Here is a 57,671-nt window from a genome sequence, read left to right on the forward strand (position 1 = left end):
AAATGAATTTTATGAAACGAGCAATTCTCAGTATGAAAAAAAGGATAGGAACATCATTAATTTTGATGGCAGTTTTTCTGATTGTTACAAATTTGGTTCTTTCAGGTTTCACAATCCAAAATGCATCAAAAAAAGCAGCGGATGCTGCAAGAAAAAAACTTGGTGCAGATGTTACTTTAGGTCTTGATTTCGACAAATTAGGTCAAAAAGCTAAGGAAACTGGAGAAATGCCAAATCCGCCGCAGCTCGATGCAAAAGAAACAGATCAATTAGCGAAGTCCAAGTATGTAAAAGATTATAATTACATAGCTAACACTTTCGGTATTTCTGATGGGCTTAAACTAGTAGGAGCTTCAGAAGGAGAAGGAAAAGGTAAAGTGGGAATGGCGGCTGCGCGAGGCGGTTCAAGCTCTGGTACAGAAATCGATATGAACGCTTCTTTTATGATTGAGGGAGTTCGCAAGACTGCATTACAAGAAAGCTTTAAAAACGGAAAAAGTAAAATCATTGATGGAAAACCAATAACAGAGCAAATGAAGGATCAGAATGTAGCTTTAATGGAAAAACGATTAGCGGAATTAAACAATTTGAAAGTAGGAGACAAAGTTAAAGTGCAATCAGGGGATAAGAAGGAAACCCTTGAGGTTGAAATTATCGGTATTTACGAAACAAATGAGCAAGCAATGGGTCAACAGGCTCCTCCTATTATGGATCCAGCTAATAAACTATATATGCCGCATTCAACTATGAAAAAATTAGAAGTAGACCAAGGTATAAGTAGTGTTCAAGTCGTGTATTTCTTGAATGATCCACAATATATTGATGCATTTAAAAAAGAAGCAAGAAAATTTAATATTGATTTTAATTATTATAAATTAGATGCGCATGATTCATTGTACAAGCAAATGATTGGTCCTATCGAAAATATCTCTTCGACTTCTCAAATGATTATTTATATTGTATCGATTGCAGGTGCGATCATTTTAGGATTAATCATAATGCTATCAATTAAAGGGCGTCGTAAAGAAATGGGAATTCTATTGTCCATTGGAGAGAAAAAGTGGAAGCTGATGGCGCAATTCGTAGTAGAAGTAGTGTGTGTCGCTATTTTAGCATTTGGATTATCCATAACAACAGGAGCTAAAGTTTCTCAATATATCGGGGATAATTTACTTTCGAATGAAATTGCTACTTCAAGCGAAGAAACAGATACCTCGCAACATGGTACTGTAATGATGGCTGGACCTGGTGGTACTCTACAAAATCAAAAAGAAGATCCGATTAATAAAATTGATGTAAGTGTAACAGGAGAAGATGTAGGAAAAATGGGTGGAATTGGACTAGCTATTGCTATAATAGCAACGCTTCTTCCGGCATTATCTATTCTACGTTTAAACCCAAAACAAATTCTTTTAAAAGATGAATGAGGAGGCTCGATATGGAGACAATTTTACAGTTTAAAAATTTAGATTATTATTATGAAAGTAATGGAAAAAATGTAGCGATACTAGAAAATGTTAACTTTTCTTTTCAAAAAGGACATTTCTACACGATTTTAGGACCATCTGGATCTGGTAAAACCACAACTCTAAGCTTAGGTTGTGGACTAGATGTCCCTAAAAATGGTTATGTACTGTATAATGGCAAAGATATTAGAAAAATTGGTTTGGATCGATACCGTAATCAAAATGTATCTGTAATTTTCCAATCTTATAACTTAATAACCTATATGACAGCTCTTCAAAATGTCTTAACAGCAATGGAAATTACAGGTGTTAAAGTGCAAAATAAAACAGCAAGAGCATTACAGTTATTAGAGAGGGTAGGACTCTCAGAAGCTGAAGCGAAACGAAACGTCCTGCAACTAAGCGGTGGGCAACAACAGCGTGTAGCAATTGCTCGAGCACTATCTTGTAATGTTGATTTATTGATTGCGGATGAGCCAACAGGAAACCTTGATGAGCAAACCGCAATGGATATTATAGAACTGTTTCAAGAACTTGCACATAAAGAGAATAAATGTATTATTGTTGTGACGCACTCACAGGAGGTTGCTAAAAAATCAGATCGTGCAGTGTATTTAAGTAAGAAGAAGTTGGTTGTAAATGAAATCTAATATAAACATCGTAGCTGTTCAATTCACATAATTTTCAAAATCTAGACCTTTCAAAAGCTTATATTTGATTTATAATAAAATCAAGCCATAATCAAAATGGTCTCCCTGTACTGAATGTTAAAATAGTTTGTTGTTCCCGTTTTAATAATATTTGAAAAAGAACTTGTAGGATATTCTACAAGTTCTTTTTAGTATAATTGGTTACCTATATCATGGGATAATCATACATAAAAAACGGAACATTACCTAGATGTATAATCTAAATATCGTCCCGTTTACCTATCTATGTATCTGTATAGTTATTGCAGAATTAAACCTACAATCATAATTAAACTAAATACTATCATCCAACCAAACGCACAATATCCAAAAATTTTAATCCATTTAGGTAATTGATTCATGTTAATTTTATTTGTGGGAACTCCTTGCATCGAAAACATCATTTTTTGATCTCTATCTCTATTATTTTGTTGTTCATACATAATATCATCACCTTTCCAGAACTATTGTGTTTATAGTATATCAACCTAAAGAAAATTATGTACAGAATAAAAGAGGATAGCATATATATTATGTGGTGAATTTTATAAATAAATGCATTTAATTGCCATGATTCTAAGTGCTAATACGTTATAAATACTGAACAAGAGCCCTACATAAATAGGACTCTTGTTCTTCAAATATTAACTTGCTGGATATGCATCAGAACCAAGATAACGTTCTTTTATAATTTGAAGATGATGAAGCTCATGACCGGCAATGATGTATGCTAATGCACGAACTGTAACTTCAGAATTATTCGCATTTCCTCTTTGTGACCAGGCTTCTTTATCTAAGCTTCTAAGTAAATACAGGGTAGATTGGCGAACAACTATTAAATTCTCAAGAAGATCTTGCATAGATTGCTTATCAAAAGCAGCTCTAAGAACATACATATCATCATTATAGCCTGGAAGTTCTGCTGTCTCGCCTCGAGCGATAGATAGCAATCGATACGCCATAATACGTTCTGTATCTGCTATATGACCGATTACTTCTTTTATACTCCATTTAGTAGGAGCATACCGGAAAAGTCCCTTACTATTAGAAATTCCCTTTAATAAAAGATTCGTTTCCTTCATTTGTTGTTCTAGAATATGTATGATATTTCCGTCTGATACCAAGTTGGTATACGTTGCATAATAGGAGTTATATTCACTTACCTTTGGTCTTATTTCCATACGAATCATCCTTTATGTTTAATCTTTACATATAGCTTATCATAAAAGAATTCCAAATTAATCTGAAAAATGGAGGTGAATAAACATTTTTCATCCTCCTTTTCAGTTTCATAGATGAAATGTATCTCAAATAAGAGAATCTAATTTGCTGCTAAGCGTAATTTCGCTTTTTTTTGCTGTTATAGGTAAACATTTAAGTTGAATACAGTTTGTCACTACTTATGACAATCGCCATTTAAAAAGTAGCATACGTCATTAAACGAAAAGCCTGTTAATAAGTTTATACTTACTACAAAAACAAATAAACTCGCCCTATTTAAAGGAGAGTTTATTTGTTTTTATGTTTAGATAGCGGAATACTCATGCAAAATTGCACACTATGTTCCATATTTTTTATTGAATACTTTATATCTAACGTTTCAAGAATTTGTTTAACAATATATAGCCCCAAACCACTTCCTCCAGTATTTCGATTCCTTGATTTTTCAATTCGATAAAATGGTTTGAAAATTTGTTGAATATCTTCATCTTTAATATTGATACCTGTATTTATAATTTTCATTTCGATTTGATCTTGTTTAGAATTCTCTCTTAACTTTATATAGACTTTTTCATTATGTGGTGAATACATAACCGCATTGTGGATAATATTTTTGCATGCTTTTTCTAAAAGAGCACAATCTGTATAAATAGAAAGGTCAGAATCAAATTCTTTTATTATTTCGATACTTTTTTGAGAAGCAAAAAATTCGAGATCTTTTGTGATTGTACCTATTAACTTTGAAGGATTAACTTCCTCTACTTTTAGTTTGAAGGTGTGTTGTTCTAATTTCGATACGCTTAAAATTTCACGAACTAATTGTTCCATACTTTCAATAATTTGATGATTTTTCTTTAAATATTGATCGCGATTTTGATAAGGGCCAATATTGTATATCATCCCTTCTAAGTATCCTTTCATTACAGTAAGAGGGGACTTTAATTCATGTGCTACAATCGCAAAAAACTCTCTGCGTTTTGTTTCTATTTCTCTTTCTTTTTCAATATCATTTTTTAATTGTTCATTTGCTTTTTTTAAATCAAACATAGCTTGTTGTAAGTTAATAGACATGTCATTCAAACTATTAGACAATTCTCCTAACTCATCTGTAGAGCGAACCTCAATTTTTTCGGAGAAATCTAAATTTGCCATCTTTTGTGCACCTTCATTAATATAAATAAGTGGCTTTGTAATAAACCTGGAATAAAAATAAGCACTTCCTATACCAATAATGAGCACAATGATACTAATATAGGGGAGAAATCGTACTAAAACCTGTGAAGCTTCATCAATCGGTTGAAATGTAGCAAAGACTATAAGTGTTAAACTACCATCTTGGAATTGAATTGGTTTCGTAACGTTATATGAATTGCTAAGGGTACTTGCATTCTCGAATCGTGTTGCTTTAGTAACTACTGTTTTTTGCGTACCACTTTGAATAAAAGAAAATGAAGGAGAGTAAATAATTACTCCTTCTTTATTTTGAAGGTAAAGCATCGCATTATTTTTTTTTGCGTATTCATCAAAAAGTGGTATCGCATCTTGAAACGTAAGATTTTTAGACTTATCAATGATTTCGTTTATCCCTGTTTGAAGTTGATCTGTTTTATATTGCTCATAAAACGTAGGGAGAAAGAAGTATAAAGTTAAATAAATCAATACTGCAAAGGATAACAAAATGAGAGATGTAGTCATAAAGAGTTTATAAGTAATTTGCTTCATCTTCATGAGTTTCACAATACTATTCATCAATTTTATAACCAATACCCTTTATTGTTTTAATATAAGGGATAGCTAATTTTTTGCGTAGGTTTTTAATATGTGTATCAATTATTCGTGTTTCTCCAAAATAATCGTACCCCCAAACCTTCTCTACGATATTTTCTCTTGTAAGTACTTTTCTCTCATTTTGAAATAGTAGTTGTAGAATTTCAAACTCTTTTGTCGTTAATATAATTTCAACATCATTTACATAGACTCTATATGCATCCACATCGATACGAACTTCTTTAAATATCAAATGATTATTTACATTTTTATCATAACTTCTTCTAAGTACAGCTTCGACTCGTCTAATCAAAACATGAAATGAAAAGGGTTTTGTTATATAATCATCGATCCCAAGATCGAATCCTTTCATTTGATCTTCCTCTTCTTCCAACGCAGTTAGCATAATAATTGGTACGTTTGACTGACTTCGAATCATTTTAGAAACTTCAAACCCATTAAGATTGGGCATCATGACATCTAGGAGAATTAAATCAAAGGATTGCTTATTAAATTGTGTCATACCCTCTAGTCCATCTGAAGCGACTACCACTGTATAATGCTGTGTCATTAAAAATTGTTTAATTAATTCCTGAATTTCTTGATCGTCCTCTACCACGAGAATATGATAGTTTTTCATAATATCACCTCTGGTAGTCATTATAGCCGTACTATCTGGAGTTTATGTGGAGATACAGTAGTAAACTTCATAGGACGTTTACTACCAAAAAGTATTATTAGCTATATTACTTTTTTATGGAGAAATAATTGATTAAAAAACTTATCGTATGAATTGATGTATGAATAATATTTACGAAAAACTAATGTATAATAATGTGAATTGTATGTAATTTCTTAAAATTTGTGAAAATATACTTGTACTTCTTTACCAAAAGAGGGAAAGGAATTTTAATATAGAAGAAGCTACAGTAATACTAGAGTGTGTGCCAAGAACTTTGGATTTCTCTCATCTAGTTTCTATTTAATCGTTAATCACTACATAACAATGTTCTGGCTAAACCAAAAGTTTAAAGGTACAAACTTGGAGAGATTTATATAATGTTAGAAAGGTTGTGAAATGATTTGAAGTGTTATAAAGGTATGCTGTTTGATTTAGATGATACCTTACTTGATAGGGATAAGGCAGTAGCGGCATTATTTTTAATTGTTTTAGAAAAGTGTTATGAAAATGTAGATGGTGCGGCTAAAAGCAACATGTTACAGAAATTCAAAGAATACGATAAAAGAGAATATGGCATAAGTAATAAAACGACAGTTTTAGAATCATTGTTTGATGAATTCACGCCGAAGTATAGATTGCCACGCAATTATATCCAAGATTTTTGGAATAATAATTTCCCTAGATGTTTTTCAATAGACCAAAATACTATTCATTTCTTAAATCAAATAAAGAAGCACTTTAAAGTTGGAATTATAACAAATGGCTCAACTCAGAGGCAAAAAGCTAAAATATTTAACACGAATTTAAATAGGTATTTTGAAACAATCATTATTTCTGAAGAAGTGGGATTTAGTAAACCTGATAAACGTATATTCGAACTAGCGTTAAATAAGCTAAATTTACAGCCGGAAAATACTTTATTTGTTGGGGATGACTTAGAAAAGGATATTGCTGGTCCTCAAAATATAAATATAAAAGGTGTGTGGTTTAACCCTCAAAAAATCAAGAATACTACCAAAATACAACCATATGCCGAGATTAACACTTTGGATAGTTTGTTAAGTTATGTTACTCCACAATATTTTTATAACAAGTAAAAGCAATTTCATATATATATTCAAAAATATAAAAAAGAGAAACTATCATTAATTTCATTGACCGTATTAGTAATAAAGAATAGAGGCGATTTTAATAGCTGCGGCTAATTTAATCTATGATTAATACGAAGTTTTGTAAAACAATTTTACTCATACGGTGCACATTATAAAGGGGTGGGACTATGGACATAAAGAAAGTAGTAATCGATGGAATCAATATTGCGGTCATTAGAAACGATAAGGTATTAATATCGGATGTTCAGTCTGCATTAGATACTATGGCAACAGTTCAATACGAGGTAGATGCGAAGCATATTATTATCCACAAGTCATTAATAAGTGAAAGCTTCTTTGATTTAAAAACACGTCTTGCGGGTGATATCCTTCAAAAGTTTATAAACTACAAGGTAAAGATTGCTATCATTGGGGATTTCTCTATTTACACTAGTAAAAGCTTAAAAGACTTTATTTATGAATGTAATAAAGGGAATGACATTTTTTACTTAGCAACTGAGCAACAAGCAATTGAAAAACTAAGTACATTAAAGTAAAAATTATATCCTGCTAAATTCCCCCATTTCACTTAGTTCATGATTATATACGATATAGAAGAACTGATGTTTGTGGTAAACTAAGAGATGAATAAAGGGGGAGTTTTTTTGAACAATTTTAATGATACGATCCGAAATTTAAATAATATAGTTTACCAACCTAACAATTTAATGATTACGAATCTAAAAGAAGAAAAGCAAAACGCAGAATATGCAGGATGTTTATTCCACTTAAATAACAAAACCATTCGTTTTAGAAAATCAAAAGTTACTCCTAATAAAATTGGTCAATTTGTTTCTTTTTGGGAGAAAGATGACAATATGCAAAATCAAGCATTTTCTTATGACGCTGCTCCTGATTTATTAGTTATTACTTGTATAGATGATCATAAACTAGGACAATTCATTTTGCCTAAAGAGATTCTTCTTAAGGAAAAAATCTTGAGAACACAAAATCAAAAAGGCAAGATGGCTATGAGGATTTATCCTATATGGGATAAGCCTGTTAGCAATCAAGCTAAAAAGAGCCAAATGTGGCAACTTCAGTATTTTGTTGATTTAAGCGATTGTAATAATTTACCTATAGACAAACTATTAAATTTGTATTTGTAGCTTCTTATCTTTAGTGATCTTGTCGGTTAGACTTTTTGTACCGGTACAGTTACATAAAATGTACGTTGTTACAGTACCCCTTAAAACTTACAATCAGCATATATTATTTAAACTTATAAAATTTTAAGGGGTGCTAAATATGACAAGTTTACAAGATCAGCTTTTCGCAAGATTAAATCTTAAAAAACGTAATGAAGTAACGTTTGAAGAATTACCTACTATACTCTTTTCATTTGCACATACTATACCATTTGAGAATTTAGACGTTATAGCACAAAATACGAATCAAATCTCTCTGGAAAACTTACGAGAGAAAATTTTAACTAGTTCCCGTGGTGGACTTTGCTACGAATTAAACACCCTTTTTTACTATTTCTTAAAAGACTGTGGCTATGATGTACAACTGGCATTAGGTACGGTTTATAAAAATGATATAAATGCATGGGCACTTGAGGATGGCCATATAACAATTATTTTAACTTATGCTAATGTACAGTATTTAATTGATGTAGGTATAGCTTCATTAGTACCTCTTGTTCCTGTACCTTTTACTGATGAGTCTGTTTCTTCAAAGAATGGGTCGTACCGGGTGAGACGAAAAGATACGAGTAAAGGAAATTATGTTTTAGAAAGAATAGATGCTGAAGGAGAATGGAAAGTTTGTCATGCCTTTTATAAACATATTATTGATGAGATAGTAGTAAACGATGTTCAAAGAAGAGTAATAGAAGATGAGAAATCTATTTTTAATAAGGGACCAATTGCAGTGAAATTGACGGACTCTGGGCATGTCTCTTTAACGAATAATAGTGTAACTGAAATTATTTATGGAGCAAAAACTAAGCGTGAGGTTACAGAAGAGCAATATAGAGAGCTTTTATATACTTTATTTGCTATTAAGTTATGAATAATAAAGATAGCCGGTACTTAATCAGAGGCGGCTATCTTTATTATTTTTTGGTGTAAATGGTTTTCGTCTAATATGTTTCGGAAACTGCGGTATAGTTAATGTTTCCTCAGTTTCTTCATATGTATGAAAAACTGGTTCTTTTGCAGCAGAATAATATGATTTAAAGTTTGATTTTCTTAATACATATAATACACTAGAACAGTACGAAAAAGTATGTACAATGAATTTTGAATGTAAAGGAAGATTATTATGTCAGTTATTGATAAATTGAAACTTAATAAGTATACAAATATGGTCGTAATTAACGAACCAAGTAATTATGACATTTTTACAGGTAAAGAAACTGTATTCTCAAAAGAACACGATGCTATCTTTATATTTGTAGAAACGCTTGATGAAATGGTGAAACAAACGAATTTTATTATTAGTAATGAAGAATTACTAATTGAAAAAGGTTACGTGTTCTTCGCATATCCGAAAAAAGGTAATGCTCGTTATAGTACGTTTATTCACCGTGATGAGATGTTTCCGGCATTAAACGTTGGAGAAGATGGTTATGTGGGAGAAAGCAATATTAAATTTGCACGAATGGTAAGTATGGATGAAGTCTTTACTGTTGTAGGTTTAAAACGTGAAAAGAAAAAAACAATGAAAACATCTGCTATGAGTCAATGTGTTGCCGATTATGCAGATCGAATTAAAGATGTTGAAGCATTATTAACAAATCACCCGAATGAACTTAAGTTTTATCAAAGTTTAACGCCTGGATATCAGAAAGATTGGGCACGTAATCTTTTTTCTGTAAAACAAGAAAAAACACGTGAAAAACGTCTAGAGAAAATGATAGAAATCCTTTCACAAGGTTATAAAACAATTGAATTATTCCGTAAGAAGAAAAAATAATGATTAAGAAAGTCACAATGCTGCAACAATTAATTGTGATGAGTACATTGAAAAAAGCATTCCTTCCATTATACTAAGGAATGTTCTTATATTTATATAATTAGCAAAAGAGAAAAGGTGTTTGAAATGAAATCGTATATTGTAGTTGGATCTGGAATTTTAGGAGCGTCTACTGCTTATCATCTTGCTAAGGCAGGTGCGAATGTTACTATCGTGGATCGCCAACAATTAGGGCAAGCAACTGATGCAGGAGCAGGTATTGTATGTCCATGGCTATCACAGCGTCGTAATAAAGCATGGTATAAAATCGTTAAAGGCGGTGCACGTTACTATTCTTCGTTAATTCAGCAATTAGAAGAAGACGGTGAAACTGACACAGGATATAATCGTGTAGGTGCAATTAGTTTACATACTGACGAGAAAAAGTTAGATCAAATGGAAGAGCGAGCTTATAAACGACGTGAAGATGCCCCAGAGATTGGTGAAATAACTCGCTTATCAGCTGAAGAAACAAAAAAATTATTCCCAGCATTATCAGACGAATATAGTTCTGTTCATATTAGTGGTGCTGCACGAGTAAATGGAAGATTATTACGCAATGCGTTAATAAGTGCTGCGAAAAAACATGGTGCAACTTTTATAAAAGGCGATGCCATATTAGTCCGTGAAGGAAATCATATTACTGGAGTTACAGTAAACGATGAAACAATTTTAGCAGAAAAGGTTATTGTAACTGCAGGCGCATGGGCGAATGAAATCTTGAACCCATTAGGAATTAATTTCTTAGTTACATTCCAAAAAGGACAAATTGTTCATCTGCAAATTGAAAATACAGCAACAGAAAATATGCCAGTTGTTATGCCACCGAACGATCAATATATTTTAACGTTTGACAATGGGCATGTCGTAATTGGTGCAACACATGAGAATGATACTGGTTTCGATCATCGTGTAACAGCAGGTGGTTTACATGAAGTATTCCATAAGGCATTAACAGTTGCGCCTGGCTTAGAAAATGCTACAATGCTTGAAACGAGAGTTGGATTCAGACCATTTACACCAGGATTCTTACCTGTTATCGGACCGCTACCTAACTTTGAAGGAATTCTCGTTGCGAATGGATTAGGAGCTTCGGGTTTAACAGCTGGTCCATATCTAGGAGCGGAACTTGCTAAACTAGCGCTCGGACAAACGATTGAATTAGATTTAAATGATTATGATGTTGCTGGCGCAATTGAATAATATAGGGTACTGCTAACATTTAGGAAAAACCATGCTAAACAAATTCGACAAGAAATAAACAGTTTTTCCTCTGTTAAGAGTAAGCCTGTTTATGAAAAATAAAATTATTTAAAAATAGAGGGCCGACATTATAAACCTGCATTAATAATGTAGAATTGTGATGTCGGCTCTTTATTCATATTGCTTTAAAACTTATTTTCGAGAGGAGGTTAAGTAATGAGAGCGCCATATCAAGTATTGATATTTCCTTATATAAAAACTGTCGATTCTATTCAATATGCCATTTTTAACCGAAGTGATTATGGTTATTGGCAAGGAATAGCTGGTGGCGGAGAAGACGGTGAGATTCCTATTGAATCAGCAAAACGGGAAGCATTTGAAGAGGCTGGTATTACAAGAGAATGTCCATATATACAATTAGATTCTGTGTCTTCACTATCAGTAGAAGATGTAGTTGGAGGATTCCTTTGGGGAGAAGAGGTTTATGTAATAAAAGAATTTTCTTTTGGAGTTAAAGTCCCTACAAAAAACATATCATTATCTAAAGAACACTTCAATTATAAATGGTTATGCTTCGAGGAAGCAGTAACGTTTTTGAAATGGGATAGCAACAAAACAGCATTGTGGGAATTAAACAAAAGACTATTAAAACAATAAAAGTTTTAGCTAACAAAGATAGTATTGGAACAAGAATGGAACCATTAACAAACCTTTGCTACACTTCTAAACAGTGTTTTAGATTATAAAATAGAGTAATATAGATTTGGCATGGGTAATGAACTAAGAGAACTTGCACTAAGAAAAGCCCTATACAGTTGCCTGTGAAAAAATGAAAATAGTTAGAAATATTTTTATGTTGTACAGTTTTTGGCTATGAATAGCGGAATAAATATTAAGTATTCAACAGTTCAAATAGAACGAGTCATCTTTTTATTTTAAGAAGAAAGATGACTCGTTTTATGCTAAAATTCGCTTAGTGTATATTTTCGTTAAAATGTGGGTGGGCCCCTTTTAGCAAAACCGGAGTGGGAATGATGAGTATAAATAGTTTTGTGGGATTAATAAAGGACGAATTATTAAAAGAGGTAAGCATACGAAGTGAGGATGAATTCGAGCCTGTAGTAGTTAAAGATATTCCTAGACTTTGGAAGTGTTTAGGGACAGGTAATTATGCCGCAGTATTCATGCACAGAGAATACAAAGATTGGGTAGTGAAAGTTTACGTGCGAGAAGGAGAAGGAATTGAAAAAGAGTCAGAAGCATACCGAAGAATTGGAAATCATCCTTCTTATTCAAAGCTTATATATAAAGGAGAAAATTTCATAGTATTGAAACGTTTAAAAGAAATTACTTTATACGATGCTATTCATAAGGGGATTAAAATTCCTAAGCAGGTAATACTTGATATCAATGAGGCTTTGGAGTATGCGAGGGAACAAGGGTTAACTCCTTGTGATGTTCACGGGAAAAATGTGATGATGGAAAAAGGAAGGGGATATGTGGTCGATGTATCTGATTTCTTAAAAACAAAAGAAGATAGTAAGTGGAGAGACCTAGAAAAGGCATATTTCACCTTTTATTTTCCTTTCATTTATAAATTGCCTTTCCCCGTTAAAATACCGTATTTTATGTTAAACATTGTTAGACGTTCGTACAGAAAATATAAGAAGCTTAAAAAGAAATTCAAATTATAAAAGGACCACATATGTTCCCAAAAACGAGTTGAATTCACATAAATTACTGTAGAAAAATTTAAATTTTTGTTTAGGGGCTACTTCAAGACCTTAGCTTGCTGGGTATATGGTGCTACCCCATTACTATCAACTTAAGAATTGATAGTAATGGGGTATTTAATTTCTTATCTTGATGAGTATGGGATACTGCCAGCATTTCTTCTATCTTCTATATTCTTGTTGTAGGGTGTTATAAAATTCTTAAGTTAATAGGCCTTGAGTGGCATACAATAGCAGAATTAACGAGTAAATGTAACAATCTCATCAACAGCTTTGATATAACCACCTGCCTCACGGAATGATTGACTAATTTTTTTGGCATTCTCTTTGTAAATCGAATGCTGCAACACTTCATTAACGGCATGTTTTAAATCCTCAGCCAATAATTGCTGGATATTTAACATAAATCCTGCGCCATAAAGTGATTCACTTGTGCTATTCATTCCACAATGACTAATAAATACATCCGCTTGGCGCAGTATATCTAATTGTGGAAGATAATTACCAACAATAAAATTATCAGGTATATCTCCTAGCTGCTCCACTGTTAATTGTTTGCCTATACTAAGCTTTCGCATTGAGATCTTTTAAACCGACGAAACATTTTTGATAGAATTCAGGCTGATTATTAATTATGGTTCCCATAGAAATATGCAACCCATTTTCCAGGTAAAGACTGTGCATCATAGAGGATGTAATCGTATGTTTCTTTGGAGGTTTCTTCAAAAATGGAATCAGTAATTCTTTCCATAGCATGAAGGAAGTGTAATAAGTACTCTTGAGGATGGGAAGTCATAAGATTCATAGTTTCCGAAAGCTCTCTTTGTGCCTCTTGATTGATGGGACGGAATTGTGCACCTGCTTTTTTGATTTTTTCTTCAAAATCATTTGATGAATAATAGACAATGTTGTCTCCACGTTGTACTAAATCATGTACTAATCCTAATGTTGGATTTAAGTGTCCTTCTCCACCTATATTGATGTAAAGTGCTTTTTTCATCTTTATCCCCTCCAGTAAATTTGATATCGTAAAATGTAAACGATTTTTTATTTTGTTTGAATTATAACGAACGAAGTGAATAAATGTCTATTTTAATTTTTGAATATTCTTAATTTTTAGAGGGTATTTTATTTAGATAACTTGATGGATGTGGCGAGACCCCACATCCATCAAGTTAAGAAAAAGAAACACCCCAAAAACAAAAAAATGAGATGACTTCTCAAAGTAACTAACTGTAGAGAAAGAAAAATTTCATTTAGTGGGTACTTCAAAACCTTAGCTTAATGGCGATGGGTTCACCATATCAAAACAAGAAAATTGTGCGTATAGACATATTTTTCAACCGCTTCCTGTACGTTAAGGGAATCGTTATTTTTTTACAGTTTTTTTATTATGGAATTCAAAATAACTAATTATAATAGGTGAAAAAACAATCAATAGTTGGGTTACGGAAAGGATTCGAATTTACATTCTTTCTCAATACATATTATGGATAAATAAAGTAAAATATGGGTTAGGGTTATGTCTCATGTTGTGTTAATCCTAACAATAACTAAGGGTACATAATATGCTTTCATACCTTTGAATAATTTTGTTATAGAAGGGATGGAGATTTAAATGGCTCAAATTGTTGGTATTGATAGATACCTTTGTACTGGGGCTTTAATCTATATGCGTGAGGGCCTTTCCCTAAGTCTTGTTAGGAAGTAAGGAACAGCAAGCAAACACTTATACAATATGAATAGAGGAGAGGAATGCCTTATGAAAATACGTAGTCAAATTACATGTGCAAGTTTGGCCCTTTTAATAGTTGGAAGTTCCCTGTTATATACAACACCAACCTCAATTATAAAAGCAGAGCCCACTCAAAATGTATCTAGTTCGTTACAAACAAATACGCAACGAGATCATACTTCCGTCAAGCAAGCAATGCGGGATACATTGCAACTTGGATACCCGGGGATACTTGCTAAAACTTCTGAGGGTGGAAAAACGTGGGGGTATGCCGCTGGAATAGCGGATCTGAGAACCAAGAAACCAATGAAAACAGATTTTCGCTTTCGCATTGGGAGTGTGACGAAGACGTTCACCGCAACAGTTGTACTTCAATTAGCTGGAGAGAATCGCCTGAAGCTAAACGACTACATCGAAGACTGGTTGCCTGGTGTCATTCAAGGAAATGGATATGATGGTAACAAGATTACTATCCGGCACATATTGAACCATACAAGTGGTATCGCTGAATACTCAAGGTCAAAAGACGCTGATTTTACGGATACAAAAAAATCGTATACGGCTGAAGAGTTAGTGAAGATGGGGGTTTCTCTGCCTCCAGACTTTGCTCCAGGAAAGGGCTGGTCTTATTCAAACACAGGATACGTATTACTGGGCATTCTTATTGAAAAAGTAACTGGAAACAGCTATGCGGAAGAGGTTGAAAATCGAATTATTGAACCACTTGAATTGTCGAATACATTCCTACCAGGCAACTCAAGTGTTATTCCAGGCACTAACCATGCCCGTGGATATGTCCAACCAGACGGAGCAAGTGAGCTAAAAGACGTTACTTATTATAACCCAAGTGCAGGTAGCTCTGCTGGAGATATGATTTCTACTGCTGACGACTTAAACAAATTCTTCTCTTACTTGCTCGGTGGCAAATTACTGAAGGAACAGCAACTAAAACAAATGCTTACTACAGTTCCTACAGGAAAAGAAGGAATCGATGGATATGGTCTTGGAATCTATGAAACTAAGCTGCCAAGCGGTGTCTCGATATGGGGACACTCAGGTGGCATTCTAGGGTTTACAACTCTAGTTGGAGGTACACTTGGAGGCAATCATACGTTGGTCGTCAATTGGAATAGTTTGGGTAGAACTGGCAGTCCTAATCCTTTTAAAAATATTTTACTTGCTGAATTTAGCAAGTAGGAAAAAAGGAAAAATTTATCGTAGTTTTCATAGTTGAAAATGTACTTTTCTGGTTCAAAAGCCCCAACTTATTTTCAAGAAAACTTTGGGGCTTTTTTTGTTTTGGTGGCGTTTATTCTTAAGTTGATGGATGTGTGGTGCTACCCCAAAATAAAAAGATTAGGAGTGAATCCTAATCTTTTTATTTATACATATTTTTGGTTGTTATATCACTATCAATTCCAAAACGGGATATTTTGAATAAATGAAACCGTCAAAATTAGTGTTGATGCGGAACCAGCAGTTACTAAAGTTACTATTTTTCGTCCATTCTGTTCTTTTGAAGGTTTTATAAGTTCTGTAATTAACACAATCCATATTATGATAGAGACTATTGAAATAATATTTATAGACATATGTATCACATCCCTTCTTGTTTTTACATAAATATTTCTTCTTTTATAAAATAAAAGCAATTTAACAAGAAAACATGTACCTCATTAAAAATCAATATTTCCCTGTTAAACCACCTTTTTTAAATAGAAATACGACTGATAAAACGATAACAACAGCCTTCAAACTTCCCCAATATGGATAAATAGTATGATCTGTTAGACTAGCATATTGAAAAATATTCTCTAAACCGAAAATTCCTATCATGACTGCTAAAATAAATGAAGCTGATCCATACGTTCCGTTATGATAGAGGGTAAATAAGTATATTGCACATATAAGTGGTACGATGATTTGTAATAAGAGTGTCATAATTAGTCCCCCCAGTATATTGATACTTATATTATATACAAAATTGTAATAAAAAGGAATGCGACTTATTTAATACTAACAGAACTACTCTAATCATATTCTTCTATAAAAAAGAAGAAAAAGGGGTGTACAGTTAATTGACAAAAGTTAAAGTTAATTTACGACCCATTGTTCATAACGTAAATTTACCAACCGTATTGAAAACAACGATACTTCCAGGTGAATCGACCGAAAGACTATTTATCGCAACTCAATTAGGAGAGATTTTTTACATAGGGGACGGAGTTATAAAGAAATTTTTAGATATGCGTCACCTAATTATTAAATTAGGTACATCTGAAGAAGGTGTTTCTAGTAGCGGTTATGATGAACGAGGATTACTAGGACTTGCATTTCATCCACAATTTTATCAAAACGGTTTATTTTATCTTCATTATTCAGTAGCCGGAACTCAAGGTCCAGGTGCACTTTCTGAACAATTTAAACCGAATCCTTGTGACCCTAAAACGTTAAATTTAAAGTGGGTTAATAGAAATACGCAATATGATCACATTGATACAGTGGAAGAATGGACTTTACAATCTAACGGCCAAGCTCAAAAGCGACGAACATTACTGAATGTAAGAAGACCATTTTTTAATCATAACGGAGTCAATAGTTTAAACTTTTCACCTGAGACTGGAAAACTTGTTTTTACAAATGGAGATGGCGGATCAGGTTATGATCCATTTAATTTAAGCCAAGATGATTTAGAAATAGCAGGAAAAATAATTGAAATCGATGTAAATAAAAATACATTTATAAATAACCCTCCTGTAGTTACACGCTTTAATGACCTTCCTTTATCTATACAAGAAACACTTACAGTAATTGCAAAAGGAGTACGTAATATAACCGGCATTTCATTTCAAAGGTTTTATAATCAATATATCAAATACACCGGAAATGTCGGACAGGATATTGTAGAGTCTATTTTTTCATTTGTTCAATATAAACCTATACCAGTTACAGAACTTGTTCAAATGCATTTTATGAGGTTAACTCCCAATCAAGATGGTTTTATCAATTTTGGGTGGCGAGGATGGGAAGGGGATTTACCTACTTCTTTTATACGACATTGTTCCGAAAATCAGACTTTGGATGAGAGAACAATAGTTTATTATGATGAAACAATACAAACTTCAGTGAAGCGTATTCTGCCTCTACTTAGTTATTTTCATAAAGATTTTAGAACCGATAAGTTTGGAGGAACTTCACTTACAGGAGTTCAGCCATATATGGGAAATGCAATTTCAAATTTAACGGGTAGCGTTGTTTTTACCGACCTTGCTAAGAAAGAAGATTCTCGACCGCCAGTTAAGGGTGTTTTAGCTTATACTAGAGCCGGTACAGACGGTAAACATGCTGACTTTCATGCTATTGAAACCAATTATGATTTTGGTACGCAAGCAGCTTATTATATGAGTTTAGGAACAAATTCGGCTCAAACTAGGTTATATTTAGGAGTTTACGGTTCTATGAAAGTAACTGATTTTAACAAAGGTACCATTTTTGAAATTATTCCTTGATACGATACAAATGCTCAGTCTAAAAACATAAGGAATTTATTCTGTTTCCAAAACGCAAGACTTAACTTGTCCCCCTAAAAATCTTCAATGTATTAGCATCTATTAACTTGGAGAAAGTAACTCATAAACCATATGTGTACGAATAATATAGAAAGTAATGAATGAGGTATCTTTAGGGGGTATTTTAATGAATCGTTTTGTACGTTATTGGTATCAACTGATGATAGAGCATGATATAAGCTTTGTTCATAAAAGAAACTTGTCCCTTGCGAATAAGTTAGTACTTACAGCTTTGATGAGTGCATTGGCCACCATGTTTCAAGCAGCGGGGAACTTAATTCCTGGTATAGGTTTGCTCATTAGTCCATTTTCGACATTGCCGATTTTTTTTGCTATTCTCTATTCTATTCGTGAGGGAATACTTTCTTATATTCTTACTATTTTTCTATTATTTATTATTGAGCCAAGTGAACTAATTGTCTTTCCTTTTACTACAGGCTTATTAGGTCTAGCCTTAGGACTAGCCTTTTTAAAATTCAAGAGGAGAATTTGGATTGTTTCCTTTTCAGCGACTTGTCTACTTATAGGGATTATGATCGTTCTCGATGTTTTCCGGTACTTGGTCCTACTGTTCATACAACTATGGACATAAAAATTATTTTATCAATATTTATACTGAGCTTTCTATACTGCTGGATTTATGCAGGTTTTTGCAGAATAATGATGAATAGATTATGTAAAGTGTTGTATTGACAATGGCATAATGAAGATTGGAGAATGCATTCATGACTAACGTTGCAGTTAGAAGACCAAATTTGAATGATGTAGATGAACTATATTTATTTTTCCGGATAGTTATTACGAATACATACAAAAATGAAGGATTGTCACAATTATTGGATGACATAGAAAATGAAATTAACTCAAAAAAGCAGTATTTGAAAAGTGATTTTGATAGTAACGGAGAAAGTCGTTACTTTTTATTAGCAATTGATACAAGTAACGATAAAATCATTGGAACAATCGAAATTGGTCCAGCAAGTACATTGATTAATAGTTGTACAGGTGGTGTACTTAAAAATTTGTATGAAATAGGAACTGTATTCATACTTCCGGAGTATCAAAGAAAGGGAATAGGGAGTTTATTACTACATACAATGTTTCTTACATTACTTAGCAGAGGGATAACAGAATATTGTTTAGATAGTGGATATAAAAATGCGCAAAGTATATGGACGAAAAAGTTTGGAAAACCTAGCTATGTATTGAAAGATTACTGGGGCGAATCCAGTGATCATATGATTTGGAAGAACAATTTACATGATACACCTATAATATTTGAATTATAAAATGAAATATGCCTCTGAACATAGCTTTTCTTACTTATGTATGCTATTATTTATCTTTATAATAAAAGAGGACGTGAATGAACTTGATTAAAATTAGTATCCCTGAAGTTGATGTTACAATTACTGAACGTAAACAAGTTATTAAAGGAGACGAGCCAATCATTACTCCAATTAATGGATTTATCGATTTTCACTTGTTCCCTAGAGATAAAGGCGGCATTTTTATGTTTTACAATATTAATGACGAACTTCTTTTCGTAGGTAAAGCTCGTAAAATTAGACAACGTATTAAGAAGCATTTTGAAGATAATGTTTCACCAATTAAAAATCACCGTGATGAAGTATACCGCATTGATGCATGTATCGTAGAAGATCCAACAGAAAGAGAAATTTACGAAACATATATCATTAATGAATATAAAGCGAAATATAACGTTGATAAAGTATTCTACAAATAATGAACATTAATAAAAAACAATCCTAGCTAATATGCCAGGATTGTTTTTTATTTAGATTTATTCTTCATATCTTTCTCCTTTTTTCAAATGATTAGCCACAATAAAACAGAATATCCCTATAAATATAAGTACAATACCAAGCGTTTTATGTTTTCCCTCAAAGAAAGGAATATCTGAAATAACATTTGTCATACATAGTCCTAAAAATACAAGGATAGGGCCTACCCAAAGTAATACATTACCAAATTTTGTGTGCTTCCACATAATAACCCTCCTTAATTCTCTTTACATATATATCCATAAATTAAAAGTAAATTCATAGAGAAATATAGTTTTTTTCATATCGAAAATTTAACCCTCATATATTGGTACAAGCAAAAGAGAAAGGAGACCATCATGAATTGGTTAGAAGCTTTCATATTAGGTATAATTCAAGGTTTAACAGAATTTTTACCAATCAGTAGTACCGGACATCTTTATTTAGGAAGGCATTTATTTCAATTAGATAAAGCAGGCTTATTTTTAGATACGATGTTGCATATTGGGACTTTACTTGCAGTGTTTATTTATTACAAAAAAGAATTTATATATTTAATTAAAAACCCATTTTCAAAGCTCATGTTATTACTTATTGTTGGGACGATACCTGCAGTTGTTATTGGTTTATTGTTTAAAGACTTCTTTGAAGATATTTCAAAAACAGGAATCACGATCGGTTGGGAGTTTTTAGTGACCGGATTCTTTCTCTACATGGCAGATAAACAAAAGAATGGTCGTAAAAAAATGGATGACATCACATATAAAGACGCATTAATTATCGGTTCATTTCAAGCGGCTGCTATTTTCCCAGCGATTTCTCGTTCTGGTATGACAATCGTCGCTGCATTATGGAGGCAGTTAGACCGTGAAACTGCTGCTTACTTTTCTTTTTTATTATCAACGCCAGCCATTGTCGGAGCCATTATTTTGCAATTTGTAGACGTTTTTCAAGGGAAAGCAGAATCTATTTCTAGTACATCTTTAATTGTCGGAACGTTATCAGCAGCGTTTTTTGGATACATAGCCGTTTCATGGATGATTCAATATTTAAAACGTCAATCCTTAAAAGTATTCGCGTATTACGTATGGGGATTAGGTATTTTAATTTTAATGTTGCAATTTACTGATGTATTTTAAGTATAATGATAAAGAAGTTAATTAGTTTAAGATCCTGTTTCATTCATACAAGGCAGGATCTCTTTTTATTAAGGGGGAAAATATGTTTAATACGGCTATCGTTATTGGTGGAAGTGTGGCAGGAAAGTTTGCAGCAAAAGCATTATCAACTTCTTTTAAAGAAGTAATCATTATAGAAGCTGGTGAAAGATGGGATGGAAAGTCTTCGAGAAAAAGAGTTCCACAAAGTAATCATCCTCACGTGTTATTAAAAGGTGGAGAAAACGCAATTGAAGAATTGTTTCCTAATATTACGAACGAATTAATAGAAGCGGGTAGTATTATAAACAACTTTACGCGTGATTTGAAATGGCATCAATTCGGTCTATGGAAACAACCGTTCATAGGGGAAGTACATATGATTCAACAAAGTCGTCCTTTGCTAGAATGGCATATTCAAAAATGAATACATCAAATTTCAAATATTACTATTAAATATGAAACATTGGTTAAAGGGTTATTGGTAGATGCAAAGCTTAACAAAGTGTGTGGAGTAAAAGTTAAATATTTAGAGACAGACACACAAGAAGAAGTTCATGCAGATCTTGTAGTTGATGCGAGTGGATTTGGCTCAAAAAGTATAGAATGGCTACGAGAATACGAAATTGAAGTAAAAGAAGAGAAAGTTCGTATTGATTTATTTTACGCAACGAAAATGTTCAAACTTAAAGAAAATGAGGAGTTAGACTGTTGTAATATGCTAATGTCTCCGAGTTTCCCTGATAACCCTTATGGCGTTCTTATTCAAACGATAGAAGATAATCGTTATTTTGTTACTTTCAGTGGATACGCAAATGAGAAAGCACCACAAACAGATGATGAGTTTTATGATTTTGCTGAAAACCTATCAATTTCTAATGTTACAGACTTCCTAAACAAGGCTGAGGGAATTACTGATATAAAGACATACAAAATTCCTTATCAAGTACGCCGGCGATTTGATTTAGTGAATAATGTACCAGAAGGCTTATTAGTTGTTGGAGATGCGCAATGTCGTTTTGATCCCGTTTTCGGCCAAGGCGTATCAGTTGCTGCTATGGAGGCTCACCAGTTGCAATTACTTCTGCAAGGCAGAAAACAGCTTGATAAAACATTTACACAACAATTTTATAAAAAGACAGCTAATATAATAGAAACCCCTTGGGATATGACAACGACAGAAATATCACGTCACCCGCAGCTAAAGAGAGAATTAACTACAAAACAAAAATTTCAGCTATGGTATATGAAACAAATATATCGACTATCCGCAAGTAATTCTGATGTTTATATTCGATTAGTACGAGTGATGAATTTAATTCGTAGTCCATTTCATCTTTTTCATCCGAAAGTGCTACTATCTGTATTGCTTAATCGAAAGAAATAGCAGGAATATAATTGATTAAAAAAGAATGTATAACAGTTAGTAAATCAAGAAGGAGAATACGAGATGGAAATATACATAGAGCAACTAAAGAAACAAGATGTTAAGGATTTATTTACGTTTGAACTTACGAATAAATCTTTTTTTGAAACAATGGTACCAAATCGTGGCTCGAAATATTTTGAATTTGAATATTTCCAAAAACTACTAGACGATTTATTAATAGAACAAGCGGATGGAGATTCTTATTTTTATTTAATTCGTAATGAAGAAAAAGAAATTGTAGGGCGAATCAATTTAGTAGATATAGATACGGAAACTCGAATTAGTTCACTAGGGTATCGGGTCGGAGAAAAATTTACTAAAAAAGGAGTTGCAACAGCAGCCGTAAAATTAATTTTAGATGTAGCGAAAAATAATGAAATTACTGACATTTATGCTAAAACAACGACTAATAATCTCGCATCACAAATTGTACTAGAAAAAAGCGGATTTTCTTCTTATCAAAACGAATCAGATACAACATCTGTAGAATTAAATGGAGAACATGTGAAGTTTGTACATTATATTTGGAGAAATACTTCGCGCTTATAATAAGGAGGACTTATTCATGAATGATTTGCGTTATCCAATTGGCCAATTTACATACAAACGTCCTATAACGGAAGAAATGATTGATACATGGATTCAAGAAATTGAAGATTTACCTCATGAACTAACAAAGGCAATTAAAGATTTAGATCAGAAGCAGTTAGATACACCATATCGCGTTGGAGGTTGGACTGTACGCCAAGTAGTTCATCACGTCGTTGATAGCCATATGAATAGCTACATACGCTTTAAATTAGCACTGACAGAAAAGAATCCAACTATTAAGCCGTATAAAGAAGAGAAGTGGGCAGAGTTACCCGATTCAAAATTACCGGTAGATGTTTCACTAGTAATGCTAGATTCATTACATAAAAGATGGGTTAACCTTTTATATTCTCTAGAAATTGAAGATTTAGAAAAGACATTTAACCATCCTGAAACTGGTGAAACAAAACTTGCTGTTGCAATAGGACTATACGCATGGCATGGTCGTCATCATACCGCTCATATTACTTCTTTAAGAAAGCGTCTAAATTGGTAACATGGATATTATATTAGAGAAGGCGACAGAAACTGATGTAGAAGTTATATTTCAAATGCAAATAGACTCATTTAGCCCTTTATTACATAAATATAAAGACTATGAAACAAATCCAGCAAATGAAACTATCGAAAAAACTATTTGTAGAATAAATCAAGTAAACGGTGGCTTCTATAAAATAATAGTGGATATGAATCTTGTTGGAGCGATATGCATTTCACAAAAAGAAACACCCTCTAAATTTTGGATCAGTCCAATGTTTATTCATCCGGGTTATCAAGGAAAAGGAATTGCTCAAAAGGTGATTACATTAATTGAGGAAATGTTTCCTGAAGCAACGAGCTGGGAACTTGCTACTATTTTAGAAGAAGAGAAAAATTGTTTTTTGTATGAAAAGATGGAGTATAAAAGAACAGAAGTTATAAAGAAATTAAATGATAAAACTACACTTATTTATTACAAAAAAGAAAGGTAAAGCATATAAAACACGCTTTACCTTTTTATGTTATTTTAGATTAAATATACAAAAATGATGTATTTTCTTCCAAAATACTCGGGTTAGTAATTTCTGAAATGAATAAAAATACAAGAAACCACTACTTTGTCGTATATGTCACTAACGCTTTTTGAATGCTTAAAATACTATCGTCACCTTTAAATTCTTTCGTAATTGGATCCTCCATACTAGACACCCAAATTTTAAGTTCTGCATCTAAATCAAAATGCCCAGCCGTTTCGATGCTATATTGTGTAATACTTTTATAAGGAATAGAATGGTATTCTGTTTTTTTGCCGGTTACTCCTTGTTTATCTACTAAAATAAGTCGACGATTTGTAAATACGATTAGATCACGAATTAATTTATAAGCATGCTCTACTTTTTCATCGTCTAGCATAATCTTCTCTAAATCACGTTCTACACTTTCAGAACTCGTATTTGATGCATTTCCTAAAATACCGCTAAATAAACCCATATTAAATTCCTCCTTTAATATATGTGGAATGAATTACTTATATTGTAACATGTTACTCACAAAGATATTATGACATTACTTTAGTAGTTTCTGGTTATTGTTGTAATTAGTTTATATAACCTCATCTTAAAATCTTGTGCTAATATGAAATTAAGAAAAAAGAAGCAGAGGGATATAACATGAAGAATATCGGTTTAGTATTAGAGGGCGGAGGAATGAAAGGTTTATATACTGCAGGTGTACTCGAATATTTCATGGAAAAGAACTTATTCTTTCCGTATGTAGTCGGCGTATCAGCTGGAGCCTGTATGGGGGCAACCTATTTGTCACGTCAAAAAGGGAGAAATAAGAAAGTAAATACAGAACTAGTATCAGATTACAGGTATATATCTTATCGAAATTTAATTCGAAAACGTGAATTATTTGGGATGGACTTTTTATTTGATGAAGTACCTAATAAAATTGTCCCGTTTGATTTTCAAACTTTCTTAAACTGTAATGAACAATTTGTTATAGGGACGACTGATTGCGAATCAGGACGAGCTGTTTATTATAATAAAATAGAACATGGAAATGATATTTTAAAAATCATCCGTGCATCTAGCTCAGTTCCGTTTATAGCACCTGCTGTAGAATACGATAATCGTAAGTTGTTAGATGGAGGAATTATAGATCCTATTCCAGTTCTAAAAGCTCAAACTGATGGTTATGAAAAGAATGTAGTTATCATGACAAAACCAGAAGGATACGAAAAGCAGCGGAATAAATTTTCTAGACTGGCTAAAATTTTATATAGAAAATATCCGAATATCGCAGAATCTTTAGTAGAACATTATCGTTTTTATAATGAGACGATATCTTATATGAATCAAATAGAACAAAAAGACAACTTTTATGTCATTCAGCCTAGCGTACAGCTTCCAATAAGCGGAATAGAAAGAAATAAAGAGAAACTTGTTAATTTATATAACCTTGGCTATATAGATGCTCAATATCATTATGAAAACGTATTAAATTGGATAGAGAAATAAAGGAGGAGAAAGTTGAAGTTAGGAAAAAGGGTTATTTTTAATGAATTGCAGAAAATGCCTAGTCCGCTGTACAAACCGTTTCCTTATCGCGCTACAGCAAAATTGCAGCGAAACTTAGAAAGTAGATTTACCGAAGATAATTGTATAAACGCTGATTTTAATCATCATTGGATGCATACAGCAGCTACTTTAAATTCTGTACTAAATGGAAACGAACAGAACATTACGTTTCAACAAATAAAGTGGTTAAGAAAATCGTTTTTTGAGTGGTTTCCGCAATATCGTTTTCTAGAAACAGAAATTGTGAATTATCCCATTTTGTATAGAGATTTCATAAGTTATGAGAAGACCAGGAAGCTATTACTTTATTACCTTACTGAATAAAAGCGAAAACGTACAGGTTACATTACTTGTACGTTTTTTGTTCATAAAACATTCAATATTAACAATTAGTTTATATAGGAATTCTAATGAGAAGAAAGAAGTACATATAATAGAATGATACAGGGGAGGAGAGAGGAATAGCTGTTTTGCTTTAAGTTATTGTCCAACTCGAATACAGTTAGTTATTTATGTTAAAATATTTCGAGTGAAATCAAGCTTTTAAGGATTTCATTGAACATTAAACAAAACAAGTTAGCAACGTAGAAGGGATAACATTAACATGAAAAACGTATCAAATATAGATAAAGTAGAATCAATAAAATCTTTACAGTCAACAATTAGTAAACTTGAAAATGCCTTATCACAGATGACTCAAAAAGGATCAAATACTACTTTAGTGAAAAAAAGACTCAAAGCAGCTAGTATCGGCTTAGCTATGTTAGAAAGTGTTTGGAAGCAAGAAACTCATCATTATACTCAGGAAGATTTAGCAGAAGCTCGTAATGTTCTGATTGGTTTGCTTCCATCAATTGAAAAGATTTACGTTAAGTCAAAGCTTGGGAGTCCTCAAAGAACGCTTTTAGAAAGAAGAATAAAATCGTTTGAACTTTCTATTCAAGCAATAGACAATTATTCTAGTAAATAACTTATTTAAAGAGTCTTATTACAAAAGTGTAGCAAGACTCTTATATCATTCTATCAAAATTAAATATCCTTACTGCCACATTGCAGCAAAGGCAAAACATCTTGATCTACCTCATAATTATTCTCAAACTTCACATCTTCAAGAACATTTCATTGTCTTTAATAAAAATCCATGCATTAAGTAATCTTCAATCGCAAAAACACTCAATTATTTAATTTACGAAAATGGAATACCGCCATGTATTGCTGTAGATCATGTTAATCAGCTAGAAGAACTAACTTTTGAAAACGATATTCCTCGCATTGAAAATCAAATTTCATCTATAAATTCTAATGCAACTCAACTTCACTTTTATATGGTAGCAGGACAACTTGAAAACAAACCTCTTTTAACGGCCAATAATCACTTGTATAGAGCTTTAAAAGATAAAGGGTACAAAACCACTTATGAAGAGTTTCAAGACGGTCATGATAGCGTGTGAGGGTGAAAAAAGTTATTTGATGGATTGAAAGCTTTGAAATAGATAAAAACCACACTATAAAATAAAAAGGAGAGAAAATCTATGAATCAGGAAGAACTCGATAAAAAATTAAAGAAACAAGAGATTTTAGTAAAAGATGAAAAAGTTTGGTCGTATACGTATGAGGATCATATTAGTTCTATCGTTAAACAAGCAGAACAGAAAGGAGCTTTTGATAATTTACCTGGTAAAGGTAAACCTCTTAATCTCGATAAAGATCTTTCTTACAATCCTGAAAAGCAACTTTATAGAACTTTAGCAAATAATCATATTTTGCCTAGGTGGATTGAGCTTTCAAAAGAAATTGAAGATTTAAAAGAAAGACTAAAAGAAAATACAAATACGGCAGAAGCAGCGGAATTAATTCGAACTATCAATAAAAAGGTTTTAGAGCATAATTTACTTTGTCCGACAAGCGCGCAAAAAATGAGGGTGAAAATGGATTTTTAACGATTTTCAATTAAGCTATCGCTTACTATATAATTAAGTTAGGCATTTTCAATTCGTTACTAAAGGGAGGCAAATGTAGTGAAGAATACGTATCAACTTCAAATTCCGAAAGAACTAGAACAGTATCGTAGTATTTTAGAAGAAAGTGTGAAACCGTATGTTAAAGTGTCTGGAACATTAGCAGAGACAACGCTTTTTGAAAGTAAGTTTGGTGGTTATCCGTATTTACCTATAGATCAAGAGCATCCTAAAGACTCAAATGGACAACCTATGATGCTACTTGCGCAGTTAAACTTTGAAGAAATGCCGCATGTTGAATATATGCCTCAAAAGGGATTGTTACAGTTTTTCGTAAGTCCTGAAGAAGATCTTTTTGGAGCAGATTTTGATCATCCCACAAGCCAAAAAGACTTTCGAATTGTTTATCATTCTACAATCACAGCGGATTTAACTAAGGTGATTACTGATTTTAGTTATTTAAACACTTTACATTTAGAGAATTTTATCATACCCGAAGCAGCAAAACTAAAGTTTGAGTTGGCATATCAACCAGTAACACCAAGAGATTATCGATTTGAAATGATTTTTAGTGATAACATTGATTGGGAAGAGATTGTTGATGAAGAAAATAATATAGAATTAGGCGAACTGTATGATGATTTATGTAAAGATCAAGGACATAAAATTGGTGGATATCCATTTTTCACACAGACAGATCCGAGAGAATGGGAAGAAAAATACCAGCAACATGACATATTATTGCTGCAAATCGATACAGACGATTCATTAAATATTATGTGGGGCGATTCTGGGGTTGCTAATTTCTTTATACGTAAGGAAGAGCTGTTAAATCTAGATTTTTCCAATGTCATTTACAATTGGGATTGTTACTAGAAGATATAAATAAATTAATAGCAAACAAAAAATCTTCCTGAAGGTGAGGAGGATTTTTTATGTTAAAAATAAGCGTTATGTTAACTAGAATAAAAAACAATGAGTGTAATGAAAGGCAAGCCTAAATAACAGAAATAACAACAAATAATGTAAAGTTGTAAAACGTGTGCAAATAGCAATAAGTTCATTAAGTAAAACATAAAATAAAATTACTAATTTATATTTTGTATAGAAATAATTTTTCTGTATAAAAATTTCTTGCCGATCAAAAATGATTTGGATTCGTTAAATCTTAAGCGATTATTGAGTAAGATTTGCTGTGATGAATTTATAACAAATAAAAACGATAAAAACCGAAGAAATTTGTTTAGATAAGATTTCATATGAATCTCACTAAAAATCTCCGTTCCGTCTCATTAAGTATAGTTTACTTGGTTTTTGATACCTGTAATCGCTTTGTCTCTATAACTACCTATAATATATATTATGTTAACTAACTTCAAATTATAAACTTATTATAAATAAGTAAGCTTTTGTGATTAGCCTCCCCTCGTTCTTTTTAATCATTCTGTGTGATGGATTGTTTAGTTGTTTGTTTTATAAGTTGTTGATGAAAATGTCTCCAGATATAAATTATATTTAAGACAATAAAAAATGCAATTCGTTTTAACTGAACGCATTAAACGAATTGCATTGATATGATTACGGATAAGTTCTTAAAATTAGTTTGCTATAGCAATTGCTTCAATTTCAATTAATAAGTTATCGTTAATTAACTTTCTAACTTCGACAGCTGAACTTGCTGGTGGATTCTTAGTATCAACGTATTGATCTCGTATATCTCTAACCATGGCCATTTGAGAAATATCTGTTAGGAAAAATGTTAATTTTACTACATCATTAAATCTTAATTCCGAAGTTTCTAATGCACTTTTAATATTTTCGAAAACTTGTCGCGTTTGTGTAGCTAAATCACCAATGCCAACTATTTGACCATCAGTGTTAATCGCTACTTGTCCAGATATGTAAATTGTTCGTTTAGCGTTACTAACTTCCACTACATGTGAATATCCAAAAGTTGGTGGCATCGTTTCTGGATTGATAAATTTCTTTTGCAAGGTGTCTCTCTCCTTTTTTATCAAGAAAATTGTAAAATCTATGTATTTACTATATTCAATCAATAAAATTAAGAATCCTTTATGATTTAAAAATAAAAAACCTTAGAATAGCTATCTTCATACCTATTCTAAGGTTTTTTAGGATTTTATATTTAGTTATCCCTAGTGGACATTGTTAAATTAATCTTTTCATAATCTCTTTTAAATTGATTATCATTTTTTAGCCAACGTTTGAAAGCCGATTCACTTATTTCTAAATTTGAACAAGTTGTAGCATTACATTTATTTTTCATATATTCTTCAAGGAAATTTTGTTTTCTTTGTTTAACGGCAGTTTGAGTTTGTTTTAATTTTCGATCTTGTAATTGATCTAAACTCAGACTTTCTCTCTGAAACACTTCATATTTTCTATGCAAATAAATATCTTTGTCTTTATAAATCCAATTTGAAAATAGTTGTATTGATTTTCTTCCAGATAAAATAACGCGATAATGTTTGTTTTGATTTAGTAAATCGGCTCGTAAATTGCGATTTTGAAGAATTTGATGTAAAGAATTCATAAAGTTATATGATCCACCTACGAAATTAACTGTATAAGTTTCATACTTGACGTAACCATCCCCATCAAAATACCCACGAACAAAATGATGCAAATATTCTTCTGGTACAAAAGGAAATTCGATGTTAAATGATTTACATGGCATAATTCCGTGTATGTTCATAAGGTCGTCTTTTATTGTTTTGCTATTAATATTTAGCATGTATACGCTTGTTTTTTTGTTTTGATAAAGTGGCTGGTTTGTTTTTAGTTCTTTTTTTATATTTTCTAAAATATAACTTTCTTTTTGAGATATACTGACACATTGATTTTCTTTCTGTATAACACCATCTGCTGCTATAAACCCTAAAATATAAGCCATATTGTTTGACCACGTTTTAAAGTAATCTTCTGTTATGTCATACTTTCTCTTCCAACTCCCTATAGCGCGCCTTGGTACGTTATTGTCTGATAAAACCATACGAATATACCTTGCAGACACATTAGCAAGCACAGCGATTTCTGAGGTGCTCTTCCCTTCAGTATACAAATGCATGATTTCAGATTTTGATAGTTTACATTTTGATTTCTTTTTTCGCTCTATGTGCACTTATATCCTCTCCTTCCTTTCTTTTATTAGAGACATATTTTCTTCTATAACATACAAAGAAACATATGTTCTTTGTTGCGTATAAGAAGGAATTTACTAAATAAAAACAATTTACATGTACTTAATATTTGTCTTAGCTGCTGCTGTGCGATTTGTACTTTATAGATACAAATAATGAATTTGACGGATTTATGAAATACAAGGCATTTTAGATGAAAGGTAAAATAATATAGTTTAAACTACAAATAGCTACAATAACAACATACGTAAATTGTTAATCGTAAAAAGGAGAACGAATGAATAAGAAATATACAAATCAAATTCATACTGATATGAGTTTTAAACCGAAAGATATTATAAGTTTAATGACGGATTACTTTAAAATAAAATCAAAGCTGCGTCCTATAAAAGGTTTGCCTATCGTTTTATCAAATAAAGATAATGAACCGTTAGAGAGTGTTACATGGTTTGGCCATTCTGCTTCTCTTTTGAAAATAGAAGGTAAAAAACTGTTATTAGACCCTATGTTTGGAGATGCCTCTTCCCCATTTCCTTTGTTTAATAGTAAACGCTATAGTGGTGTTTTTTCTTTAGAACGTGATGACCTTCAAGAAATTGATGCGATTATCATTTCTCATAATCACTATGATCATTTGAATTACAAAAGTATTATGCAGTTAAAAGATCGCGCAAAGCACTTTTATGTTCCAACTGGAGTTGCACAATATCTTATTAAATGGGGTGTTTCGCCTAGTAAAATTAGTGAGCATAATTGGTGGGACGAAATTACGTTTGATAATATTAAGTTAGTATGTGCGCCTGCAAGGCATTTCTCTGGACGAAGTATGACAGATAGAGATTGTTCATTATGGTGTTCATGGCTTATCCTTGGTCAAGAGACTAAAATTTTCTTTAGTGGCGATAGCGGTTATGCCCCTCACTTTAAGGAAATTGGTGATAAATATGGTCCATTCGATCTTACATTGATGGAATGCGGACAATATGATCCGAGGTGGTCTGCGATTCATATGTTGCCTGAAGAAACTGTACAAGCTCATATTGATGTACAAGGAGAATTACTTCTTCCGATTCATTGGGGTGCTTTTACATTAGCATTACACGAATGGAGTGATCCGATAGAGCGTGTTACGAAAGAAGCTAACCGTTTAGAAGTTAAAATTACAACGCCCCAAATTGGCGAATCTATTACGTTAAAATCTACAAACTATCCTTCAACAGCTTGGTGGAGAGAAATTTAATTATAAATAGAAAAAGAGCGAACTCTCTTATAAGGAATTCGCTCTTTTTCTGTATTTAAACTTATTTCACTATATTTGATTTCCCGCTATCTAAAATTCTATTTGCTGGTACACTGGACATTTCAATCACTGTATTCATACTTTTATCAGTTAGTTCAATGAGTTCGTTTTCGTGATTGATTTTCTGTAAATCCCACACCATTCCATGGAACTCGTTATGCTGTCCACTTACCTTTACAATACTTTTCGTTTTATTTGTAGGTTGTATTTGAAGGTTTGTAAATAGGTTACCACTAATTTCATTTGGCGTTGTTACATTACTATCCATAAAAATCATATTTACACAATCTTCGAGAGAGAAGTTCATAAAACGGTTGGCATTTATCCATGCATGTCCAGATTGTGGTTTCTTTGCTACTAATTTCACCCCAGTTTCCATGCCTACAACTTTTATATTTTCAAAATTAATAAATGAAATTTCATTTTCCTTCCCACCAGAATACAAAGAAATGCCGGTACCTTTATTCGTTTCTGTCCAATTGATAATATTTATATCTTTTATTTGTGTTTTGTGCCAAGTGTTATAATACTTATTTTTTCCGTCTAAATATATAACTTCAGAATTAAATTTAGGATCATCTATAGCTATATAAGCTCCTTCAATAGAAGCGTTTTTTTCTAATTCTAGAACTCTAAAATTACCTTCAACAACAAATTGTGTTCCATAACCAAATAATAACTTTACACCCTGTTTCACTACGATTGGTGACGTAATTTTATACTTCTTATCATCAAGCAATACTGTTTTAATTTTACTAGATTCTGCTTTATTAATAGCAGATTGTATTTTGTTTGAATCATTTTTACCTTTAAAGTCTTCTACATACACCTTATCATTTTTAGCTAAACCTTCTTTTTTGTTGTATTGATAAAAAGCAATAGTAATTAAAACGATACCTATGAGTAAAATAATTATTTTCTTCATCACACTCATCCTCATATAAATTTTCTCCTTAGCTACTCTTCGAATAATCTATGGCTTTTATATTTAGGTGATAATTATTTTGCTGTGTATGATAGATTACGATTCTTACTTTTTATAATGGAATTATATTATCTATAGAGTTGTCCTGCTTAGCTAATTCTTTATTCCTATAATCTATTAATTTATGATTAGATAAAATAAAATTATGCTCTAATATTAATTCATTGTGGAGCACTTCAACTAAAAATTTAGGTATCATCTCTCCTACACCGTAATTATAGTCACTAAGAATCCAAGAAACCTCTTTCCAATCTAAAATTCCTTCTGCGACTTTTTTTGGAGTGTGATATGTAAATTCATGAAGTAACTCTACTAGATAAACATAAATACCGCCAGAATATGAAGAATCCTCCCATTTAATAATGCCTTTAAATTGAATTTGGTCATACGTAACTTTTATATTAGTCTCTTCCTTTATTTCACGAATCGCATTTTCTAAAGGTGTTTCTCCCTTTTCTATCTTTCCTCCTACCCCATTCCATAATCCTTTTACCGGATCATATTCTCTATTTAACATAAGTATCTCTTCATTTCTTTTTATAAAACATAAAGTGTGCTTGTACATAATGTGATTCCTTCCTCCGTTTTTAATAAGCTCTTACTGGAGATATAAGATGGATTGCTGCAGATTGCTCTCCTGCTTCAATCAATATCGGTCTCATAGAACCGCCAAAGCTTAAAGTAATCGTTTCTTCTTTTATTGCTCTTAAAGCATCAACCATAAAACGCCCATCGAAAGATATATTTAATTGTTTTTCACCTTGAATCGCATCTATTTGTTGCGTTTCGGATATTTGCCCAATTTGAGAAGCGTTTGAAGAAATTTTAATTGTAGATTCGTTTATGATTTCTAAGTTAACATTGTTATTGGCCCATTCACTTGCTAATAAACTTGATCGGTCTACACCTTGTAATATCTTTTTTCTATCTATGTTAATAATCGTTTTAAAGTCATTTGGAATAAGGTTAGAAATATTAGGATATTTCCCTTCAATTAGTCTTGAATATAATGTAGTTGTTCCAAGCGTAAATATAATATGACTCTCTGAAAGGTAAATATATACGAATTCCGAATTGCTGTTCATTAATTTTAGAAGTTCACTAATGGTTGCGCTTGGTACAATACAATTTGCTTTTACATCTGAGGAAAGTCGCGTTTCACGTATCGCTAGTCTATGTGAGTCAGTTGCAGCACAAATAAACTTATTATTAGATAACTCTATATGCACCCCAGTAAGAACAGGTCTAGATTCATTTTTCGCTACCGCAAAGACTGTTTGTTTAAATACTTCAATCAATTGCTCAGTCTCTACCTTGATTTCTGCATGATTGTCTATAAGCGGTACATTCGGAAACTCATCTGCAGGAAATCCATTTAAACTTAATGTGATTTCTTCTGATTGTATCTTAATAATTTGCTCATTCTTACTTTTTATTGCTATATCACTTGGCATTTTCTTTATTATTTCAATGAAATACTTTGCAGGTACAACAATAGTTCCTGCCTTTAAAATAGTTGCAATTTTTTCGTCTTCAATTGAAACAGGAATGAATTTTTCAATAAAAATATTCGAGTTACTTGCAATTAAAGTAATTCCAGATTGATCTGCAGTTATTTTTATACCAGATAATATAGGAATTAAAGATTTTGTTGATATCGCTTTGTTAACTTCTGAAAGTGCTTGAGTAAATTGTTTGTGATTAACGATGAACTCCATGTTTTCCCCGCCTTACATGAGATAATATTTTTATGAAGATTGATGAACGATTGTTCCGTTAAAAAAATAAGGTACTGTTTCTTTCTTTTGTAATAAATCTAGTAAATGTTCTGGTATGCGTAAATACGGTGCTGCTATATGTAATTCCATCCAAGTAATCTCTTCGATTTCTTTTGGTCTTGATATATATGTCTCCCCGCCGATTATTTCGCCTAGAAAATTAAAGAAAATTGCATGATGATCTCTTTCCTCGAAAAAGGCTTCGCTGATAGAACAAATCCCTTTTACGTTTATATGTAACCCTGTTTCTTCTTTTACTTCCCGAATTACTCCTTCTTCTAAGGTTTCTCCTAATTTAACTGCGCCACCCGGTAATGTATAATAAGAACCATTTTCCCCTTTGTTTTTTACCATTAAGATCTTTTCATTAGTTTTATCGTACAAAATCGCGTATGTAACATTAACTTTTTTCATATGTACCTCCTCTATTTTTAATAAAAGGAATTTTCTGTCTTCTATCCATTCTACCATTAACTCCTTTTAATATATATAAGTTAGTTAAGTCTTGCCTTTACCGCTATTGGTGGAGTTAATAAGAATGGGCCACTGATATATAAAGAAAGAACGTATCTTAGGAAGATTATCCAAAGAACGTTCTTGAAGTTTTAGCATGAAAATTGATTAAATTAAAACTAAAATTAATAATAACCTCGCCTTGATTACATTTGTATTCCAAATACTAATGTTAACAAATTCTATATACTTTTTAGCCGTTTTTCTAAATAATAATGATTATGTCCTTTCGGATGATCTTCACTTACTCCAATTACTTTATATCCATGTTTCTTATAAAAATCAGGAGCTTGGAAACTAAAGGTATTTAAATTAATTAACCTACACCCTTTTTCAATTGCAAATTCTTCAATAAGCTTTATTAACTTGTTTCCGTAACCTTCATGCCTATATTCTTCAGAAACCGATAGAAAGTCAACGTGTACATGGTGCCAAAAAATTATTGCTGTTACCCCACCTACGATTTCTTCTTTTTCATTTCTTACTATGAAACTAACCTTTTCTGAAGGTGTTTTTTCTTCATCTGCGAGATATTTTTGATTATATTCAATTACTTTCTCTCTTATGTAATCACTATCTTCTTGTACCCACTGCTGTACTATTTTCATTTTAAGTGTCACGCTCCTTTTTACTTATCTATTCAATTTTATAATGATATTGTCCTGTCTTTAATGAGTTAGTAAAGAAGCAAAGTTAATGGAATAAAAAAGAGCCCTAACATGAGGACTCTTTTTAAAATTAAGCAACTTTCCGATGTAAATGTTTTAGTTCCTTTTTCTTTTCTGCAGTTGGTGGACGGATTAATATTGAAATAATGAAGGAAATAACACTTAAAACACCGATTATAATGAAAGTTGGTTGAAATCCCCCGAGTATCGCTCCAATAAATGATCCTGCAAGCGCACCAAATCCGAAACCTTGGTAGACAATGCCGTAATTTGTACTATGGTTTTTTAATCCAAAGAAATCTCCGACAATAGCTGGGAATATAGTTATATTACCACCGAAGCAAAAGGCGACACTTGCTACACAAGCAAAATAGATTCCGTAATTTAGCGGAATAAAACTTAAAGTAAAGACTGACAATCCTATAATAATAAACGTTGCAGAGACAATTTTCATTCGGCCGATTTTATCTGATAACGTCCCAAGAATGATTCTACCTACTGTATTAAAGATTGCAATCATAGCAACGGCGTTTGCAGCGGTTGCTGCGCTAAGTCCAACGAGTTGTACGCCGATATCTTTTACCATACTTATTAAATACAAACCACCCATACACGAGGTGAATAACATAAAAAATAGGAGATATACTTGTTTCGTTCGCATCATTTCACGCGGAGTATAGTCATTGTGTAATGTTTCAGTTACAGCATTACTTACAATTACCTCACGTAAGAAGAACGATCCGATTAACACTAAAAGTAACACGATAATACCCCAATATAAGAATGCTTGTGATACACCAAGGTTATCGATAAGATTTCCGTTTATATATCTAAAGATTAAGCTGCCCATTCCATACGCTGATACAGATATACCTGAAATAAGCCCTTTCCGATTTGGAAACCATTTAATTAAATTAGATAGTGATGTAATATAAGCTGTTCCATCCGCATAACCAACAACGACACCAGCTAATAAATATAATAGTGGTAAAGAAGAAACTTGTGAACTAAGTATTAAGCCGAGTCCTAAAACAATTCCTGCAGTAGCAATAAGTTTTCGAAGTCCTAATTTTTTCTGCAACTTTGCTGCAAATAAAGTTGAGAATGATAAAGAAAAACTTGTTATGGAGAAAGTTATCGCTACTGAATTAAGATTCCATCCAAACTTACTTACAAGGGGTTGATTAAATAAACTCCATGTATAAATTGTTCCAAGGCCAATTTGAACAATGATTGTACCTAGAACAATTAGTAACGGATTTATAGAACTTTGTTTCATACTAACTTGTCCCCTTCTTTTATCTTGACATGAATTTTCACAGTTAGTATATCCATCATAAATTACAAGATACTGTACGGAAAATGGTAATTAAGTTCATATACACAAAAAGACACTTCATAAAGAAGTGCCTTTTGCAGGTTATATCAGATATTTCTAAAGAAAGCTTTGTTAAGATAAGACATTTTCAAATGCTTATGTATATATGTTATCAAATAATTTCTTAAATGTTATGAGACTTAAGACGTATTTTTCATTCATCATATAGTCGGATGAAAAATTAATATTCGATTTCATCAAAATCTTTCGGCTGCGGTACAGTTTGCATATTAGCTGCATCTTTAGGATCGCTATAAATTGCATTTTGCTCTGTATTTACATCTTTTATATTTTGCTTTTTATTTTTGTTCACTTTATCTTTCACTTTCAATCACCCCTTTTTGTTATAGGAGTAATTATGCCCTAATACGGTTACTAAATGTATCAGCGACTAAATTACTAAATTCACGTAAATAATATAAGTAATTATCACCGCCGTAGTTATATCTTTTATTATACATTTTTGCAACAACTACATTATATTCAGGTATTACTAAAATAGTCGGTCCAGTAATCCCTAATATTTGATACGACCCTTTTGGAATACGTTCACCAAGTTCGCTTAATTGTGCAGGCTCATTTTGGATGAACCAAAACACCCCATTTTGTGGTAGCTCTTTGTTTATAAATGTTGGACTCTGCAAACTCGTAGCAATTTTTATAACTTCTTTTGGAACGATTTGTTTATCATGTATCATGCCTTGATTTAGATGAAGATTGCCCCACTGCGCAAATTCTCTAGCTGAGACAAATAGATTTTTTTCAGTACCATCATTTACTGTACCAATTCCACTTATCGGGTCTTCATTTGGATTATTAATAATTTCAACCAAATTTTCATCTTGCTGTATTCTCCATCCTGTTTCTTGAAATTTAGCAGGTTTAAAAACACGCTCTTTTAACAATTCAGGAAAACTTTTGTTATATAGCTGATAAATAAGAAGTGTCATCATTCTTACATTAATATCTCTATACGCCCATGATTGTCCCGGTTCAAATTCACGAAAAATTGTCCCGTCATTCGTTTCTTCTAATCCGTGCGAATGTGTTACTAAATGTCTTATCGTCGTTTTACCAAGCAATACAGGATCAAAGTCTTTAAAATATTTTATCGCTTCATCATCAATAGAGTTTATTTTCCCCTCATAAAGCGCATACGCTATTATTAATCCTAAATAACTTTTTCTAGCAGAAGCAACGTTAAATTGTGAAGGTGCTGTTACTTTCTTGCTTGTAGATGTATTTGAGTGATAACCACTATAATGCTCTAGCACGATTTTATTATCTTTTATAATACAAAGTGCTGCAGCAGAACTTTGATTTTTTTCTTTTATATTTTCTACCCAAGAAATCAACTTTTCGTATGTATACAAATAAATCCCCCTTAACACTAATACAAAATTACAGCATGAAAGAAAAGTATAAACAGTATTTACACCTTTCTTTCATATAAAATATTAATGATGTACTATATTTAAATAATCCACCAGTTCCAGCAATTAAAGCAACCAAAACAACCAGCGCAACCTACGCAACGTCCACCACAGCCACCACATCTACCGCCGCCACAACCGCCACAGCGTCCACCACAACCTCCGCATCCTCCGCAACGACGTGCATCGTCTTGAATGTAGTAGTATGGATATTGACTTTGTTGTTGATCCCAATACACAACATTACCAGTTTGATAATCATTAAGATTTAATGTTTGTAGTTCATGTTGAAACTGATTCATTAAGAACCCCTCCATTTATAAATATAAATTCCGCCCAAATATTAAAGTTAATAAATTCTTGTGAACAAAGTAGAAACAAGACTATAGACTAAATGCGTACATCAACAAAATATGAACTTACACTAGGTGATGTACCTTGTTTTTCAGCCTATTTTCTTTATATTCATTCGATGGACGTAGTTACTATAAATAAAGTGATTTAAAAATTACTAATCCAACAATTTAGTAGTTCATCACTTAACTTTCTTTCTAGTAATTCCTTCACTAAAGGCATTGGCATGATTTCATAATGATTTATGGCTTCTTTATTACAATCTATCCATTGAAATGCTAAATGAGACTCGCTAGATTTCGGTGGTAAGTCCGTATGTAAATCTTGTGACTCTACTTCAAAAATGTGGTTAATTTCATGATGAAGCACTTCTTTATCTTGCCATTGATTTTCTATGACTCCTAAAAATTGTTGTATACTACAGTTTACTCCAAGTTCTTCTCTTAACTCTCTTATTAATGCATTCTCTGCTGATTCTCCAATTTCAACATGGCCACCAGGTAAAAAATAATGATGGCCAATATATTCAGCAACTAATAATTTTTCATCTTTTATCATGACTGCTCGTACAATATGATGTAATTTACTTTTCAATTGATATTCCTCCTAGTTATTCAATGTATAGTTGCTCAAAATAGTCATTTAGTATTGGTATAATATAAATCATAGGTGTTTCATACGGATGAATATCATTAATAACTTCAAGAGCATCTTTTACAAGTTCTCGTTTACACTTTATTTCAACTTTACATTCTTGCCCTTCGCATATTCGACCAATTTCTCCATTAAAAGGAGATGCCTCGTCTAACGGTCTCCAATATCCTTTCACTGAACTATAGGAAAGACAATGGTCATATTCGCCCGTTTTACATGCTCCAATTTTATTTAATTCATCCCTTAATGTTTCAATATATTCTTCAGGAATGAACACTTCAATTTTCACTTCAGTAAATTGCATATTTCATTTCACGCCTTTACTTCCTAATAGTTAAACAAATAAACGATATACTTGCTCGCCATCATACTCCTGTTCTAATGATTTGAAACTGTATCGTTCATATAGTTTCTTTGCAGAGATATTATCTTTATGTACGGTTAATCTAATTTCTTTACACGATTTAAAAGTATTTTTTATTATATTAATACTTTCTTGTAATGCTGCTTTTGATCAATAATAAATCCGTTAATCCAATACATATCTGATGTCTCTCTTACAACTGCATGCATTACAAAACCAACCATAAGGTCACCAACGTATATAGAGAATGGTATGTACTCTACATTGTCACCATCTGGTTTTATATATACTTTAGCAAGCGAAACTGCTACGGATGGAACAAATTTCAACTGATTTTCTTTAACTTGTAGCTTTAATGCTTCTTCCCAATTTTCTCTCGTAACAACCTTTAACTGGACATTCAATATTGTACGCTCCTTTATCTAGAGGGATGTATTTTTATATTCAACGCATTGAAATAATTCCCTTTTTCGACAACAACTTATAACATGATTTTTATAAAATCTTGAATGAATTTTTGTTCATCTATTTCTAATGCTATATGGGCCCCTTCAGGTATAGAGCTAGGGCGGAAATCAGCAAATGTTTGTCCTTTCGTACCTCCGTATGTATCTACATTTACTGTACGATGCACAAATTCAAAAAAACTTGGATTTACTAATCCACTTATTGCAACCACATCATGTAGCAAAGGTCCTTCGATAGATGGATTAAGTTTTTGGTATGCAGATAAATAGTAGTCATACATTGGTTTCATTATCATATGAAATGGATTCTTTGTATTAGCTTGAATATAGCTAAATACATTTGGTGTTAACACAGCTTTGTTTGTTACATTTAAAGGGAATATTAATAAATTCTTTGCTTGATGGAAAACAATTTTACTTGCTATCGGATCTCCATACACATTTGCCTCTGCTAACGGCGTAACGTTTCCTACTTCTAAAAAAACACCACCCATGAAATATATTGCTTTTACATTTAGCATTAAATCATTCCATAAATTAAAAGCAATTGCTAACGAGGTAGATCTTCCTACATCAACAATCGTTAAATCTTTTCCGTACTTTACAAGAATCGCAGCGATACTACCAAAATTGTATATTGGAATAGATAATACGCTTTCTGGAACATGGATGGGCCCTAATCCTTCTGCTCCGTGAATTTCAGGGTAGTACGTAGTAATTTCTTCTGTAAGTGGTTTTGTTGCACCACTAATGACAGGAATGTCTTGTCTATTTGCTAACTGTAAAATATACGCTGCATTATGTGCAGCATGTATATGCTCAACATTTCCGTATCCAGTTACAATACCTACAATTTCAATTTCGGGATGCAGTAAACCATACATAATGGCAAATGAGTCATCAATACCTGGGTCTCCGAAAAATAATACTTTTTCCAAGAAATACTCTCCCCTCATAAAAACATAGAGTCATCAATAACTATGTATATGAAAAAAGCAAGTATATCTATGCGAATTTTAGAATGGATAATGTTCTACAAAATATTAAAAAGGAACTAGCGTATGCTAATTCCTTTCTTAAGTAACCATTCTCAAATTTAATTAATTATCGTATCCTTCATAAATTGCATCATTTATTTGATTTTGTATTTTTTTATCATCAGGTACAGGTTTCCACCAATTTCCTGTAATAAATAACATAGTTAATAAATTATAACTATCACTAAAATAGCTTTCTCTCTTATTCTTCATCCAATCCCAACCGCTATTTACCCACTTTTGATTATTGCTACTCGTTATACTTGCAGCAATAAACGGTGAAACAAATACAGCAGTTGAATAACTACCAATATTAGATCCATTTAATTGATAACCATCCACAATTTTAGAAGGATTTCCATTCGTTTTATTTTGAATCCATGAAGAGACTTTATCAGAAATGACTTTACTTCTTTTCTCGCCGTACATCGCATAGTCCATTACAATTCTCAATGGTACCCGACTAGCATTGTAATAATATGCATTTGTATATTCTGACTCCTCTAAGAAGTCTTTAGGTGCGGGTTGTGGTGGGTTTTTTACAACGAAATCTGAAATAAGTCCTGTATTTGGAGAGTACTTATTACTAAATTGCGTATAAACATCGTACAAATTATTAATAACAGTAAGCCAAGTTTTATCACCTGTAAATTCATAAAATGCTCTGAGGTGTGAAATCATCCAATCAGATGGTCTCGTATCAAGTGAACTTTTAGAATCCCAATCTCCTAAATTTAGTCGGTTATTATTTGTAACATTACTAGCTTTAATACCTTTTGTAATCATGTCTTGTGCTTCTTTCAAATAATTAACTGTTCCATTAGATCCCCACTGCTTATGAGCAAGAAGAAGAGAATACGCAATATCTAAATCCCCATCAGTAGCAGAATCAAAATGACCTTGTGCTTTTTTACTATCTGCAACAACCCATCCCATTAAATCAGGATTTTGAGAACTTTTAAAAGTTCTTGCTGTTTTAAATAAACCGTCATAGATTTTTTGAGCATTCGAATCATAACCAGCCATTAATACTGTAATTATCATCCCATACCCTTGACCTTCTGAAGTTCCAAGTGGCTTAAACCCATCCGCATCACCCGTAATCTCTCCTTTTACGTAATAACCACCAGGTAAAGAAGATAAATCATTTTTCAAATATTTCTTTTTCCAATTATCGTAGTAACTTCTTACAGAAGCATTTAAACTTTCCTGTGTAACATGAGTAGGTTTTATAACACCTGCATAATTAACTTGCTGGGGAAATGGTTTCATTTCCTTTGCAGCAGCTACTTGTTGATTAACTACGGGAATAGAATTTTGTACTGAATTGTCCGTTACATTTGCTGCGAAACTAAAACTAGAAAAACTAGCTAGACCGATTCCTATAATAGAAATACATGTGAAAATATTTCTTTTTCCATTCATTATGTTGTCATCTCCTTTTAAAATGCTTACTACATAAAATGTAACATACAATATTTAACTGAAATACAAAATATTATATTTATCAACATAAGAAAGAAACTATATGAAAAAGTATCATAAAATCATTATTGAATTACATTATACGGATTGATTATTTGCTAAATTCCTATGTTTTTCTTTTCTTAATACTGGTATATGAGCAATCACGATACCAAGTATAGTAATCCCTCCGCCAATTATCGAAACTAAAGTTGGCACTTCTCCTAACCATAACCAAGCAATAAAACATGCAGTTACTGGGGTTAAATATCTCATGCTTGTTGCCTCAGCAGCACCAGCATGAGATATGATATAGGCCAATGCGATATATGGGAGTACTGTTGGAAATAAGCCTAAATATAAAACACTCACATTCACTTCAAGAGGAGCTGCTAGTATTTCTTGATACATTCCCGGTAAGAAAATAAGCATACATACAGTACTAGATAAAATTGTATATATGGTAAATGGTAAGAAGCCGTACTTTTTTAAGTAAGAAGTTTGGAAAACAAAATATAGGCTTTCTGAAATTGCTGCAAATAATATAAATAATCCCCCACTATTTAATTGAATACTATCTCCTTGACTAAATGATATGAGAGCAATTCCTATAAAACTAATTACACCACCGATCCAACCATTTAATTTCATTTTTTCGTTTAAAAATATAGAAGCAAGAATTGCCGTTACTATAGGTGTGACCGAAACAATTAAACTTGCAGAACCAGCATTTACTGTTTTTTCGCCGTAGTTTAATGCAATGTGATAAAAAGTGAATCCTAAAGCACCGAACATAAAAATTGCTGGGATATCCTTTAAATCCGGTAGCCGTAACTTGTAGATAAAAGAAAACAACAGAAGTATAAATGAAGCGATTAATAAGCGTAGTAAAGTAAGATGCTCAGGTGTATAAGATTCAAGCCCCATACGAATTGCCGGAAAAGCAGTTCCCCATATAAGAATCGTAAACGCGTGTGCATATATAATGCGTAAATCCCATTTTTTATTATGCATGTTTTCTCTCCCTTTCTAATAAACCAACCATTTTTAAATTACCAATTATTTCTTTTCATCATATTTAATAGTTGATACAATGTCTTCAACCAGTTATTTATCGTAAAAACCAACCACTTGGCATTTTTAAATTGAACGAGGGAGTTTTTTTATGACAACGAATAAAAAACTGCCTAAATATCGGCAGATAGTAGATTATATGAAAGAAAAAATCGAAAACGGAGAATGGCCGATCGGAAGTAAGATCCCTAGTCAAAGGCAGTTAGCAAAATTATTTCATGTAAATCGAAGTACTGTAATAACTGCGCTCGATGAACTTATGGCAGATGGCTTAATTCAAGGGAAAATCGGAGCAGGAACAGTTGTAACAAATAATACATGGTCATTATTAGCGACGAATCCCCCGCCTGATTGGAGTGAATATGTAAAAGTTGGTATTCATAAACCTAGCAAGTTAATGGTACGAGAAATAAATGAAGCAGAAGCAAATAAAACACTTATCCATCTTAGTAAAGGTGAACTTGCACCTCAACTTTTCCCGCTAAAAACGATGCAGTCCATTATGAAAAACGTAAGTGACGAATTAGATTATTTCGGATACGAAGAACAAAAAGGTTTTTTACCGTTACGTGAGGCAATAAGTAAATACGTAAAATCATTCGGAATACATGTATCACCGGGTTCTATATTAATCGTCTCTGGTGCATTACAAGCATTGCAATTAATATCAATTGGTCTTTTGCATAGAGAATCAACTGTTTTACTTGAACAACCTTCTTACTTATATTCACTTCATGTATTTCAATCAGCAAATATAAATTTATCTGGTATAGCTATGGATCATCACGGTATTTTACCTAACGAATTATTAAAACGCATTAAATACAGTCAAAAGAAAAACATTTTATATTCTATTCCTAGTTTTCAAAACCCAACTGGGATATTAATGTCTCAAGAACGAAGAAAAGAAATAATAAAGATATGTGAAAAGGAACAGTTACCTATTATTGAAGATGATATTTATCGTGAGTTATGGATTGATGAACCCCCTCCAGCTCCTTTAAAATCAATAGATAAACATGGACATGTATTATATGTTGGTAGTCTATCTAAAACACTTAGCCCAGGACTTAGAATTGGATGGATTATTGGACCTGAACCAGTTATTGAAAGATTGTCAGATATAAAAATGCAAACAGACTATGGATCGAGTTCGTTATCCCAAAGAGTTGCTGCTGAATGGATAAAAAAAGGTTTTTATGAAGAACATGTTGCAAACGTAAGAATTCAACTAAAAGAACGAAGACAAATCATGATACGGGCTTTAAATAAATATTGTGCAGATGTTGCATCGTGGGATATTCCTAGTGGTGGATTTTTTATATGGCTAAAGGTTGTACATAACATTCCGATGAAAAAACTATTTTCAGAGGCACTATCAAAAGGAATTCTTTTAAATCCAGGACGTATTTATGAAGAAGAATCAGATCAGTACATTCGTTTATCATATGGATATGCTTCTCCAGAACAAATGACTAACGGGGTTAAATTGCTGAGTGAATTAATCCGTAAGCTAATGGCATAATAAAAACTCCTCTTTTTCTATAGAGGAGTTTTTATGTATCTTATTTACCACAACCGCATTTCCTGCCCCAACACAATAAGTCCTTCATAAGGATCTCCTTCAATGTTTAATACTTGAGCAAAAGCAGGTTCTGTTTTTATACCGTTCTCTTTTAAGCGAAGAATTTCTTCCCTTATATGTGAATGCTGCATTAATAGCATGTGCTCTACTATCATATGTCTATATGCATTTTGGTTACGCACTGGCTTAGGCTGAGCAAATAATTCAAATTCAAAACCTTCGAATTCAAAATTTACCTTTATCGATTCAGTACCTTTCATTTTTTTCTTTTTTATATTGAACCCTCTATAAGAACCATATAAAGACCTCATTTCCTGCTCAAAAACATCAAAGTTATGTACTTCCATTACTATATCTAAGTCAGATTGGAGAGTATCAATTCTTATAGGGATTGTCCCGCAAAGAACGGGACTATACAAAGCTAAATCCTCCATTATGTTTAGTTTATTTAAAACATCATATACCTTTTGTTGTTTGTCATTCCCTGATTGTAAATATGTAATAGATGTAAACATGGAAGTCTCTCCTTCATTTCACGTAATACGTGGCTCACTAAAATCAAGAAAAATTTGTCCGTTTAAATTTGTTCTAGGATTACCTTTATTTCAATATATTAAGGCCAACAAACAATATGTTTCAACTTTTCTCCTATACTGCAATACTATAAAAATAAAAAAGGAGGAATTATTATGAGCATTTTTAACATTCTTTTAACCATACACATACTATTTGGAACAATATGCTTAATCACTGGTATTGTAGCGATGGTTGCTCAAAAGAAGAAAGGAAAACATACTGAATGGGGCGAGATATATCATGCATCCTATGTTGTCATTACCCTTACGGCAATAATATTATCCATTATCAACTGGGATAAAATCGCATATTTATTTTATGTAGCAATCTTCTCTTATTCATTTGCAATTTATGGATACCTCGCACGAAAAAAACGTTGGAAAAATTGGCTCCATCACCACATTAGAGGTATGTTAGGTTCTTATATAGGTGCAGTCACCGCACTTTTAGTAAATGTCGGCATCCATATTCCCATTATAAATTTACTTCCGCCAATATGGTTTTGGTTTTTACCCACATTAATTGGTATCCCCCTCGTAGCCAGTGTATCAAAAAAATATAAAAAGCGTAGTTAAAATTAATTACATTTTGATTACTTTCTGATTATTAGAATGAAAAATTATACTCTATATATTACGAATGATATTATGAGCACTCGTCCTATGAACATCTATAATAAAATGCCGCCCAACAGGACGGCTCTTATTTTTACTTTACAAATGTAACATATTCACCAGAAACCCATTGATTTCCACCAACATTATACCAACCATCTTTATATCCAAACGATTGATATTTTGCACCTTGGTACACATTTTTCACAATACCGTAATTTGTTCCTGGTCCGGTACGAACACGCAATACATCCGCTATTATAGTAACTACGCCTACACCATCGTTTGATGATTGTGAAGTTGCGGGTACATTTCCTCCCGTATAACGAATATATGATGGATCGTTATAAATCCACTGATCGCCACCTAAATTTAACCAGCCATTTGATTGCCCAAATACTTTGTAGGACTCTCCTTTCCCTAATTGGCGAATAACACCATATCCAGTACCAGGTCCTTTTCGTAAATTTACATTGCTACCGTTAATATAAGCTACCCCTACACCATCATTCGTTGGAGGAGGAGTCGCTACGTTTTGAGAACCTTTTCCAAAAGTATCCGTTCCATACCCTTTGTAGTTATATTGCAAATGCGGACTATCCACAAATCCTTTCCAGTCACCGCCCCATTCAAAGCCAATTTGTTTAGCATAACGAATTGCTGATGCCCACGGTTCTTTATTATAGCTATTCCAATCTTCTGTACCATTCGACTGAATTGGAACAAAATCTAATGCTTGTCCTACTAAGTGATATGAGCGCATCGTTTGCGATGCTCCTTTACGAACATATTCACGTTGTCGCTCGACCGTACGGATTGTTTCGTAAATTAACACTTCAATACCATTGTCAATGCAGTACTGATACCACTTAAAAGCGGCAGCTTTCGTATTATCCGCTAATTTATTCAGATTACTTACATTTCTATTGTGATATTTCAATATGCAACATCTCCTTTTCTATTATCATATGCAAAATTCGTCTCATGGGTTGTACATATACCTAGAACGATACGAAGTACAAATACATAAGAAGCCAATTCATCTAAAAAGGTTTTCACTTCTAGCTTCAAACTTTGTAAACTGAAATCAAAGCAATAAAAAACCACAACCTAGGTCTTCCAGTTGCGGTTTTTGGTATTTTCTTTTGATATGATACATGCCTTCTTGCATTGATAATCCTAGTATACAGGTTGTGTAAATTTTCCCTTTATGAATAACACTACTTATTCATAATTTTTCAAATCCAATATTGAATGTAAATGATCTGGATAATTGGTAAACATCCCGTCGACTCCCCATGCAAGTAACTTTTTCATATCATTTTCATTATCTACTGTAAATGGATGAACTTCTAATCCACTTTTCTTTATTTTCTTTACATAATCTGAATCGATATATTTGTAATTCATACCAAGACCTATGCAGTACATTTTATACTTTTCTATCTCTAATTTTGTTAATTGAACTGCTTTTTTATAAGGTAATAATTGTACTATGGATATATTACTATTTAAGCTATGAATCTTTTGTAGACTTTCTTCACTAAACGATTGAATAATAACTTTATCCTGTATTTCGTAGTAATTAATAATTTCTAATAATTTTTCTTCCATTCCTAAATATTCATCAGGTGATTTTGTTTCGATATAATAGTTCGCGTTATGCCCAAACGTTTCAATAATTTCTTTTAATGTTGGGACTTTAGCATTTTCAAATTCTTTCTTTGCTAAGTTCGGATATTTTTCATTAAAAAAAGAACCTGCATTTAGTTGCTTTATTTCTTCTAATGTATGCTCTTTCACTAGCCCAGTACCATTTGTTGTACGATTTAAGGTTTCGTCATGCATAGCCACTAAATGTCCATCTTTTGTCATTTGGAGGTCAATTTCTATATAATCTCCATTCATTTGTTGTCCTAATTTATATGCTGCTATTGTATGTTCAGGTGCGTACGCAGAAGCACCTCTATGTGCGATATTTTTTATATGATTTGATTGATTAATAGCTTTAGTATACTTATGTTCATTTATTTTCTGAAAAACAAAGATACTTATTACTATAAAGGCACAAATTATTGTAACAAGATATATCTTTTTCATAACGATTTATAAGCTCCTATATAAAGACGATTTAACTAGAATGATTTACTCAATTAAATGTCGATTTTCCAATACAGTCATTTTACCGATAGCTTGAAATCCCGATTTTTTATAAATATTGATTCCATCGTGTGAAGCTTGTAATACACAATAAGTATTTTTAAATTTTTGTGCTTCTTGCAGAAGGAAATTGAACATAGTAGATCCGAATCCTCGTCCTCTCATTTCTTCTTTAGTTGCTATGTCATAAATACCAATACTATCTTTTGAACATATCAATGAACCAACAGTTACGACTTCACCTTCATAAAATCCTAAAAATAGTTTCATATCCTCACTGTTCCATAAATCAAGATTAGAAATTTGATTATAGAATGCTTGTACATGTATACCTTCTTCTGATGTGCCGAATAGATTAGCTAATGTTTCTCCAAATTTTTTTATTTTTCCAGATGAAGATGCTTCTTGAATTGTAAAACTTACTGGCATGTTTATTGGTGGAGAAATTGTTTCTAAGTCTGCTACCATCGCAATATTCTGTTCCGCTTCTTTTAAACCGATTTTAATTAACTCGCTTTTTATATCTCGCTCTTGCTCCTCATCCCATAACCAAATACTCATTGGAAATTTTTTTGATTATAGTAGAATACCTCCTTATATAATTTCTCAATCCCTTCCGTTAAATTATTATTTAGTAGAGTAATAACATTGAATGTATCGGCAGGTAATCCGCAATCAACAGAAATATAATCTTTCGTTTCTTTTACACTCATTCCGGGCACAAATTGCGCAACATATGAAGTTTTAAACACAAAGTTATCTATTAGTAATTGTTTATAATTCATCAATAGTTCTCCTTTTCATAAAAAGTACTACTCGAATCCTTCTATATTAAATATAACATATTAGAAATTTACCTTTTTCTATAAAAAGTACTTCTTTAAATTGTGCTCTATAGTTTAAAATAATTAAAAATGATATAACGTTGTCGGAATGAAAAAAGTGGTATATAATAAATATTAACATTACTAGTAATTATTTTAGGTATTCCTAGAATAAAGGAGCGATACATATGAAAATTACTATTTATTTCGGAAGTCATGAAGATCAAGATGTTCGTACTATGGACTGTCATTTAGATGTAGAAGATACAGAAGAGATTGTTTCTGTATCATAATATAAATAGTTAGGGTAAACCCTATTCCTTACAGCGTTTAAGGCACCTTTTATAAGGTGTCTTTTTTGTTATATTTTCATCAAAAACCCTTTACTTTATAGCGTTTTAATAGTAAAATATAAATATACGAACAAATGTTCTTTTTATTTTAAACGTACATGAAGGGATGATTTTAACAATGGCTCCATTAAAGCGCAGAGGAAGAAAAAAGCAAGCACCTATTATTTCAAATACAGGCTTTATCGGCTCTGTCTTTATTGATACATTGGAGTTACAAAAGAAATCCTATTATTTCGCTCGTAAAAAACTTCAAATTGTTCATCGCGTATTAGATGGTCTCTCTGGAGCAACAAGTGCTTTATTTAAAGAACATAACATTTCAGCATACATGTCATGTGTGTATTTACATACACAAAAGAAAATTGGTTTTGTTCTTTCAACGAAACCATTTGAACAAAGTGATGGCGTTGCTTATTTTGTAAATTATTTAATCGAAAAGAATTTTTACGGCGACCATGACGAAGATGTAGAATATCAAGAAGTATTTAATACAGGTTTTATCGGTGTAGTATTCGCTGATTTGTCTAGTATAGATCGCTTTAATTTCGAGTTTGAAATGGGTATGCTAACGAAATTAATGAAAGATATGATTATTCCGGTTAAAGAACTCTTTTTACGCCATAATGTACCGGCTTACATCTCCACTTCTCATTTAGAAGAACAAAACAAATTAGGTTTCGTTCTCTCTGTAAAGCCATATGATGAACGCGCTGAAGCTGATTTATATTTTGAAGCGTATTTAAAAGAACGAGGATTATTTATTGGTGATGAAGAAGATGATATTGATAAAATTGTTATTAGAAAAACAGCTGAATTACGATAGAAAAGCGCAGGATGCTGATCCTGCGCTTTTTAAGTTACGTTAAACACTATAATCTTTTGAATGAATTTCTAAATTTAACTTATTTGTTAAAATTTTATTCAAAGTAAAAAATACAATCCCCCCTGCAATGGGAAGCGTGTAGGCTGGAATGAAATTTAATAATAGTCCTGATATTGCAAGTGCTATTGGCTGCATTATTTTACCTAAGCTTAATCCAATACTAAGAACTCTTCCTCTATATTCTTCAGGAATCTCATTTTGCATGAAATACATTAAAGGAATATCAATTTGTGCTATCATAAACCCTAAAAAGAACATAATCATGCAATACGTAGTAACATATACCAAATTATTTACTACAATAGATTTAAATAAAACAGGTATTCCTGAAACTATCATAAAAATTGCCAACATAAAACTTATTTTTTTCAATAGATAAGAATAAGAAAAACAATCAGTTATCTTTTTTACTAATATTGCACCAACTATCATACCTATCGGAAAAGTCCCTTGAATCATACCAAATTGCTTAGAACTAAGATTGAGAACTGTGTTAATAATGTATGGCAACGGAACAGTTACAGCAAAGCCTAAAAAGAAATTAAGTGAAATTAAAATACTAAAAGTATTTTTTAAGCTTTTCCGCTCCAATAAGTAAGAGTATCCCTCCTTTATATCTTCAATAAAATTAATTTCTCTAATTGAACATTCCTCATTTATGTTTTGCTCGCACAATTTAAAGTTTATAAACAATATGGATATAGCCGAAAGGATAAATGAAATACCGTTAATAATTATAAAAGTTTTCATATCAAAGACTGCAAAAACAATGCCCCCTAACATAGGCCCTAAAATTAAAGATATAGAATCGATAATTTTACTTATAGAATTAATACTCATTAACCGTTCTTTAGTAACCATATTCGGTTTTACGGCCTCTAATCCTATTCCAAAAAACGTTGTAAATACTGTCATAAGAAAGGTAGTAGTATAAATGATGAATAAGTTTAATCCATAATAGCTGCTTAATATATAAACAGTTATTAATAATAATCCGCTTAGTAAATCCATACAAATAACCAGTTTCTTTTTATCAACCTTATCAGCAATGACACCGGCAAATGGATTCATAACAATCATTGGAATCGTTCCTAATATGAGCGAAATTGCAAAATTTAACGCAGATCCGGTTATTTGTAAAACATACAATCCTAATGCAAAACTATAAATAGAGCTACCAAATAGTGATACTGTTTTTGCAATTGAATATAAACTAATATTTCTTAATTCTTGATTGCTTTTTTTATTTTCTATATGTAATCGTAAACTTCCCATCACTTTTCCCCCTGCCTAACTTTGTGTTACGTACATTGTAAGTTCTTGGGTCAACCCAATAGCAATATGTACTATTTGAAAAGTTTTAAGGGAAAATAAATAAAAGATGGGGTTAACCCCATCTTTTTCCGAAAAATGAATATGTATAAATTTCTTCTCCTTGAACAAAGAAATCCTCGTACCTTCCCCCTCGTATCAAATAATTTGAAGTACTTTCATCAATAGATTGAAACTGTAAATTTTCGATTTCTTTTGTTACTTTTGCAGATGTAAAATTCTCTCTGAGTCTAGGTGCAATTTGGCTATTTATACTAAATTTATTAAATAAAATAAATGAACTTAATAAATAACAATTGTGTTTAAAAAGGGAATTTAATTCACACAATAAGAACTCCTCATATTCAAAACTATAATTACTTGTACCTGATTGATCGATTACAATATCAACAGAATTATTCTGAATAGGTATGTTTAGAAAGTCGGCACAGATAAATACAATATTTCTTTTCACATTTCTTCTCTCAATTACATCTTTTAAAAGTAAAAGTTTATTCAAATCTCGATCAACAGCAATATATAAACACTCTTCCGGTAGTTCTTCATAAATATTTCGTAAAAAGAACCCAATACCAGACCCTAAATCAAGTAGTATTTTTTCATTTAAATCTAATTGCATTAGTTTCTTTTTCGCCCATTCTCCTCCTCTTTGAACATTTTCCAAAAAAGCAGTATCAGTTTCATGAATATAATCCGAAATAGAATCTTCAAGTGATTTCTTTTCATACGCTTTCACTGAGTTGCCAGCTGTTAAAACCCCTGAAATAATCGTGTATTCTTCACCACAATTACAAATTAACTTTCCCTCAATAATTTGATTCTTATTAATAATGCCATCTTCAAGAATTAAATTTCCGTTACACTTAACACATTTAAATAAATGAAGTACTTTTAAATCTACCCCTAAAATTGAACTCGAAATTTCAGTTTCTATAGATAAATTATGTAACGCTTCCTTTAATTTGCATTTTCGTTCCTCTAAAGTTTTTATTTCTTGTTCAATCTTTTCATATTTTACTTTAAATAAAGATTGATAAAAATTATCCTTTTCATAGTCTAAGGATTTCCCTAAATTTTTATAAAGAAACAGTTCTTTAATTTCATACAAGCTAAACCCTAGCCATTTGTACTCTAATATAAGTTCTATATCCTTTTGACAATACTCGTCAAAAAAATAGTGACTTCCTTTTTTCTCGGGAATAACGAGTCCGAGGTCCATATAATGTCTAATCGTATCTACACTTACATTATTTACTTCTGCAAACTTACTGATTTTCATCCTAATCACTACCATTTATATATTTGTTTATACATACTTCTTTATTATTTTAAAAAATCCTTTCATCTGCCTATACAAAATTATTTATGCTATGAAAAAGATGTAATTAATTTTAAAGTTTCGTCACATACCCATTAAGCTAAGCTTATATAAGTTTAGCTACTCTTTTTTAATCTTGAATTTAAAAAAGAGTAGCAGGTAGTACGTTTATGTCTATATATCTAAAAACTGTGAGTTCATGGATGAATTTAAAACTGCGGCGTAAGTACTGCAGTTTCTTCCTTTTTCATTGAGTTGAAATATGTAAAGTTACGTACTTTAACTGTAGCGGACTTGTACTACGCGTTCATATAAATTTTATAGACGTTAAGGATTTTGTTTTATGGGAAGTGTTCTTGCTATGGAATCGGAATTGTAAATATAGATGAACGTGATTCAAATCAAAAAAAGGTACTCCTAGAAGTACCTTTTTAACTATTCTATATGTGCGAACGTTTTCAAAAATTATTGGATATAAATTGACGTACGCATTGTATTAAATGGCGCGTTTATAGATGTTTTTTGGTATTCAAATGTTCCTTGTTGATGTCCAGACGCATCCCATTTGTAATACCAGCCAACGATTGGTTTTCCGCCGATTATTGTGGATCCAATACTTTTTACATTAGAACCATTCATTTTAGTAAACGGATTTTGACCGTATCCCATCTCTTTCGTTGTAATATATAAGTATTTTCCCCCGTGGTTACGTGTTGTGCTAAAGCTGTTTTGGTTAATTGTTTCTACTCCGCCCAGCTCAGACTCTACTTGTACGACGTTTAGTGAAGTAAGTGGTGCTGCTGGTCCAGCTGAAGCTTCTGTTGCCATCCCTAATCCGACGAACGCTGTGATTGCTAACGATGAAATCCCTAGTGCTGCTTTTTTAAACATAAAAAACATCCCCTTCCATCTATTGTTTTCTCTTTCATTGTTAATATAATCCTAATAATCTTATATGTAAATAGATTGTAACTGTAGAAATAAAAGGTAGAATATTCTGATTTATTAGCATTTAAAAATATGACTTCAACTTTTTTCGTTAAAGATAGTCATCAATCTCTAACTACCTAATGACCTCAAATAAACGCTATTCAAGTCATTTTAAGAGGTACAAAAGACCTTATAGTATATAAGGTCTTTCCCAACACTCTGAAAAAACCCGTGAATGATTCACGGGTTTTACTTTAATAACTAATTGCTATTGTTCCCTCACCTGCATGAACCGCAAATGAAATTGGTAATGGATATAATTTGAAATCCATTTCGGGGAATGCTTGTTTAATATCTGCAATCCATTCTTCCGCTCCAGCTTTATCGTTAGCATGGAACATATGAAGTACTTTTGGTAATTCTTTTTCAAGTTCATTTTTAATATATTCTCGACATTTTTGGATTTTACGAACTTTCTTTTCAAGTAAAAGCTCTCCACCTTTTACTTCTAGTATTAAGTTCACACTTAATAAACTTCCAAGTAAAAATTGAATACCCTTTACACGACCACTCGCATATAAACCTTTTAAACTCTTTGGGAATACATGAAAAGGTCTTCTTTTTTCATCTACTAATGTTTTGTGTATATCTTGTAAAGTCATACCATCATTGTATAACGATTTCGCTTTTCTAATTAATTCATCCATTGGATAACTTGTTGTTTCACTGTCTAATACAGTTAATGGAAAACCTGCCATTTCTGCAGCTAACTTCATATTTTGATAGGTTCCACTTACTTTTCCGCTAATAGCAACTGCAAATCCTTCTTCATATCCTTCTTTGCATTTTGTAAACAACTCTACCATTTCCCCAATATTAGGTTGTGAAGTAGTGACTATTTTACCTTCGTTTAACGCATTATAAACCCGTTCACGTACACCTTCTTCACAATCTTTGTACGAAATTCCATCAATAATAACTTCGATTGGGATAACAAAGTTATCTCCTTCTGTTTTAAAATTCGCAGTTGTACTATCAGTAATCCAAGCAACACGCTTCATGTTGTTCCTCCCTTAATTCAATTCCTCTTTTCTAATTTTTCTATATATTTATGTTATAAAAAGAGAATATCCCTGTAATAGTAACAGGACTTTATTATTTTGGCTATAGTAGATGTATATTAAATGTGACTATTTCTTGTCTATTCCACAAATAAAAAAGAAAATCAAGGAATTTGCTCGATTTTCTTCTTATTCATATACTATTTAAAAGTTTCATTATCTAAAATTACAACATAATCATTCGTTAATCTTCCTGCCTCTTTTGTATAACTAACAAGCCTTTGTATATTATCACAGCAAATTTTTGCTCCCCATACGAGTAACGGTATGCCAATAAAATCGATATGGAACCTTCTAGAAAACAGACCACCAAAAGTCATTGGTAAAGGTACGGTTGGTGATGTATTAGAAAAAATAATTTTTTCATGACTTTGATAATGTTTTTGCAAGATTTCTCCTAAATGCTTCATCGCTGGTACAACAACTTTTGATGCGCCACATCCAATCGTATATACAGGATGACCGTTTTCGTCTATTCCATGAAAAACAATTTTTCCCATATCTTCTGTTTTCAATTTATTAAAGTAATCTACATTCAAAATTTCTTCTTTTGTTAACTTACGATCCGTTGGTAATTTATTTAAATGATATGCTGCAGCTAGTGATGTTGTATGTGTACCGCCGAAGTCTGTGTAAATGTATATCATATTATCATCCCTTGTTGTAAAAGTTCAATGTTATTTAGTATTACCGTTCGCAACAATGTTAAACAAGGGATGCATGTATTTACGCTTTTTGTGTTAATTCATTATATTTTTTCCAAATATAATAACGTCTACTAATTACGGTGCCTAATGTAATACATAAAAAGGCATTTGTTACAACCATTAGTGTCTGGTGCGTGCTACCAGAAAACATACTTTGTTTAATAATAATTTTTACTCCTAAAATAACAAGAAGAATTATTGTACTTACCCAATTTCCTTTCCGTAGTACATGACCCGTTTCACTATCTAATCGAAATGTTAAAGCTTTCCCCCGTATAATTCCAATACCTAAGCCAATTCCAAGCATTACAAAAAACAGTAGTCCTTGCAGCAAAGTTATTTGTCCCATACGAATAATGGACTGAACTGTTACAAAGCACAACAAAGCCGGAATGAGCCAAATACGGTTTATTTTCACTTTTCGTTCTTTACTTTGCATCAAAACAATAATAAGAACAACAAGTAAAATATCCATTTAGAATCCTCCTATAAACTTGTTTATCTTTAAAGATTATATTCTCCTCTTTTCATTCCATAATTGAAATACAATAGCTACTTTCAAGTGTAAGATGGAAAATGTGAGTTCTCATCAGCCTTAAGCATTATTTATAAAAATAAAAAGACGTACTTTTTACTCGTACGCTTTTAATAACTCGTTTAAACTCCTATTTATCAACTAATTCCACACCTTTAGAATTAGTTTTACCCAACAATCGAATGTTAAATTTATTAATAGCTTTTAAAAAGATATTATAAATACAATATCCAACAATAGAACCTATAACATTACAGATCACATCATCAATATCAGTAATACGTCCCACTCCACTAAATAAAGACTCAATTAATTGTAGCAATTCAATACTAACTGATATAGCAAATCCTAATAAAATATTATTTTTGAATTTCGTATATTTATCCCATAAGATTGGTGCTGAAAATCCTAAAGGCATTAATAATAAAATATTCCCGCCTACATTT

The 57,671-nt window shown here is 32.0% G+C and carries 63 protein-coding genes and 5 pseudogenes (1 of these 68 running past the window's edge); 29 read left to right on the forward strand and 39 right to left on the reverse strand.

All coding sequences use genetic code 11. The features are described from left to right. Positions 1–2: 2 nt before the first annotated feature. Positions 3–1,427, forward strand: coding sequence for an ABC transporter permease (locus ASE54_RS13415; RefSeq protein WP_001010216.1), 1,425 nt, complete (start codon positions 3–5; stop codon positions 1,425–1,427). A gap of 11 nt (positions 1,428–1,438) precedes the next feature. Next, the gene (locus tag ASE54_RS13420) at positions 1,439–2,116 is read left to right on the forward strand and encodes an ABC transporter ATP-binding protein (protein ID WP_000447865.1); all 678 of its coding nucleotides are present in this window, start codon (positions 1,439–1,441) and stop codon (positions 2,114–2,116) included. Between the two features lie 299 nt (positions 2,117–2,415). Here ASE54_RS13420 and ASE54_RS13425 read toward each other — a convergent pair whose 3' ends face one another. The 4 genes from ASE54_RS13425 to ASE54_RS13440 form a co-directional block, all read right to left on the reverse strand. Then, positions 2,416–2,598, reverse strand: a complete 183-nt coding sequence (locus ASE54_RS13425) for a hypothetical protein (protein ID WP_000273237.1) — start codon at positions 2,596–2,598, stop codon at positions 2,416–2,418. A 201-nt stretch (positions 2,599–2,799) separates the two neighbouring features. Then, entirely contained in the window at positions 2,800–3,336 is a 537-nt protein-coding gene (locus ASE54_RS13430) for a DinB family protein (protein ID WP_000405918.1), read from the reverse strand. Positions 3,337–3,664: 328 nt separating this feature from the next. Further along, entirely contained in the window at positions 3,665–5,125 is a 1,461-nt protein-coding gene (locus ASE54_RS13435; protein ID WP_001084893.1) for a HAMP domain-containing sensor histidine kinase, read from the reverse strand. Then, the gene (locus ASE54_RS13440) at positions 5,118–5,783 is read right to left on the reverse strand and encodes a response regulator transcription factor (RefSeq protein ID WP_000800727.1); all 666 of its coding nucleotides are present in this window, start codon (positions 5,781–5,783) and stop codon (positions 5,118–5,120) included. The genes ASE54_RS13435 and ASE54_RS13440 overlap by 8 nt, the downstream gene beginning before the upstream one ends. 461 nt (positions 5,784–6,244) lie before the next feature. Between ASE54_RS13440 and ASE54_RS13445 the strand changes: the two genes are divergently transcribed. From ASE54_RS13445 to ASE54_RS13480, 8 genes are all read left to right on the forward strand, one after another. Further along, positions 6,245–6,922, forward strand: coding sequence for an HAD-IA family hydrolase (locus ASE54_RS13445; protein WP_000895696.1), 678 nt, complete (start codon positions 6,245–6,247; stop codon positions 6,920–6,922). Positions 6,923–7,104: 182 nt separating this feature from the next. Further along, on the forward strand, positions 7,105–7,473 hold the full coding sequence (locus ASE54_RS13450; RefSeq protein WP_000351862.1) for a DUF4180 domain-containing protein: 369 nt from the start codon (positions 7,105–7,107) through the stop codon (positions 7,471–7,473). Between the two features lie 108 nt (positions 7,474–7,581). Then, positions 7,582–8,085, forward strand: a complete 504-nt coding sequence (locus tag ASE54_RS13455; protein WP_001058784.1) for a mep operon protein MepB — start codon at positions 7,582–7,584, stop codon at positions 8,083–8,085. Between the two features lie 139 nt (positions 8,086–8,224). Then, positions 8,225–8,992: an arylamine N-acetyltransferase gene (locus ASE54_RS13460; RefSeq protein WP_000202738.1), complete on the forward strand. Its 768-nt coding sequence runs from the start codon at positions 8,225–8,227 to the stop codon at positions 8,990–8,992. A 252-nt stretch (positions 8,993–9,244) separates the two neighbouring features. Then, positions 9,245–9,898: a YdeI/OmpD-associated family protein gene (locus ASE54_RS13465; RefSeq protein ID WP_000110860.1), complete on the forward strand. Its 654-nt coding sequence runs from the start codon at positions 9,245–9,247 to the stop codon at positions 9,896–9,898. Between the two features lie 126 nt (positions 9,899–10,024). Beyond that, a complete protein-coding gene (locus ASE54_RS13470; protein ID WP_000844384.1) occupies positions 10,025–11,140 on the forward strand; it encodes an FAD-binding oxidoreductase in 1,116 nt (371 codons plus the stop codon). A gap of 216 nt (positions 11,141–11,356) precedes the next feature. Then, the gene (locus tag ASE54_RS13475; RefSeq protein WP_001202619.1) at positions 11,357–11,797 is read left to right on the forward strand and encodes an NUDIX pyrophosphatase; all 441 of its coding nucleotides are present in this window, start codon (positions 11,357–11,359) and stop codon (positions 11,795–11,797) included. Positions 11,798–12,174: 377 nt separating this feature from the next. Beyond that, positions 12,175–12,834 carry a serine/threonine protein kinase gene (locus ASE54_RS13480; protein WP_000026523.1) on the forward strand — a complete coding sequence of 220 codons (660 nt, stop codon included), beginning with the start codon at positions 12,175–12,177 and terminating at the stop codon, positions 12,832–12,834. Between the two features lie 278 nt (positions 12,835–13,112). Here ASE54_RS13480 and ASE54_RS36885 read toward each other — a convergent pair whose 3' ends face one another. Together ASE54_RS36885 and ASE54_RS13490 are read right to left on the reverse strand one after the other, a co-directional pair. Then, a complete protein-coding gene (locus ASE54_RS36885) occupies positions 13,113–13,451 on the reverse strand; it encodes a glycosyl transferase (protein ID WP_003265578.1) in 339 nt (112 codons plus the stop codon). Positions 13,452–13,501: 50 nt separating this feature from the next. Beyond that, a complete protein-coding gene (locus ASE54_RS13490) occupies positions 13,502–13,873 on the reverse strand; it encodes a hypothetical protein (RefSeq protein WP_003309556.1) in 372 nt (123 codons plus the stop codon). Between the two features lie 762 nt (positions 13,874–14,635). Here ASE54_RS13490 and ASE54_RS13495 point away from each other — a divergent pair. Further along, positions 14,636–15,805: a serine hydrolase domain-containing protein gene (locus tag ASE54_RS13495; RefSeq protein ID WP_000702513.1), complete on the forward strand. Its 1,170-nt coding sequence runs from the start codon at positions 14,636–14,638 to the stop codon at positions 15,803–15,805. A gap of 215 nt (positions 15,806–16,020) precedes the next feature. On the opposite strand, the gene ASE54_RS13500 is transcribed toward ASE54_RS13495, so the two are convergent. Both ASE54_RS13500 and ASE54_RS13505 read right to left on the reverse strand, forming a co-directional pair. After that, complete coding sequence (locus ASE54_RS13500; protein WP_000026325.1) at positions 16,021–16,200, reverse strand: hypothetical protein; 180 nt, start codon at positions 16,198–16,200, stop codon at positions 16,021–16,023. 91 nt (positions 16,201–16,291) lie between these two features. Further along, the gene (locus ASE54_RS13505) at positions 16,292–16,549 is read right to left on the reverse strand and encodes a hypothetical protein (protein WP_000173569.1); all 258 of its coding nucleotides are present in this window, start codon (positions 16,547–16,549) and stop codon (positions 16,292–16,294) included. 137 nt (positions 16,550–16,686) lie between these two features. Between ASE54_RS13505 and ASE54_RS13510 the strand changes: the two genes are divergently transcribed. From ASE54_RS13510 to ASE54_RS13525, 4 genes and pseudogenes are all read left to right on the forward strand, one after another. After that, on the forward strand, positions 16,687–18,117 hold the full coding sequence (locus tag ASE54_RS13510; protein WP_000169959.1) for a PQQ-dependent sugar dehydrogenase: 1,431 nt from the start codon (positions 16,687–16,689) through the stop codon (positions 18,115–18,117). A 187-nt stretch (positions 18,118–18,304) separates the two neighbouring features. Further along, positions 18,305–18,870 (forward strand): annotated as a pseudogene (locus ASE54_RS13515) (hypothetical protein). A gap of 32 nt (positions 18,871–18,902) precedes the next feature. Further along, positions 18,903–19,466, forward strand: a complete 564-nt coding sequence (locus tag ASE54_RS13520) for a GNAT family N-acetyltransferase (RefSeq protein WP_000185962.1) — start codon at positions 18,903–18,905, stop codon at positions 19,464–19,466. 77 nt (positions 19,467–19,543) lie between these two features. After that, on the forward strand, positions 19,544–19,924 hold the full coding sequence (locus tag ASE54_RS13525) for a nucleotide excision repair endonuclease (protein ID WP_001048947.1): 381 nt from the start codon (positions 19,544–19,546) through the stop codon (positions 19,922–19,924). Between the two features lie 57 nt (positions 19,925–19,981). On the opposite strand, the gene ASE54_RS13530 is transcribed toward ASE54_RS13525, so the two are convergent. Continuing rightward, positions 19,982–20,188: a hypothetical protein gene (locus tag ASE54_RS13530; protein ID WP_000265474.1), complete on the reverse strand. Its 207-nt coding sequence runs from the start codon at positions 20,186–20,188 to the stop codon at positions 19,982–19,984. Positions 20,189–20,320: 132 nt separating this feature from the next. Here ASE54_RS13530 and ASE54_RS13535 point away from each other — a divergent pair, with 132 nt between their 5' ends. The 5 genes and pseudogenes from ASE54_RS13535 (at position 20,321) to ASE54_RS13555 (ending at position 24,109) form a co-directional block, all read left to right on the forward strand. Beyond that, positions 20,321–21,100: an undecaprenyl-diphosphate phosphatase gene (locus ASE54_RS13535; protein ID WP_001104289.1), complete on the forward strand. Its 780-nt coding sequence runs from the start codon at positions 20,321–20,323 to the stop codon at positions 21,098–21,100. Positions 21,101–21,182: 82 nt separating this feature from the next. Then, positions 21,183–22,505: pseudogene (locus ASE54_RS13540) on the forward strand (FAD/NAD(P)-binding protein). A gap of 63 nt (positions 22,506–22,568) precedes the next feature. Continuing rightward, complete coding sequence (locus ASE54_RS13545) at positions 22,569–23,096, forward strand: GNAT family N-acetyltransferase (protein ID WP_000409250.1); 528 nt, start codon at positions 22,569–22,571, stop codon at positions 23,094–23,096. Positions 23,097–23,112: 16 nt separating this feature from the next. Continuing rightward, positions 23,113–23,634, forward strand: a complete 522-nt coding sequence (locus ASE54_RS13550; protein WP_000999062.1) for a YfiT family bacillithiol transferase — start codon at positions 23,113–23,115, stop codon at positions 23,632–23,634. A gap of 1 nt (position 23,635) precedes the next feature. Further along, positions 23,636–24,109 (forward strand): GNAT family N-acetyltransferase, encoded by a 474-nt coding sequence (locus ASE54_RS13555; protein WP_000351398.1) that lies wholly within the window; start codon positions 23,636–23,638, stop codon positions 24,107–24,109. Between the two features lie 121 nt (positions 24,110–24,230). Here ASE54_RS13555 and ASE54_RS13560 read toward each other — a convergent pair whose 3' ends face one another. Next, positions 24,231–24,608 (reverse strand): PH domain-containing protein, encoded by a 378-nt coding sequence (locus ASE54_RS13560; protein ID WP_000522474.1) that lies wholly within the window; start codon positions 24,606–24,608, stop codon positions 24,231–24,233. Positions 24,609–24,787: 179 nt separating this feature from the next. Here ASE54_RS13560 and ASE54_RS13565 point away from each other — a divergent pair, with 179 nt between their 5' ends. From ASE54_RS13565 to ASE54_RS13585, 5 genes and pseudogenes are all read left to right on the forward strand, one after another. Next, positions 24,788–25,639, forward strand: a complete 852-nt coding sequence (locus tag ASE54_RS13565) for a patatin family protein (RefSeq protein ID WP_000789283.1) — start codon at positions 24,788–24,790, stop codon at positions 25,637–25,639. A gap of 12 nt (positions 25,640–25,651) precedes the next feature. Further along, a complete protein-coding gene (locus ASE54_RS13570; protein ID WP_000765972.1) occupies positions 25,652–26,023 on the forward strand; it encodes a YxiJ-like family protein in 372 nt (123 codons plus the stop codon). Between the two features lie 280 nt (positions 26,024–26,303). After that, positions 26,304–26,669, forward strand: a complete 366-nt coding sequence (locus tag ASE54_RS13575) for a hypothetical protein (protein WP_000800304.1) — start codon at positions 26,304–26,306, stop codon at positions 26,667–26,669. A gap of 97 nt (positions 26,670–26,766) precedes the next feature. Next, positions 26,767–27,639: pseudogene (locus ASE54_RS37550) on the forward strand (DnaJ family domain-containing protein); the annotation flags it as partial. A gap of 78 nt (positions 27,640–27,717) precedes the next feature. Further along, a complete protein-coding gene (locus ASE54_RS13585; RefSeq protein ID WP_000799798.1) occupies positions 27,718–28,533 on the forward strand; it encodes a YwqG family protein in 816 nt (271 codons plus the stop codon). A gap of 722 nt (positions 28,534–29,255) precedes the next feature. On the opposite strand, the gene ASE54_RS13590 is transcribed toward ASE54_RS13585, so the two are convergent. Together ASE54_RS13590 and ASE54_RS13595 are read right to left on the reverse strand one after the other, a co-directional pair. Then, positions 29,256–29,651: a RidA family protein gene (locus tag ASE54_RS13590; protein WP_001169706.1), complete on the reverse strand. Its 396-nt coding sequence runs from the start codon at positions 29,649–29,651 to the stop codon at positions 29,256–29,258. A gap of 152 nt (positions 29,652–29,803) precedes the next feature. Then, on the reverse strand, positions 29,804–30,799 hold the full coding sequence (locus tag ASE54_RS13595; RefSeq protein WP_000546834.1) for an LAGLIDADG family homing endonuclease: 996 nt from the start codon (positions 30,797–30,799) through the stop codon (positions 29,804–29,806). A gap of 296 nt (positions 30,800–31,095) precedes the next feature. Here ASE54_RS13595 and ASE54_RS13600 point away from each other — a divergent pair, with 296 nt between their 5' ends. Next, entirely contained in the window at positions 31,096–32,058 is a 963-nt protein-coding gene (locus ASE54_RS13600) for an MBL fold metallo-hydrolase (protein WP_001037075.1), read from the forward strand. A gap of 61 nt (positions 32,059–32,119) precedes the next feature. Here ASE54_RS13600 and ASE54_RS13605 read toward each other — a convergent pair whose 3' ends face one another. The 15 genes and pseudogenes from ASE54_RS13605 to ASE54_RS13675 form a co-directional block, all read right to left on the reverse strand. Then, positions 32,120–33,058 carry a hypothetical protein gene (locus tag ASE54_RS13605; protein WP_001242971.1) on the reverse strand — a complete coding sequence of 313 codons (939 nt, stop codon included), beginning with the start codon at positions 33,056–33,058 and terminating at the stop codon, positions 32,120–32,122. 97 nt (positions 33,059–33,155) lie between these two features. Further along, positions 33,156–33,668, reverse strand: a complete 513-nt coding sequence (locus ASE54_RS13610; protein ID WP_014895268.1) for an 8-oxo-dGTP diphosphatase — start codon at positions 33,666–33,668, stop codon at positions 33,156–33,158. A 22-nt stretch (positions 33,669–33,690) separates the two neighbouring features. Continuing rightward, positions 33,691–34,821 carry a DNA polymerase III subunit beta gene (gene dnaN, locus ASE54_RS13615; protein WP_000394477.1) on the reverse strand — a complete coding sequence of 377 codons (1,131 nt, stop codon included), beginning with the start codon at positions 34,819–34,821 and terminating at the stop codon, positions 33,691–33,693. Positions 34,822–34,851: 30 nt separating this feature from the next. After that, positions 34,852–35,295: an NUDIX hydrolase gene (locus ASE54_RS13620; RefSeq protein ID WP_000757612.1), complete on the reverse strand. Its 444-nt coding sequence runs from the start codon at positions 35,293–35,295 to the stop codon at positions 34,852–34,854. 281 nt (positions 35,296–35,576) lie between these two features. Beyond that, the gene (locus tag ASE54_RS13625) at positions 35,577–36,002 is read right to left on the reverse strand and encodes a GNAT family N-acetyltransferase (RefSeq protein ID WP_000706898.1); all 426 of its coding nucleotides are present in this window, start codon (positions 36,000–36,002) and stop codon (positions 35,577–35,579) included. A gap of 130 nt (positions 36,003–36,132) precedes the next feature. After that, the gene (locus ASE54_RS13630; RefSeq protein ID WP_000814380.1) at positions 36,133–37,341 is read right to left on the reverse strand and encodes an OFA family MFS transporter; all 1,209 of its coding nucleotides are present in this window, start codon (positions 37,339–37,341) and stop codon (positions 36,133–36,135) included. Positions 37,342–37,621: 280 nt separating this feature from the next. Continuing rightward, positions 37,622–37,765, reverse strand: a complete 144-nt coding sequence (locus ASE54_RS36335; protein WP_000653680.1) for a hypothetical protein — start codon at positions 37,763–37,765, stop codon at positions 37,622–37,624. Between the two features lie 31 nt (positions 37,766–37,796). Then, positions 37,797–38,813, reverse strand: a complete 1,017-nt coding sequence (locus tag ASE54_RS13640; protein ID WP_000288925.1) for a serine hydrolase domain-containing protein — start codon at positions 38,811–38,813, stop codon at positions 37,797–37,799. A 101-nt stretch (positions 38,814–38,914) separates the two neighbouring features. Then, on the reverse strand, positions 38,915–39,175 hold the full coding sequence (locus tag ASE54_RS13645; protein WP_001071342.1) for a heterocycloanthracin/sonorensin family bacteriocin: 261 nt from the start codon (positions 39,173–39,175) through the stop codon (positions 38,915–38,917). A 199-nt stretch (positions 39,176–39,374) separates the two neighbouring features. Then, on the reverse strand, positions 39,375–39,821 hold the full coding sequence (locus ASE54_RS13650; protein ID WP_000837500.1) for an NUDIX domain-containing protein: 447 nt from the start codon (positions 39,819–39,821) through the stop codon (positions 39,375–39,377). A gap of 16 nt (positions 39,822–39,837) precedes the next feature. Beyond that, positions 39,838–40,185, reverse strand: coding sequence for a divalent cation tolerance protein CutA (gene cutA, locus ASE54_RS13655; protein WP_001160789.1), 348 nt, complete (start codon positions 40,183–40,185; stop codon positions 39,838–39,840). Positions 40,186–40,215: 30 nt separating this feature from the next. Then, positions 40,216–40,649 (reverse strand): annotated as a pseudogene (locus ASE54_RS13660) (GNAT family N-acetyltransferase). Positions 40,650–40,726: 77 nt separating this feature from the next. Further along, the gene (locus ASE54_RS13665) at positions 40,727–41,650 is read right to left on the reverse strand and encodes a nucleoside hydrolase (RefSeq protein ID WP_014895267.1); all 924 of its coding nucleotides are present in this window, start codon (positions 41,648–41,650) and stop codon (positions 40,727–40,729) included. 162 nt (positions 41,651–41,812) lie between these two features. Continuing rightward, a complete protein-coding gene (locus ASE54_RS13670; RefSeq protein ID WP_001013607.1) occupies positions 41,813–43,174 on the reverse strand; it encodes a glycosyl hydrolase family 8 in 1,362 nt (453 codons plus the stop codon). Positions 43,175–43,312: 138 nt separating this feature from the next. Further along, the gene (locus tag ASE54_RS13675) at positions 43,313–44,227 is read right to left on the reverse strand and encodes a DMT family transporter (RefSeq protein WP_000551633.1); all 915 of its coding nucleotides are present in this window, start codon (positions 44,225–44,227) and stop codon (positions 43,313–43,315) included. 151 nt (positions 44,228–44,378) lie between these two features. Between ASE54_RS13675 and ASE54_RS13680 the strand changes: the two genes are divergently transcribed. Next, a complete protein-coding gene (locus ASE54_RS13680; RefSeq protein ID WP_000210498.1) occupies positions 44,379–45,812 on the forward strand; it encodes a PLP-dependent aminotransferase family protein in 1,434 nt (477 codons plus the stop codon). Positions 45,813–45,856: 44 nt separating this feature from the next. Here the strand turns inward: ASE54_RS13680 and ASE54_RS13685 are convergent, their stop codons facing one another. Beyond that, positions 45,857–46,387: a DUF4269 domain-containing protein gene (locus ASE54_RS13685; protein WP_000495185.1), complete on the reverse strand. Its 531-nt coding sequence runs from the start codon at positions 46,385–46,387 to the stop codon at positions 45,857–45,859. 174 nt (positions 46,388–46,561) lie between these two features. On the opposite strand from ASE54_RS13685, the gene ASE54_RS13690 reads away from it, so the two are divergent. After that, positions 46,562–47,023, forward strand: coding sequence for a DUF2306 domain-containing protein (locus ASE54_RS13690; protein WP_000021744.1), 462 nt, complete (start codon positions 46,562–46,564; stop codon positions 47,021–47,023). A 133-nt stretch (positions 47,024–47,156) separates the two neighbouring features. Here ASE54_RS13690 and ASE54_RS13695 read toward each other — a convergent pair whose 3' ends face one another. From ASE54_RS13695 to ASE54_RS13705, 4 genes and pseudogenes are all read right to left on the reverse strand, one after another. Then, entirely contained in the window at positions 47,157–48,002 is an 846-nt protein-coding gene (locus tag ASE54_RS13695) for a M15 family metallopeptidase (protein WP_000873744.1), read from the reverse strand. Further along, positions 47,999–48,169 carry a hypothetical protein gene (locus ASE54_RS36340; RefSeq protein WP_000232343.1) on the reverse strand — a complete coding sequence of 57 codons (171 nt, stop codon included), beginning with the start codon at positions 48,167–48,169 and terminating at the stop codon, positions 47,999–48,001. The genes ASE54_RS13695 and ASE54_RS36340 overlap by 4 nt, the downstream gene beginning before the upstream one ends. Before the next feature lie 117 nt (positions 48,170–48,286). Then, entirely contained in the window at positions 48,287–49,162 is an 876-nt protein-coding gene (locus ASE54_RS13700) for a glycerophosphodiester phosphodiesterase (protein WP_000725655.1), read from the reverse strand. A gap of 45 nt (positions 49,163–49,207) precedes the next feature. Beyond that, positions 49,208–50,007 (reverse strand): annotated as a pseudogene (locus tag ASE54_RS13705) (GNAT family N-acetyltransferase). Between the two features lie 510 nt (positions 50,008–50,517). Between ASE54_RS13705 and ASE54_RS13710 the strand changes: the two are divergent. Then, complete coding sequence (locus tag ASE54_RS13710; protein WP_000035360.1) at positions 50,518–51,222, forward strand: hypothetical protein; 705 nt, start codon at positions 50,518–50,520, stop codon at positions 51,220–51,222. A 39-nt stretch (positions 51,223–51,261) separates the two neighbouring features. Here ASE54_RS13710 and ASE54_RS13715 read toward each other — a convergent pair whose 3' ends face one another. From ASE54_RS13715 to ASE54_RS13745, 7 genes are all read right to left on the reverse strand, one after another. After that, positions 51,262–52,557, reverse strand: a complete 1,296-nt coding sequence (locus ASE54_RS13715; protein WP_000535181.1) for an MFS transporter — start codon at positions 52,555–52,557, stop codon at positions 51,262–51,264. Positions 52,558–52,669: 112 nt separating this feature from the next. After that, positions 52,670–53,893 (reverse strand): MerR family transcriptional regulator, encoded by a 1,224-nt coding sequence (locus tag ASE54_RS13720; protein ID WP_000703286.1) that lies wholly within the window; start codon positions 53,891–53,893, stop codon positions 52,670–52,672. Between the two features lie 504 nt (positions 53,894–54,397). Next, a complete protein-coding gene (locus ASE54_RS13725; protein WP_000472921.1) occupies positions 54,398–54,823 on the reverse strand; it encodes a DUF4879 domain-containing protein in 426 nt (141 codons plus the stop codon). A 293-nt stretch (positions 54,824–55,116) separates the two neighbouring features. Next, the gene (locus ASE54_RS13730) at positions 55,117–55,923 is read right to left on the reverse strand and encodes a DegV family protein (RefSeq protein ID WP_000831919.1); all 807 of its coding nucleotides are present in this window, start codon (positions 55,921–55,923) and stop codon (positions 55,117–55,119) included. A 200-nt stretch (positions 55,924–56,123) separates the two neighbouring features. After that, positions 56,124–56,630: a DUF3189 family protein gene (locus tag ASE54_RS13735; protein WP_000639425.1), complete on the reverse strand. Its 507-nt coding sequence runs from the start codon at positions 56,628–56,630 to the stop codon at positions 56,124–56,126. Positions 56,631–56,709: 79 nt separating this feature from the next. Continuing rightward, on the reverse strand, positions 56,710–57,165 hold the full coding sequence (locus tag ASE54_RS13740; protein ID WP_000353716.1) for a DUF1453 family protein: 456 nt from the start codon (positions 57,163–57,165) through the stop codon (positions 56,710–56,712). Between the two features lie 190 nt (positions 57,166–57,355). Further along, positions 57,356–57,671: the end of a VanZ family protein gene (locus ASE54_RS13745; protein ID WP_000281840.1), read on the reverse strand. Its footprint extends 317 nt past the window's final position; 316 of the gene's 633 nt are visible here — the last part of the coding sequence; the start codon falls outside the window, past its right edge; its stop codon occupies positions 57,356–57,358.

This window comes from Bacillus sp. Root131, from assembly GCF_001429475.1.
In the GTDB taxonomy this organism is placed as follows: Bacteria; Bacillota; Bacilli; order Bacillales; family Bacillaceae_G; genus Bacillus_A; species Bacillus_A thuringiensis_S.

Excerpts from the sequence above, each read along its gene's own strand:
- ASE54_RS13740 (WP_000353716.1), bottom strand. The coding sequence starts at position 57,165 with ATGGATATTTTACTTGTTGTTCTTATTATTGTTTTGATGCAAAGTAAA.
- dnaN (WP_000394477.1), bottom strand. The coding sequence starts at position 34,821 with ATGGAGTTCATCGTTAATCACAAACAATTTACTCAAGCACTTTCAGAA.
- cutA (WP_001160789.1), bottom strand. The coding sequence starts at position 40,185 with ATGCAATTTACTGAAGTGAAAATTGAAGTGTTCATTCCTGAAGAATAT.
- ASE54_RS13430 (WP_000405918.1), bottom strand. The coding sequence starts at position 3,336 with ATGGAAATAAGACCAAAGGTAAGTGAATATAACTCCTATTATGCAACG.
- ASE54_RS13690 (WP_000021744.1), top strand. The coding sequence starts at position 46,562 with ATGAGCATTTTTAACATTCTTTTAACCATACACATACTATTTGGAACA.
- ASE54_RS13505 (WP_000173569.1), bottom strand. The coding sequence starts at position 16,549 with ATGACACTCTTATTACAAATCATCGTACCACTTATATGTGCAATATAC.
- ASE54_RS13475 (WP_001202619.1), top strand. The coding sequence starts at position 11,357 with ATGAGAGCGCCATATCAAGTATTGATATTTCCTTATATAAAAACTGTC.
- ASE54_RS13605 (WP_001242971.1), bottom strand. The coding sequence starts at position 33,058 with ATGAGGATGAGTGTGATGAAGAAAATAATTATTTTACTCATAGGTATC.
- ASE54_RS13685 (WP_000495185.1), bottom strand. The coding sequence starts at position 46,387 with ATGTTTACATCTATTACATATTTACAATCAGGGAATGACAAACAACAA.
- ASE54_RS13495 (WP_000702513.1), top strand. The coding sequence starts at position 14,636 with ATGAAAATACGTAGTCAAATTACATGTGCAAGTTTGGCCCTTTTAATA.
- ASE54_RS13520 (WP_000185962.1), top strand. The coding sequence starts at position 18,903 with ATGACTAACGTTGCAGTTAGAAGACCAAATTTGAATGATGTAGATGAA.
- ASE54_RS13450 (WP_000351862.1), top strand. The coding sequence starts at position 7,105 with ATGGACATAAAGAAAGTAGTAATCGATGGAATCAATATTGCGGTCATT.
- ASE54_RS13440 (WP_000800727.1), bottom strand. The coding sequence starts at position 5,783 with ATGAAAAACTATCATATTCTCGTGGTAGAGGACGATCAAGAAATTCAG.
- ASE54_RS13630 (WP_000814380.1), bottom strand. The coding sequence starts at position 37,341 with ATGAAACAAAGTTCTATAAATCCGTTACTAATTGTTCTAGGTACAATC.
- ASE54_RS13425 (WP_000273237.1), bottom strand. The coding sequence starts at position 2,598 with ATGTATGAACAACAAAATAATAGAGATAGAGATCAAAAAATGATGTTT.
- ASE54_RS13535 (WP_001104289.1), top strand. The coding sequence starts at position 20,321 with ATGAATTGGTTAGAAGCTTTCATATTAGGTATAATTCAAGGTTTAACA.
- ASE54_RS13460 (WP_000202738.1), top strand. The coding sequence starts at position 8,225 with ATGACAAGTTTACAAGATCAGCTTTTCGCAAGATTAAATCTTAAAAAA.
- ASE54_RS13545 (WP_000409250.1), top strand. The coding sequence starts at position 22,569 with ATGGAAATATACATAGAGCAACTAAAGAAACAAGATGTTAAGGATTTA.
- ASE54_RS13680 (WP_000210498.1), top strand. The coding sequence starts at position 44,379 with ATGACAACGAATAAAAAACTGCCTAAATATCGGCAGATAGTAGATTAT.
- ASE54_RS13435 (WP_001084893.1), bottom strand. The coding sequence starts at position 5,125 with ATGAATAGTATTGTGAAACTCATGAAGATGAAGCAAATTACTTATAAA.
- ASE54_RS13720 (WP_000703286.1), bottom strand. The coding sequence starts at position 53,893 with ATGAAAATCAGTAAGTTTGCAGAAGTAAATAATGTAAGTGTAGATACG.
- ASE54_RS13550 (WP_000999062.1), top strand. The coding sequence starts at position 23,113 with ATGAATGATTTGCGTTATCCAATTGGCCAATTTACATACAAACGTCCT.
- ASE54_RS13465 (WP_000110860.1), top strand. The coding sequence starts at position 9,245 with ATGTCAGTTATTGATAAATTGAAACTTAATAAGTATACAAATATGGTC.
- ASE54_RS13525 (WP_001048947.1), top strand. The coding sequence starts at position 19,544 with ATGAACTTGATTAAAATTAGTATCCCTGAAGTTGATGTTACAATTACT.
- ASE54_RS13610 (WP_014895268.1), bottom strand. The coding sequence starts at position 33,668 with ATGTACAAGCACACTTTATGTTTTATAAAAAGAAATGAAGAGATACTT.
- ASE54_RS13730 (WP_000831919.1), bottom strand. The coding sequence starts at position 55,923 with ATGAAGCGTGTTGCTTGGATTACTGATAGTACAACTGCGAATTTTAAA.
- ASE54_RS36885 (WP_003265578.1), bottom strand. The coding sequence starts at position 13,451 with ATGCGAAAGCTTAGTATAGGCAAACAATTAACAGTGGAGCAGCTAGGA.
- ASE54_RS13480 (WP_000026523.1), top strand. The coding sequence starts at position 12,175 with ATGAGTATAAATAGTTTTGTGGGATTAATAAAGGACGAATTATTAAAA.
- ASE54_RS13555 (WP_000351398.1), top strand. The coding sequence starts at position 23,636 with ATGGATATTATATTAGAGAAGGCGACAGAAACTGATGTAGAAGTTATA.
- ASE54_RS13625 (WP_000706898.1), bottom strand. The coding sequence starts at position 36,002 with ATGAAAATAGTACAGCAGTGGGTACAAGAAGATAGTGATTACATAAGA.
- ASE54_RS13700 (WP_000725655.1), bottom strand. The coding sequence starts at position 49,162 with ATGAAAAAGATATATCTTGTTACAATAATTTGTGCCTTTATAGTAATA.
- ASE54_RS13620 (WP_000757612.1), bottom strand. The coding sequence starts at position 35,295 with ATGAAAAAAGTTAATGTTACATACGCGATTTTGTACGATAAAACTAAT.
- ASE54_RS13600 (WP_001037075.1), top strand. The coding sequence starts at position 31,096 with ATGAATAAGAAATATACAAATCAAATTCATACTGATATGAGTTTTAAA.
- ASE54_RS13490 (WP_003309556.1), bottom strand. The coding sequence starts at position 13,873 with ATGAAAAAAGCACTTTACATCAATATAGGTGGAGAAGGACACTTAAAT.
- ASE54_RS13675 (WP_000551633.1), bottom strand. The coding sequence starts at position 44,227 with ATGCATAATAAAAAATGGGATTTACGCATTATATATGCACACGCGTTT.
- ASE54_RS13735 (WP_000639425.1), bottom strand. The coding sequence starts at position 56,630 with ATGATATACATTTACACAGACTTCGGCGGTACACATACAACATCACTA.
- ASE54_RS13500 (WP_000026325.1), bottom strand. The coding sequence starts at position 16,200 with ATGTCTATAAATATTATTTCAATAGTCTCTATCATAATATGGATTGTG.
- ASE54_RS13670 (WP_001013607.1), bottom strand. The coding sequence starts at position 43,174 with ATGAATGGAAAAAGAAATATTTTCACATGTATTTCTATTATAGGAATC.
- ASE54_RS13565 (WP_000789283.1), top strand. The coding sequence starts at position 24,788 with ATGAAGAATATCGGTTTAGTATTAGAGGGCGGAGGAATGAAAGGTTTA.
- ASE54_RS13560 (WP_000522474.1), bottom strand. The coding sequence starts at position 24,608 with ATGGGTTTATTTAGCGGTATTTTAGGAAATGCATCAAATACGAGTTCT.
- ASE54_RS13715 (WP_000535181.1), bottom strand. The coding sequence starts at position 52,557 with ATGGGAAGTTTACGATTACATATAGAAAATAAAAAAAGCAATCAAGAA.
- ASE54_RS13445 (WP_000895696.1), top strand. The coding sequence starts at position 6,245 with ATGCTGTTTGATTTAGATGATACCTTACTTGATAGGGATAAGGCAGTA.
- ASE54_RS13710 (WP_000035360.1), top strand. The coding sequence starts at position 50,518 with ATGGCTCCATTAAAGCGCAGAGGAAGAAAAAAGCAAGCACCTATTATT.
- ASE54_RS13575 (WP_000800304.1), top strand. The coding sequence starts at position 26,304 with ATGAAAAACGTATCAAATATAGATAAAGTAGAATCAATAAAATCTTTA.
- ASE54_RS13420 (WP_000447865.1), top strand. The coding sequence starts at position 1,439 with ATGGAGACAATTTTACAGTTTAAAAATTTAGATTATTATTATGAAAGT.
- ASE54_RS13415 (WP_001010216.1), top strand. The coding sequence starts at position 3 with ATGAATTTTATGAAACGAGCAATTCTCAGTATGAAAAAAAGGATAGGA.
- ASE54_RS13470 (WP_000844384.1), top strand. The coding sequence starts at position 10,025 with ATGAAATCGTATATTGTAGTTGGATCTGGAATTTTAGGAGCGTCTACT.
- ASE54_RS13645 (WP_001071342.1), bottom strand. The coding sequence starts at position 39,175 with ATGAATCAGTTTCAACATGAACTACAAACATTAAATCTTAATGATTAT.
- ASE54_RS13725 (WP_000472921.1), bottom strand. The coding sequence starts at position 54,823 with ATGTTTAAAAAAGCAGCACTAGGGATTTCATCGTTAGCAATCACAGCG.
- ASE54_RS13530 (WP_000265474.1), bottom strand. The coding sequence starts at position 20,188 with ATGTGGAAGCACACAAAATTTGGTAATGTATTACTTTGGGTAGGCCCT.